Origin of the sequence: Rhodohalobacter halophilus (assembly GCF_001715195.1) — a bacterium.
Lineage (GTDB): Bacteria > Bacteroidota > Rhodothermia > Balneolales > Balneolaceae > Rhodohalobacter > Rhodohalobacter halophilus.
On the sequence record NZ_MDWE01000005.1, the window covers coordinates 1 to 57,671 of the forward strand.

Consider the following 57,671-nt stretch of genomic DNA (forward strand, 5'->3'; position numbering starts at 1 on the left):
ATATCGTATCAAATCCTGGTTCATTCCATCGGGATCGATGGCGTCTACCTTATATTCAAATGGCTCACCAATTGGTATGGAGATCGGCCGTGCTGAAGAGAATCGTGGAGGAGCATTAAAGGGTCGGAGATCAATCATAAACTCCTGGCTGTCGCTCTGTCCTGCCGAATTTGTAGCTGTAATGGTTACCCGGTGTCTGCCGGTTTGTGTGGCTGACGGTTGCCAGTAGAAGGTGTTTCCGCGAATACGAGCATTGTTGAATGATGCCGAATAACTAAACGAAACATCACCGAGTCCATTACCTCCATCAAGCTTGATAGGAAGGATTAACGGTCGCGGAAATGGCAAAATTATATCATCAATAGCCTGAAGAGACAGTCTGCGTGCGGTTGTCCGGGTTTCGGAATCATCGGCAGTTGAGATTACTACCGGAGACAGTTGATTAAATTCAGCTACCCACAATTGATCTTCCGTTACTGTAAAATAGTTCCCCGCACGGCTTTCCGACTTCCATTCTGTTAATTCATCCCCCAACTCTCCAATCCATAGATTTCCTTCCTGAGTTCGCACTACCAGCTGATTGTTCCAGATTCTTAGTTTGTCAATTTCACCATTTACGGTGGCTGTACGTCGGGTTCTTCCATCGGAATTTACCAGATAGATATTACCACCCCGATCTGAACCGATAAGCTCACTGTCAGTCAGGAAGATTTTATCAAACCGCTGATCGGTGTTTACTTGCTCTTCGTGTTGCAGAACAGGTTCGTCTGAATCTTCAGAAGAGAGAGAAAAAATATCAATTCGGTCGTTGTTGCTCAGCACGTAAAGTGTCTGATTTTTATCTGTGGCCAGGCTTTGGACCCGGGTTCCTTCAAAAAGGTGTTCAAAAGGGTAATCTACTTCAGAGTCTACGGATTCCGGAGTATTTAGGCTGAGTCTGCCAAGGCCATCGTTGCCGAGTGCCAGATAGAGATCATTTGCAATTCTTTTAACCGCCAATGGTTGTGCCGGCAGAACGGTAGATGAATAAACTCCCAGAACAGATGTCGGTTCTACAACCGTCAGTCGACGATTATCGCCGAAGATATAGGCAAAGCGGATGTCACTGTCAATTTTGTGTCCGCGCTGCTGCATACCTGTCGAGGAATAGAGCCACTGCAAAGAGTTGTTGTAGGCGCGAAAAACTACCAGTCCCTCACTTTCTGAAAGTACATAGAGATGAGTTTCGGAACTGTTTACATTGATAATTTCCGGAATGTCCAGTCGATGTCTGAAATCGTGGGCATATTGGGCAAGAATTGTGTTTGCCGAATCGGCGATAAAGAGCAGTGAAAACAGTAGCGGTAAAATTTTTGAAGTCATTCTGCTATAGCCATCCATTTTGTTTATACCATCTCAATGTTCTGGAAATCCCTTCTTCGAGAGTGTATTCCGGTTTGTAATGAAGCTCCTTTCTTGCTTTATGGTCAGAGCAAGTCCACTCAAGAATCATTTCCTTCGCTTTTTCCCGGTTTATAACGGGATACAACCCGAAAAATGATGCAGATGTTTCAATAGCACCGGAAATCTTCTTTACCCAATTGGGATTTAATTTAATCGGAATATTTTTCTTTCCAAGAACTGTTGTCACGATATTTCGAATGATGTTCCAGTTTGCTATTCGGTCTCCATCAATAAAGTAGGAGTGAACGCCCGGCTCTTTTTGCTTCGCTGCTTTCAGAATAGCCTGGATCACATCCTTTACATACACGATGGAGAGTTCGGGATGATATCCATCGCCAACGATGGGGGCAACTCCGTATTTCATCATTTTAAAGAGCGTAAAAATTTGATCTTCCCTCGGCCCGTATACGGCAGGAGGCCGCAAAATAGTAATCGACATATCTGCCGGTGCCACTTCGCGAATCATCTCTTCCATTTTCTTTTTGGACTCCCCATACATGCTCACCGGTTCCATCGGGTCATCTTCTGTTTTAGGTGAACCATTACTGGGGCCTGCCGCAGCGAGAGAGGAGAGGATGACCATTTTTTTAATTCCCTTCTTGATGGCAAGGCGAAGCAGATTTTCAGTTGCTTCTACATTCGCATAGTCAAACTCTGCTTGTGTAGGAGCTTTAACAATTGCAGCTATATGAAAAATAACGTCTACATCATCCAGAGCAAGATCAATCTTTTTGATGGAGTGTAAATCGCCTTTTATCTTTTCATAGCTTTTATTTTCGAGCCACTTTTCCCGGCTTCGTACCAGACACTTTACTTTTCGGTAATCGGGATGATCGAGCAGGGAGTCTACAAGATGGCTGCCAATAAAACCGGTTCCTCCGGTAACAAATGCGTTCATATAATTCTTATATTCTGTGCTTTACATGAGATAACTCAAACTGGGCTGAGATGAAGATACAAAGTTGCCCACTGCATTAAAACTTTATGAGCAGGTTCAAGGTCGTTCTATTTACCGGAAATTATAATCATATACGAGATGGTGTATCGCTTACGCTGAACAGACTAGTCCGGTTTTTACTGGATCATGATGTGGATGTAAGGGTTTTTGGACCTACGATTGATGAACCGGCACTGGACCATGAAGGTACGTTTATTGCCGTGCCTTCGCTCAGTCTTCCCGGGCGCCCGGAGTACAGGATGTCAACATCACTCTCGTCAGAAGCAAAACGTCATCTAAGAGATTTTAAACCGGACCTGGTTCACATAGCCACACCCGATGTACTCGGCTATAAAGCATTGCGCTGGGCAATGGATCACAAGATTCCGGTTGTTTCATCTTATCACACACATTTTCCCAGTTATTTGAAGTACTATAAGCTCTCAGTGCTTGAGCCGCTGCTCTGGAAGTATCTGAATTGGTTTTACAGCCATTGTGAGCAGCTCTATGTGCCCACACAATCTATGGCAGAGTGGCTGCAGGAGCAGGGTGTTCAGACAGACTTAAAGATCTGGGCACGTGGAATTGAAACCGATCGTTTTGGCCCCTCCAAAAGAGATGAAGCCTGGAGGGAATCGCACGGCATTAACCCGGGTGAAGTTGTCATTACATTTATTTCGCGGCTCGTTTGGGAGAAAAATCTGGAACTGTATGCGGATGTTGTCAAGATGATTCAACAAAAACATGATCACGTAAAGGCACTGGTTGTGGGCGAGGGGCCGGCCGGTGAGGGACTGAAACAGATGCTGCCCGATGCAGTTTACACAGGATTTTTAACGGGTGAAGATTTGTCGAAGGCGTATGCCAGCAGTGATGTCTTTTTCTTTCCATCAGATACGGAGACGTTTGGAAATGTAACCCTTGAAGCGATGGCCAGCGGCTTGCCTTGTGTGGTAGCTGATGCCGTGGGAAGTAAATCGTTGGTAGATCACGAAGAGAATGGATATCTTGCGCCGGTCGATAAAACTGATCTTTTTTACTCTTATATTGAAAAGTTGGTTCTCAATCCCGATTTGAGAAAAAAGATGGCTGATGCTTCCCTTCAAAAAGCAAAGAAGTACAGTTGGCAAAACATAAATGGAAATCTGCTCAGCTATTATGAGCAAGTGTTAGGATTATAAGCAGTTAGCGTGCGAATACTTTATATATCACATTTACACCCGCCCAAAGATGAGCCGCTGGAGAATGTTGGCGGTATGCAAAATGTCAGTGTTCAGATGGTCCATGCAATGAAGCGGAGGGATGATGTTGAGATGGAGACGATTATTCTGAACACCTCCTGGAAATTGATTGGCATAAAAACATTCTTTTTTTTAGTAAGCTTATTGTGGCGAATTCCCGCCACAGCTAAAAAATTTAACCCGGATGTAATTCTCTTCTCCTCGATGGTTACAGCCGGAGTTCTGCCATTTATGATAAGGCAGCCAAAGGCTCCATGTGTAACCATTAATCACGGGCAGGATGTTACCCTTCCGTTTTTTATTTATCAATGGTACATAAAATATGTATTTCGGAAACTTCAGGGTGTTATTTCAGTATCATCTGCTACCCGTCAGGCTTGCATTGATCGAGGAATGGATCCTGAGATCGGTGTTGCGCTGCCAAATGGTTTTGATATGAGCGTGTTGAAAAAGCTTCCTGAGAAAGAAGAGGCCAGGAAAATTCTTGAGGAAGAATTTAATGTTGACCTCTCTGATAAAAAATTATTGCTCACTGTTGGACGACAGGTGAAACGGAAAGGCCACCAATGGTTTATAGATGAGGTATTCCACAAGATTGATAAGAATACAATCTATTTGATAATTGGTGATGGACCTGAAAATCAAAATATTCAAAAAGCCAGAGAACGATCATCAGAAAAAGAACGAATAATTATTGCGGGGAAACAGCCGGAATCAATTTTGAATGCTGCCTACGCAGGATCGGACTTGTTTATAATGCCCAACATACCTGTTGAAGGAGATATGGAAGGATTTGGGATTGTATTGCTGGAGGCCAATCGAGCAGGTGTTCCGGCCATCACCGCAGATCTCGAGGGCATGAAGGATGTGATAGAACCGGGTGTAAACGGCTACAGAGTTCCTCACAGTGATGCAGAATCTTTTTCAAAAAAAGTGAATGATGTTTTGAAAAATAACCTTCAGGAGTTATCAATTTCTGCAGAGAAATATGTAAGAGAAAATTTTAACTGGGATACCGTTGTAAACAGGTATATCAGCTTCCTTAAGAGTGTACACTAAAAAGGTAACACTCGGGTTACTATAATTTGATAGAAGCGTAATACTCGGTATATTTACCCGATTAATGAAAATGTAATTTGTTAGCATGGCCGATTCGAAAGCCGATTCAGTTCAAAGGAAAATATTTAAGAAAGCATACGACTTTACCAAAGCCGATGAAATCAAGGAGCAGGGGCTCTATCCGTACTTTAAACCCTTGCAGGCAACCGATGGTACAACTGTTCAGATTGAAGGACGCGAAGTAATCATGGCGGGTTCCAACAACTATTTGGGACTGACCAACGATCCGAGAGTAATCAAAGCAGCACAAGATGTAATTGGAACGTACGGTACAGGCTGTACCGGTTCCCGATATTTAAACGGAACGCTCGATCTGCATCTTGAACTTGAAGAGAAGCTCGCAAAGTTTATGAACAAGGAAGCCTGTGTACTTTTTAGTACCGGCTATCAAACCAATGAAGGTTCCATTCAGACCATCGCCGGCCGGAATGATATCATTTTTTCTGACCGCGATAACCACGCATGTATTGTAGTAGGTACACAGGTATCAAACGCTAAGACCGTGCGGTATCGCCACAACGACATGGAGCATTTACGAACCATGCTTGAGAAGGCAGATCCCGATGCGGGTAAAATTATTATCAGTGACGGAGTTTTCTCCATGTCCGGCACACTGGCTAAAGTGCCCGAATTGGTCGCACTGGCCAAAGAGTTTGGTGCTGCACTCTACCTTGATGACGCCCACGCTGTAGGAGTTGTGGGGGATGGGGGACGCGGAACCGCCTCAGTTTTTGGGTTGTCTGATGATGTTGATCTAATTAGCGGAACGTTTTCTAAATCATTTGCATCACTCGGTGGGTTTATCGTTGGAGACCGTGCCGTGATAGAGTTTATACGCCATCAGTCACCCGCGCATATTTTTAGTGCGAGCATGCCGCCGGCCAACGTGGCTACGGTTCTAAAATCGCTCGAAATTTTACAGGAAGAGACGTGGAGACTTGAGCGATTGGAAGAGATTTCAAACTATATGCGAAGAGAGCTTCGTAATCTTGGGTTCAACGTTTGGTCCAGCCAGACGCCCATTATTCCGGTTGTGATCGGGGAGATGTACGACTGTTTCCGTTTCTGGAAAGATCTGTTCGAAGAGGGTGTTTATGTGAATGCTGTGGTGCCGCCGGCTGTTCCGCGCGGTCAGGCCCTTGTTCGTACAAGCTACATGGCAACCCATACGGATGAACATCTCGATAAAATTTTGAGTGCATTCAGAACGGTTGGCATAAAACACGGAATAATTGATAAAAACGGCCGCTCACTTATCGACGCTGACGTAGAATAATTGATCGAATAGTGGAAAGTACTCCTAAGAGCAACACGGTTACCTACATCACTTCCGATTCAGAAAAGAAGGAGTTTATCAACTTTCCCTATTCCCATTACGAGGATGAAAAATATTGGGTGCCGCCACTCTTGATTGAGCAGAAAAAACTGCTTAACACTTCAAAAAACCCGTTCTACAACAATGCTGAAATTGCCCTGTTTAACGCAGAGCACAATGGGAAACCGGCAGGCAGGATTGCTGCCATCATCGATCACCGGTATAACGATTTTCATCAGACAAAAACCGGGTTTTTTGGTTTTTTCGAGTGTATTGATCGCCAATCTACGGCAGACCTTCTTTTTCGTGTAGCTGAAGATTGGTTACGGGAAAAAGGGATGAAAGATGTTCTGGGGCCTTCTAACCCAAGCATGATGGACGAATTGGGAATTTTGGTTGAAGGATTTGATAAATATCCGACCATCCTGATGCCGTATCATAAACCCTACTATGATAAGTTGCTGAGCGGTGCAGGCTATGAAAAAGCGATGGACTTGCTGGCATACCTGGTTACGCAGGACAGTGTTGATCGCGACCGGGCCAACCGAGCCATGGAGATTGTAAAAAAACGTCTGCCGGGAATTTCAATTCGGAAGATCAGGCTGAAAAAAATCAAGGAGGAGGTTAAAATCATCCGGGAAATTTTCAATTCAGCCTGGAAAAATAATTGGGGTTTTATTCCACTTTCTGAAGATGAATTTGATGCACTTGCCAAAGATTTAAAAACCATTGTTGATCCGGATTTTGCTCACATTGCAGAAATTGACGGAAAGCCGGTGGGTTTTTCAGTAGCTCTGCCCAACTACAACCAGATTCTGAAAGATATGAACGGTAAGCTGTTGCCGTTTGGCTGGTTGAAGATTTTATTGAACAAAAAAAAGATCAATAAAATACGTACCGCATTGATGGGAGTGATTCCGGAATATCAAGGGCGTGGAATTGATGTATTACTCCATCGGGAAGCGATTGAAAATGGTCTCGAAAAAGATGTCTACTCTTCTGAAGTGGGATGGATCCTGGAAACTAACGTGCAGATGGTACGCGTAGCCGAAAAAATTGGCGGCACACTCGATAAGCGATATCGAATGTATCGCAAAGATTTATAGTACATCCTCTTCTCCAATATTTAATTGTTGCGGATCGTAATCGCTGCCAAATCACCACTCAAAGTGGAAGCGCTTCCCTTCAAATTTTGAGCAAAATACCCTACCTTAAGAGCAGATTATTCTAACTAATTAAAGATTTAAAATTATGAGTGAATTCCGCATTGAAAGAGACTCTATGGGCGAAGTGAAAGTACCCAAAAACGCATATTATGGAGCACAAACACAGCGTGCTTTTGATAACTTTCCAATCAGTAAAATCCGGTTTAACAGAGATTTTATTTCGGCACTTGGCCGGGTGAAGCATTCTGCCGCAAAGGTGAATGCCGATCTCGGTTTACTGGATGAGAAAGTTGCAACTGCTATTCAGGCTGCAGCACAAGAGGTGATCGAAGGTAAATTTGATTCTGATTTTGTGCTCGATATTTTTCAGACCGGTTCAGGTACCTCCACAAATATGAACTCGAATGAGATCATTTCTAAACGAGCAAATGAACTGAAAGAGGATACGGATGTAACCATCCACCCAAACGACCATGTGAACTACGGACAGAGTTCAAATGATGTGATTCCTACCACCATCCGGATTTCTGCTGTACTTGCCGTTCGTCATAATTTATTGCCTGCGCTAAAGCATCTTCATCAAACCATTCTGGAGAAAGGGGAGGAGCTGAAAGATGTGGTGAAAACCGGAAGAACTCATCTGATGGATGCTATGCCTGTAACCATTCAACAGGAATTTAGTGGTTATGCTCGCCAGATTGAACTTGGAATCAAGCGTGTTGAATCAGCTCTTGAGCGAATGCTTGAGCTTCCGCAGGGTGGAACAGCCGTGGGAACGGGGATCAACACTCATGAAGAGTTTGGTGCTAAGTTTGCCGCTGAGGTCGCGAATGCTACAGGAGAAAAATTTCGGGAAGCAGAGAACCATTTTGAAGCGCAGGCCACTGTGGATGCCCCTGTTGAGCTTAGCGGTCAATTGAAAACAATTGCAGTTGGATTAATGAAAATCGGAAACGATTTCAGGTGGATGAACTCCGGACCTAACGGAGGATTGGGTGAGGTTCAGCTTAAAGCCCTTCAGCCGGGATCGTCCATCATGCCGGGTAAAGTAAATCCGGTGATTGAGGAGTCGCTAACGATGGTTTGCGCCCAGGTAATCGGAAATGATGCAACAATCACAGTGGCGGGGCAATCCGGGAATTTTGAACTGAACGTGATGCTGCCTGTGGTTGCTCATAACTTGCTTCAGTCGATCGAAATTTTGGCAAACGCTGCCCGTAATTTTGCAGACAGATCCGTGAGCGGACTTGAAGCAAGACGAGAAGTAATCAGTCAGATGGTAGGTAAGAATCCAATTCTGGTTACGGCATTAAATCCTCTGATTGGGTACGATAAGGCAGCGAAAATAGCGAAGAAAGCTTTTGCTGAAAACCGATCTGTAATGGATGTTGCTAAAGAGATGACAGACCTTTCGGTTGAAGAGCTTGAAAAAGCACTCGACCCTATTAACATGACTTAAAAAGTGTTAATGATAACTTGATAATTGGCCGGTAAAGTGATTTTGCCGGTCAGTTTTAAGTTAATTTGTAACTCCCTCTCATACGTTTGGAAGGGGAGATAAAGAGCCTGATACAATAAACCATCAAGGAAAGTAAATCGGTCGAATTTTGATCGATCACCGATTCATTTTTGTTCAAAAAGTAGCTGATTCTGATGTAGATAGATTCAGTTTCACTCTTTTTTGAAAATTAAACACAGGGCCGTATTATTCCGCCGCCCGAATTTTGCGCAAGAAACGTTAAGTAAACTTTTGAGACTTATGAGCAAGCAAGCAACGAAAGAAAAGAAGAATAAAAAGACCGATAATATTCTAAATGACTACAAACTTGTTTGCATGAGTCGTGAAATGTCGCTTCTGGGCCGAAAAGAGGTGCTGACGGGCAAAGCAAAATTTGGAATTTTTGGTGACGGAAAAGAGCTTCCGCAGCTTGCACTTTCCAAACATTTTAAAAATGGGGATTTTCGATCGGGATACTATCGCGATCAAACCATTATGATGGCAATTGGTGAACTGACGGTTGAACAGTTTTTTGCACAGCTCTATGCCAATCCGGATACAGAGAAAGATCCGAATTCGGGAGGACGACAGATGAACGCTCACTTTGCCACACGCCTGATAGATGATGAGGGAAACTGGATCGATCAAACTGCCCAAAAAAATACATCTGCAGATATGTCGCCAACCGCGGGACAAATGGCGCGGCTATTGGGATTGGCACAGGCATCCAAAGTGTATCGAGAGAATGATCTACTGAACGACTGGAAGCAGTTTTCAGATAACGGGAATGAGATTGCCTGGGGCACCATCGGGGATGCCAGTACATCGGAGGGAATTTTCTGGGAAACGATCAACGCGGCCGGAGTACTTCAGGTGCCAATGGTCATTTCGGTTTGGGATGATGGCTATGGTATTTCTGTCTCCAAAAAGTATCAGACTACAAAGGAGAGCATCTCTTCAGTTTTACGCGGTTTCAAGCGTACGAAGAAACAGCCGGGCTTTGAAATCATTAACGTGAAGGCGTGGGACTATCAGGCACTTCTTGATGCGTACGCTGAAGCATCAAAAATTGCTCGAGAAGAGCATGTCCCCGTTCTGGTTCATGTAGAGGAGGTGACACAGCCGCAAGGGCACTCAACGTCCGGTTCACACGAGCGTTACAAAGACGAAGACCGGCTGAATTGGGAGGAGGAGTACTGCTGTATCAATCAATTCAGAAAGTGGATTGAGAAGGAGAAACTGGCAAAGTCTGATGAGCTGGATAAAATTGAGGAGGAAGCGAAAAAAGAAGTTCGCGAGGCTCAGAAGAAAGCTTGGAAAGAGTATCAGGATCCGATCAAACAGCAGAGAGATGAAATGTTGGCGCTCATCGACCGTTTGATCTCCAATCACAGTGATGTGACGAAACTGGAGGAGATCAAAAAAGGGTTAAGCAGGAAAAATAATGTGATCCGAAAGGATGTGATTTCAGTCGGGCGACAGGTACTATTTGCTCTTAGAGGCAAAGAGTCCGGAGCAAAAAGCGATCTGATCAAATGGCTCGATCACCAGCAGGAGGAAAATCAGCAACGTTTCAATTCAAATCTGCTAAGCGAAACCCCTAACTCTCCGCTTACTGTTGATGAGGTAGAGCCGTCCTACTCTGATGATGCAAAGAATGTAGACGGCCGTGTTGTTCTGCGCAACAATTTCGACAAGATTTTTGAGAAATATCCGAATGCACTCGTTTTTGGTGAGGATGTTGGTCAGCTCGGGGATGTAAACCTCGGCCTGGAAGGCATGCAGGAGAAGTACGGAGAGTTGCGTGTGAGTGACACCGGTATTCGGGAAGCAACCATTTTGGGGCAAGGAATCGGCATGTCGCTGCGAGGTTTGCGACCGATTGCTGAAATTCAATATCTGGATTACCTGCTCTACTGCTTTCAGGGTTTGAGTGATGATGTTGCCACTGTTCGATACAGAACGAGCGGCGGCCAGGCCTATCCGCTGATTGTGCGTACACGCGGACATCGATTGGAAGGGATCTGGCACTCCGGCTCGCCGATGGGAATGATTATCAACGGAGTGCGCGGGGTTCATGTATGCGTGCCCCGAAATCTGACGCATGCTGCAGGATTTTATAACACGCTTTTCCAGGGTGACGACCCGGCGCTCATTGTAGAGCCGCTCAATGCCTATAGGCTGAAAGAGAAATTGCCTGATAATCTTGGGGAATTTACACTTCCACTTGGAATCCCTGAGGTGGTACAGGAAGGGGAGGATATTACGGTAGTGTCTTACGGATCTACTTTTAACCTCGCAGAGTCGGTGCTTCCGCAGTTTGAGGAAGCCGGTATTTCAGTTGAACTAATTGATGCCAGAACTCTCCTTCCATTCGATCGAAACGGAATGATTTTGGAATCCCTGAAAAAGACCAATCGAATTCTTTTTGTGGATGAGGACGTTCCTGGAGGAGCAACCGGTTATATGATGCAGCAGGTGATAGACGAACAGGGGGGCTATCGCTACCTCGACTCAGAAGTGAAGTGCCTGACTGCACAACCTCACCGTCCGGCCTACGCTACTGATGGGGATTACTTTTCAAAACCGAATGCTGAAGATATCTTTGAGACAGTTTATGAAATCATGCATGAGGCGAATCCGGGAAAATATCCGGCTATTCGGTAAACAAGAACTGCAAAATTTTAAAAGTTCTTAGCTTTAAAATTGACGAAAGGTTCGGCAGAGATGTCGAGCCTTTTTTTGTATGATCAGTGAATTAAACAATCATCCAGTCCAGGAAAACGAAAATCCATACGAGAGGCAGGTAGATGAATGAGGCAAACATCAGTGACTTTGCAGTGGGGATATCCCTTTTAACAGCGAATTTGAGCCCATACCAAAGGAAACCAACTGTAGTGATCATGGCTCCGGTTAAAAATAGCCATCCCATCAACTCCATGACATAAAGTTTAAATACGGTTGGGATCAAAATGATTAACGGAAGCAGTACCCAAAGTACGGCTTTGTATCCTTTGGGGTCATTTTTAGGCAGCATTTTAAATCCGGCGTGATCATAATCTTTTTCACAAACCCATGCAATGGCAATCACGTGAGGTATTTGCCAGCAGTAGATAATTCCGAACAGAATCCACATGCCGTGCTCAAAAATTGTGCCGGTAGATGCAGCCCATCCTCCCACAACCGGCAGGGCACCGGGTACTGCTCCCACAAATACATTGAGGGCAGAAATCCGCTTCAGCGGAGTGTACATGAAAAGGTAAATAACGGCCGTGGCCAAAGATACAGCTCCGGCAACAGGATTGACTACAAAGCTCAGGTAGAGGAGACCGGCAAATATAAGAGACAGGGAGAATATCACACCGTGCTTGGGAGGAATTCGCGAATCGGGCAGCGGTCGTTTGCTGGTTCGCTTCATCAGTCCGTCGTATCGATGTTCAAGGAACATATTATGTGCTGCGGTGCCGGCAGCTACAAAGTAGGTTCCAATCAAAGCGTGAACCATTAGAACATAGTCCATACTTCCGGACGATCCCATCAGAAAACCGATAAGCATACTGGCCAGTACGGTAAAAGTAATTCCCGGCTTGGTCAACTCATAGTAATCGCTGATCGTACCCTGGAGAGACTGCAGTAAACCGGCTTGAACGTTTGTGTTATTCATCACTGTGATTAGAATTATAGCAGGCCAAAATTAACGAATTTGAAGATGATATGTTACCTTAATATCCGCTTCAAATAAAAGGTATACTATAGGAACGTTTGTAGACTATAACTGAATTTATTTGCTATAACACAGGCAACTAACCCATTTTTTGTGAACTGAGAATGAAACTGAATCTTTATCAAAAAACGGCTATTACAACAGTCATTGCTACCATTGTACTCATTTTTGTTGGAGGACTGGTTCGTGCATCCGGTGCCGGCCTCGGTTGTCCCGACTGGCCACAATGTTTCGGTATGTGGATTCCGCCAACGGACGTTGCGGATCTACCGACTCAATATGATGCTTCACAGTTTAACCCGGTTCATACCTGGCTGGAATATATAAATAGATTGGTGGGAGTTCTGATCGGATTTTTAATCACGCTGACATTTTTGATTTCATTTAAGTACCGAAAGAAAGATCCGATTGTGACGATGGCATCAGGTGCGGCGTTTGTTCTGGTTCTGTTTCAAGGCTGGTTAGGGGGGCAGGTTGTACGAAGTGGGCTAAGTGCCGGAATGATAACCCTGCATATGATTTTGGCGATGATTATACTCTCCACTCTTCTATACGCTTCGTTTCGTGCGATGAACTCGCGTATTAAAATTCAACTCTCGGCTAATCAGCGAAAAACACTGTTGTGGGCATCTTTATCAGTTTTAGCACTCACGCTCATCCAGATGGTAATTGGCACACAAGTTCGAGAATCGATTGATGTGGCAAAAAATGTGATGGAGTTGCCGAGAAGTGAATGGATTGAATCTGTCGGTACTCTCTACCCGATTCATAGAAGTTTTTCCTGGTTGGTGGTAGTTCCTGCAGGATTGATTCTGTTTTATAACAAAAAGTTTGAGGCCGGATCACTTTTGAACCGGTTGGGCTGGGCAATTGCCCTGTTGATTTTGCTTCAAGTGGTGGTAGGTGTAACGCTGGAGCGATTTGGAATGCCCGGAACAGCTCAGGTGCTCCATCTTACCGGAGTTGCTGTGCTGATATGTGCGGAGCTATTATATATTCTTGTAGTACGATTTTCCGGAAAGGCAGATGCAGTTTAAAGTTTCTCTTTCAGCTTTTCCAGGAAGAGTTTCACCTCCTTTAAATCTTTCTGTACTTCGGCCGAAAGTGGTTTAGCTTTCTCCTTACCGGGTTCGGGTTCTTCCCCTTCAATAATTTTCTTTGCACCTGCAGTACTATACTTTTTCTCTTGGATGAGCTCCTTCAGCTTAAGAATCAGCGTAATATCATTCTCTTTATACGTTCGATTCCCCGCCTTGTTTTTCCTTGGGGTCAGGTCGGTAAATATTGTTTCCCAATATCGTAGTACATGAGGTTCAATGTCGGTTATTTCACTAACCTCTCCGATGGAGTAATACAATTTCTTCATGGCGTGGAAATATTTTATTTTCAGCGTATCATAAAAAATAGCGGTCATTCAATGACCGTTAAATTAATGAATTTGTAAACCATTGCAGGAAAAAAATATAGATTCGCAAAAAAACAGAAATCTGGCACAACCTGACGTCTCTATTGTCGTCCCGCTGCTGAATGAGGATCAGTCTTTGAAAGAGCTGACCGATCAGATTCAACATGCATTGGCGAATTCAGCCTATAGCTATGAAATCCTGTTTGTGGATGATGGTTCAACAGACGGGTCCTGGGATATAATAAGTAAGCTTGCCACCGAGATAAATGAGGTTAAAGGAGTAAGACTCAGAAGAAACTACGGGAAGAGTGATGCCCTGCAGACAGGTTTTGAGCGATCAACCGGACGATTTGTTGTGACAATGGATGCCGACCTCCAGGACGATCCATTGGAAATTCCTGCAATGATTGAAAAACTTCAGAACGGAGCTGACTTGGTAAGCGGCTGGAAGAAAAAACGTCATGATCCCATTTCTAAAACAATACCATCCCGCTTTTTTAACGCAGTGACTCGGTGGGTTACCGGAATTAAGCTTCATGATTTTAATTGCGGGCTGAAAGCGTATCGAAAGGAAGTGGTGGATAATATTAATCTGTATGGCGAGATGCACCGTTATGTACCGCTTCTTGCAAAATGGGAAGGGTTTGGCAATATAGAAGAGCAGGTAGTTAAACACCATCCGCGCAAGTATGGTAAGACCAAATTTGGGATTTCCCGATTTTTGAATGGTTTTCTGGACCTGGTAACCCTTCTATTTATTAATAGATACATCAACCGTCCGATGCACTTTTTCGGGCTGTTTGGCGTGCTGTTTCTATTTGTAGGTATTGCGATCAATCTTTATCTGGCTTACATCAAAATCTTTTTGGGTGAACCGCTGGCAAATCGTCCATTGCTTTTCCTTGGCCTTTTACTTGTAATGGTTGGTGTTCAATTCTTTTCTATCGGGTTTCTGGGGGAGTTGTTGAATCGAGGCGATGAAAGAAGTCAGAAACCGAATGTAGCTGAAGAGACCAAATCATGAGCAGAATTGCGTACGATCCCGTTAAGGACCGGTTTGCGAGTATTGTTCGAAATTCAAGGCTTTTGAGACGAATTTTTTATTTCTTGCTGGACCTCTTTTTTTTGCGAAGCTGGCATATTCGCAGATTGCTGAAAAAAGCTGGCAGGGAGCTGGATGAGAAAGGGGGTTGGAATTTGTTGGATGCCGGATCAGGATTTGGTCAGTATGATCGGTTTATCCTTTCAACCTTCAAGAATGTGAACATTACCGCTGTGGATGTGAAAGAGGATTATCTTCTAGACTCTGCCCACTATTTTGAAAGCTGGGTAAAGCAGAAGAAAATCCGGTTTGAAAAAGCAGATCTGCTCGATTTGTCGCTCGAAGAGAAATTTCATGTAATTATCTGCATTGATGTACTTGAGCATATTGAACAAGATGTTCAGGTGATGAAAAATCTCTCAAATGTTCTAGTACCCGGCGGATACTTTTTGATGCATTCACCTTCTCATTATTCCGAGGAGGATGCAGGGGACGAAGAGTCTTTCGTTGATGAACACGCCCGGCCGGGATATTCTAAAGAGGATATTAAACACAAACTTCAACTGGCCGGATTTACACCCGAAAAAATTCACTATACTTATGGTTTTTGGGGGCATAAAGCGTGGGTATTATCGGTAAAATGGCCGATGCTGTGGTTCAATAAACTTGGGATGGTTGCAGTGTTGCCGCTTCTGCTTTACTACCCGATTACCTTACCGTTTACTCTATTGATGAACGCAGCAGATTTAGTGACCTCAAACCCGAAAGGAAATGGGATTTACGCGTTAGCGAGAAAATAATTTTCATAGAGATATAGTTTCTATCATGAGTTCAATTGATTCCAAAAAGATCAAAGACGAGATTCATAATCATAAAGAGTGGTTTGTGAACCGTTTAAAAAAATATGTAGAAGTTGAGTCACCAACGGATGATATCATCCAAAACAGAAAATTACTCCATTCAATTGCTGACGACTTCAGGGAGTTGGGGTTTGATGTGGAGTGGAAAGAGTCGGTTCTCAGTGCGGGACAATTAGTTTGCATACTCAACTCGGTGGAATCGGAGCATGATCAGCTCATGATTGGGCATGCTGACACAGTCTGGCCGGTTGGTACGATGGAGCAGATGCCTTGGAGTATGGATGAGAATGTGATTCGCGGGCCCGGAGTCTATGATATGAAGGCCGGAATAGTAATGATGCAGCTCGCCGTCAAAGTTGCTAATGAGCTTGATATAAAACCTTTCCTGAGGCCGGTTGTTATGATTACATCCGATGAAGAAACAGGTAGTAAAGATTCCTGGAATGAAATTGAGGAGATAGCCAAATCTGTGAAACGGGTGTTGGTTCCTGAACCGTCGATGGGTTTAGATGGTAAAATTAAAACGGAGCGAAAGGGTTCCGGGCGCTATCATATAACAGTTAAAGGTAGAGAAGCGCACTCAGGTGTGGAGCCTGAAAAGGGAGTGAGTGCTATTGTGGAAATGGCACATATTATCCGGAAACTTGATGAGCTGAATGATTATAACCAAGGCATTTCTTTAAACGTAGGGTTAATCACAGGTGGAAAAGCGGTGAATATCGTTCCGGGGGAGTGCTCAATAGAGGTCGATCTAAGGTATCTGAATCATTCAGATGGAGAAGAGATAAATAAGTCGATTAAACGTTTAGAAACAGAATTAGCAGGTGCTTCTATTACGGTTGAGGGTGGCCTGCGACGGCCTCCTTTGGTTAAAAACGATAGAAATCAAAATTTATGGGAACTCGCTCAGACTTGTGCAGAGGAGTTAGACCTGAAGATTGAGGAGGGACTTAGTGGAGGAGGATCGGATGGAAGTATCACGAGTCAATTTACGGCAACTCTAGATGGTATGGGTGCAGTAGGAGAGGGGGCTCACAGTCCATCAGAAAAGATACTTTTAAATGAAACGCTGGATCGGGCTGCACTGCTCACAGCTTTACTTTTGGCTGACGATGTTGGTTGAACCGGGTCAGTTCCTTCGATAAACGTTTCTTTTGCACCTTTTGAAGGTAATCGGGCAGACGGGAGCAGCTTTTTTAATTTCGAAGGCTCTATCACCTATAATGTTGCGAATACTATAAAGTTTGCTGTGATGCCATCCCTCATCACGGCATTAAACAGTGACAACAGTACGATAGGTTTTTCATTCGGATTCATACTTTAATAGAACAGATACCAATCAACTGCCTCCGTACCGAATTCAAGCTAAACCAAAGTTACCTTACCAATAAAAACCAAACTCCGATTGGAGTCCGGGTCTAAGAATTGGTACCGCGAAAGCACTGCTTTCGCAACATAGATCAAAGACTTGTTCCAGAAACAGTACTCCAATCTATGAAGTCGAGAATAGATGTTGCCGTATGAAGTCAACTCCGCTTTCGCAATATAGATCAAAAAGTTTTTTCCAGGAACGGTACTCTAATCTGTAAAGCGATTAAAAAATGGTTTATTCTCTACCTACCAACTGAATGTAGAAGTAATAGACCTTTTCAAAACAAAAAAAATCCCAAACTCCGATTGGAGTCCGGGATTAAGATTTGGTACCGCGTACGGGATTCGAACCCGTGTTACCGCCGTGAAAGGGCGGCGTCCTAAACCCCTAGACGAACGCGGCAGGGTAAAATACTTCAATAAAAAGAGGCGACAGGCGGATTCGAACCGCCGTACGAGGTTTTGCAGACCTCTGCCTAACCACTCGGCCATGTCGCCATTAATGTCGCCCAAAAAATTGAACTCAGAATGTCTATATAATACGTCAAAAAAACTGTTGTACGCCCGACAGGAATCGAACCTGTAACCTACTGCTTAGAAGGCAGTTGCTCTATCCAGTTGAGCTACGGGCGCCCGAATACCATTCAATAAAATCAACTGTCGGGTAAAAAATGCTTTAAATAGCATGACCCAAAAGATAAAAGTCGGGGAGACAGGATTTGAACCGTGAAAGCACTGCTTTCGCAACCTGGTGCTGCCTGTCTCGCCAAAATACAGAGCTCTGAATGCTGACTCTGCGATTTCTTACGTCAATCAGTAATATCTGTCGGGGAGACAGGATTTGAACCTGCGACCCTTCGCTCCCAAAGCGAATGCGCTACCGGACTGCGCTACTCCCCGTTATGTAAATCAGTATATCAAAAGTAGTTTTACCGAGAGTTCCCAAAGCGAATGGGCTACTCCCGATGTAATAATCAGTAAATCAAAAGTAGTTTTGAGCATCTATTTCCAACGTATATTGGAAACTACATTTGTGCATCAAAACGGCTGACTTTAAATAGATTCAGTACTTCAAATATGATGAAAAACGAATTGAATTTGCCCTTGTGTTGAATGAGCAGTGATGTGTTTTTCAAAAGAATTCAAAGATAAAAGATTTAGATTCTGAATGCAATTTATATCCGGAGATTTTAGGTACTTTTTTTGATGTCACTCCAAAGTTCAGATAGAAAACCGACTCCGTATGCTGTTAATTGAACAAAACCTGCAATCATACCCAACCCGGCAACATTCAGGTTTTTTTCAGATCTATATGCATTCATAAACAAGATAAGAGCATAAGCAGGGTAAATGAAAATCAAATTTGAAAGATATCCGCTTGTGAATATTGCGAATAGAATGAATAGTGGGAAGCCTATCAAAAAAAATACGGGAAAGAGGTGTACAAGCTTGAGCTCTGTCGGGTAGAACCTGGCAATGTTGATGCGAGCACGCCCGAAAAATTTCAACTGTTTATAAAACTGTTTGAAATCAGTGCGCCGTTTGTGATAAACATATGCATCTTCAATTAAACCGGTTTTAAATCCATTTTGAATAATTCTGATTGAAAACTCGATATCTTCTCCCATTCGGGTAATTTTGTATCCACCGGTTTTCTCGTACACCTCTTTTGAAATTCCCATGTTAAAACTTCGGGGATGAAAAGATCCGACATGGTTCTTCTTCCCTCGAATACCGCCGGTTGTAAAAAAGGAGGTCATGCTATAGCTAATCGCTTTCTGAATCGGTGTAAAGGAGGGATGTGAACGATCAGGCCCTCCCCAGGCATCCAGTCTGTGAAATGTGAGGGCTCGGTTTACAGTTTCAAAATAATGTGGCGGTATTAAGCAGTCGGAATCAAAAACGACCAGAAATTCACCATTGGCTTTTTCAAATCCAAAATTGCGGGAAAATCCCTGCCCACTGTTCTGCTTGTAATAGTATCGGATATTTAGTGTATCGGAGTACTGTTCAACAACATGATCACACCGCATGTCTGAACCATCTTCGATAATAAGGACCTCAAAGTTTTTATAGGTCTGCTTTGTCAGACTGTTTAAAAGCTCATCGATTTCATCAGGTCGATTAAAAACAGGAACAATTACTGAATAATACATGTATGCATTTCATAGAGAAATTATCGTTCTTTAGAGCCAACAATATAACAACATTATTACACGATTTGATGAAGTATCCTCAACTACTACTGATTACACTCCTAACCCTGATTCTCGGCACAACTCTGCAGGCAAGACAATTAACGATACAGGCAGCACCCGATCACTCCGGTTATACAGCACAACAATTCCCTCTGGATGATGGTCTTCTTGAAATTGATCGCGGCTACTACACAGTTGGTGAAACCGAAGTCTTTAACCCCGAAGCGTGGAGTATCTCATTCTCCGGAAACAAAGTGTCTTTTATAGAAAATAGGGACGGTGCTGTTTATCTCTCTAACCTGACACCAACAGGACGGAAATCAGCTGAAGAAAACCTGGAATTTTTTAATGCTCAGGATGAGACGATGAAGGTTTATGCTTTTGATGACGGCCGCACCGTGACAAGAGATAATGTAGCCAATTTCACATTTTTTGACCCCGCCGGTGAAGTTCTTTTTTCTCAATCCAACTCATCGCAAAGCAGTGATGGTGAACGAGAGTCGCAGCTGGCTGCTGATGCCTTCGGACAAACTATCGTACTCTACAATCCGGTTATATCATATGGCAGTACAAGAGGGTCGCAGGCGAGAGTGATTTTTAATGAGGAGGAATCAAATCGATTTTTTAACAGCCAGTCATCGGAGATCAAAAATTTGAGTGTCAGTAAAAACGGATCCTTTATAACAATACTCACTTCAGACAACACCCTGTTTCTTTTTGACCGTTTTGGAAATGAGTTGAATCAAATTAGTTTTGATGACGACCAGATCGGAGTTTCACTTACCGATGACGCAGAATATGTGACTGTTTTTTCAAGCAGCAGGGCCCAGGTGATCGATGCACTTTCCGGTGAACGTCTTGGAAGTACAAGCTCAAGGTCTCCGGTTGTATATGCTTCCTACATCCCCGAAGATGATACGATTCTGATCTTAGGTGGTGCGGTTCAGGGGAATCAAATTAATGACCCAATGATGACCGCTGTCAATATCTCGCAGCGTCAGATCGACCGGGAAGAGATATCCATGCCTTTGGCCGTACATGATATGCAGAAGGTTCGAATCAGTCGCGAGAGGGCCAGTCATTACCGCTTGGACGGATTGAATCGATCGTTGATTATTACAGCCTCCTTCTGATTCAACAGTTATCGCAAACAAAAAAAGCCTTCAACAAAAATTGAAGGCTTTTTTGGGTAAAAAGTAGAGACTACGCTTTTTGTTCAGACTCAGACTTGGTCTCGCTGTTTTCGTCTTTTGAATCGGATTCGCTGTCCGTGCTTTTCTCAGCATCGGTCCAATCAAATTCAAGACCGTCTCTGGACTTATTCATCTTAATCTTAATGACTGAGCCTTCAGGGTGTTCACCCGTGAGGAGCTCTTCAGCCAGAGGATCTTCGACATATTTTTGGATGGCTCGTTTCAAGGGTCTGGCCCCGTATTTTTGATCAAACCCTTTCTCAGAGATGAAATCCTTTGCACCTTTGGTAATCTCAATTTCGTAACCGAGATTGCGTATGCGGCTAAACAGCTCATCACCAATAATATCGATGATCTTGAAGATGTGCTCTTTTTCCAATGGGTGGAATGTCAGTACGTCATCAATACGGTTCAGGAACTCCGGGTTGAACACTTTTTTCAGTGCATCCTGTATTGTGGACTTCATTTGAGCATAGTCAAAATCACCGTCACCGGCAGAAAATCCGATTCCTTTACCCATATTTCGAATATCACGCGCCCCGATGTTCGAGGTCATAATGATGATCGTATTTCTGAAGTCAACCTTTCGGCCGAGGCTATCGGTCAAAATCCCATCATCCAATACCTGGAGAAGTATGTTGAACACATCCGGGTGAGCTTTTTCAATTTCATCCAGAAGTACAACACTGTACGGTTTTCTTCTAACTTTCTCAGTAAGAATTCCACCTTCTTCATATCCTACATATCCCGGAGGCGCACCTACCAGGCGAGACACACTGAATTTCTCCATGTACTCACTCATATCAATACGAATGAGAGCTTCTTCTTTATCGAAGAGATATTTAGCCAATACTTTCGCCATCTCGGTTTTACCAACACCGGTTGGTCCGAGAAAGATAAAAGAACCGATTGGACGTGAAGGATCTTTCAGCCCGGCACGGGTACGCTGAATAGCCTTTGTAAGTTTATTGATCGCTTCATCTTGCCCGATCACTTTCTTGCCAAGCTTCTCCCGCATTTTTAGTAGCTTCTGACCTTCTTTTTGGCTGATTTTGTTAACCGGAACACCACTCATCATGGCTACGACTGAAGCTACGTCCTCTTCATCTACATCGTAAACAATGTGTTCAGACTCTTTTTCCCACTCTTTCTGGGCCTGTTCGAGCTCTTCAATCAGACGTTTTTCTGTGTCTCTCAAACGGGCAGCTTCTTCAAACCGCTGCTTTTTCACCATTGAGTTTTTCTCATTGCTGGTCTTTTCAATCTCCTCTTCCAGTTCAATGATATGATCGGGAACCGTAATGTTTGAGAGATGAACCCGGGCACCGACCTCATCCAGTGCGTCAATTGCCTTGTCAGGCAGGAAGTGATCTGTTACATATCGATCTGTGAGCTTAACACAGGCATCAATTGCTTCCGGAGTATACCGTACGCTGTGATGCTTTTCATATTTACCTTTAATCTGATTGAGTATTTCGAGTGTTTCATCAACAGAAGTCGGTTCCACCATAATCTTCTGGAAACGTCGTTCCAGAGCGCCGTCTTTCTCAATAAACTGTCGATATTCATTGAGTGTGGTAGCTCCGATTGCCTGAACCTCTCCACGAGCAAGGGCCGGTTTCAGCATGTTCGATGCATCCAGCGAACCGCTTGCACCTCCAGCACCAACAATTGTATGGAGCTCGTCAATAAACAAAATAACGTTATCTGTCTTTTCAAGTTCGCTCATCACGGCTTTCATCCGCTCCTCGAACTGTCCTCTATATTTTGTACCTGCTACCAGTGCGGCCAAATCGAGAGCAATAACGCGTTTGTCGTACAATACACGGGATACTTTTTTCTCAACAATCCGCGAGGCGAGTCCTTCGGCAATGGCAGTTTTACCAACACCGGGTTCTCCAATCAGAACCGGATTGTTCTTTTTACGGCGGCTCAATACCTGAGCTACACGCTCAATCTCTTTTTCACGACCAATAATTGGGTCGAGTTTTCCATCTTCGGCCAGCTGTGTTAGGTCACGGCCAAAGTTGTCCAGGACTGGTGTTTTAGATTTTTCCATTTTCTTTTCCCTCGAACTTCCTGATGACTGAGATCCTTTGGGAGATTGCGGAATGTTTGAACTTGTTGTTCGGCTATCTTCCCGGTCGGTATCTCGAGTATTTCCTGATATGATCATATCCAGTTCTTCTCGTACAGCATCATAAGAGACATTGAACTGTTGTAAAATTTGAGCAGCAATATTCTCTTCATCACGTAAAAGAGAGAGTAGAAGATGCTCTGTACCAATGGTATCACTTTTGTAAAGTTTGGCTTCGAGGTAGGTGATGCGAAGAACCTTTTCAGCCTGCTTTGTTAGGGGGATATTCCCAACCGTAACCGTTCCGCCGGTACCTCGAACGGTATCTTCAATCGTTTTTTTGAGTTTAAATAGATCACAATCAAGATTTTTTAAAATCCGGATTGCAACACCGTCACCCAGGCGAACGATGCCTAAAATTAAATGTTCTGTTCCTATGTAATCGTGGCCGAGCCGAAGTGCTTCTTCTCGGCTAAACTGAATTACATCTCTTACTTTACTTGAGAAATTACCCTCCATAACGGGACCTACAAAAAGATTTGGCTTTCAATGATTGCTGAAAAATGTAACGAGTGATGACTGCTTTTAGTTCACACTCAATGCCTGTATTGACGAAAGTAGTGTGGCGTTCTGCGAAATGCAAACACTTTACATCTTTCAATAAAAATAACGAGAAAATTGGACTTTTTAGAACAACGGTTTACCGGTCATCTCTTCCGGTTGATCCAGCCCTATCATTTTAAGCAGGGTTGGAGCTACATCGGCCAGGATTCCGTTTCTCAAGGATCCGTTAAATAAGTCACTGACTAAAATAACAGGTACCGGAGCGGTTGTGTGAGAGGTGTGCGGACTGCCATCGGGCTGAACCATACAGTCGGCATTTCCGTGATCTGCAATAATCAACACTTCGTAGTTGTGCTCCCTGGCAGATTCTACCACTTCTTTCAGTTTACGGTCGATCATCTCAACCGCGTGAATGGTTGCTTCCATATCACCGGTATGGCCAACCATGTCCGGATTGGCAAAATTTAAAATGGCCAGATCAAATTTCTCTTTGCTGAGTTCTTCGCAAAGTTTTTCGGTAACCGCTTGCGCGCTCATTTCGGGTTGAAGGTCATACGTTGCCACCTTTGGGCTTGGAATCATCACACGAATTTCTCCGCTGTTGGATGTCTCTTCACCGCCATTAAAGAAGTATGTTACATGCGGATATTTTTCAGTCTCGGCAATTCTCAGCTGATCGAGTCCATTACGACTAACATATTCACCCAAAGTATTTTTCAGGCGTACCGGTGGAAATGCAACATGTACAAAATTGTCGAATGTTTCGTCGTACGAAGTAAATGTTACGTAGTGCAGGTTCAGCGGTTCAGTTTTGAATGGAATCTCCTTTTTTTGAAAGAACGCTTTTGTTATTTGCCGCGCCCGGTCTCCCCGGATATTGTAGAAAACCACAACATCGCCTTTTTGAATCCGGCTGTTGGTATCAGTTTCAATGATGTGGGGAAGAATAAATTCATCAGTGACATCTGAGGCATAACTTTGTTCAAAAGCACTTGCGGCGGAAGCTACTTTCTCACCTTTATCGTGTACCAGGAGGTCGTACGCTTTTTGAGTACGTTCCCAGCGGTTATCACGATCCATTGCATAATATCTGCCAATGACTGAGGCAATGGACCCGGTGCCAATTTCAGAAGCTTTATCTTCAAACTGCTTCAGATATTCGGCTCCACCATGAGGTGAGGTATCTCGTCCATCGGTAAATGCGTGAACAAAAACATCATTTAAGTTAAACTTCTTGGCCATTTTAAGGAGAGCGTAGAGGTGTTCGTTGTGACTGTGAACACCTCCATCTGAAAAAAGACCCATGAAATGAATTCGCCCAGTCGCTTTCGCTTTATCAAACGCTTCAGTTAAAACAGGATTCTTATAAAAATCCCCCTCTCTGATCGACTTATTAATTCTGGAAAGCTCTTGCCAGACAATCCGTCCTGCGCCGATATTCAAATGGCCCACTTCTGAGTTTCCGAACTGTCCTTCAGGCAGCCCTACATCCTCGCCGCTGGCCGACAAGCGGGCATTTGGATGTTCTTTTATGAGCGAGTCGAAAAATGGAGTGTCGGCCTTGTCGATAGCACTGACTTCAGGATTATCAGCAATCCCAAAGCCGTCCAGTATAACAAGGAGTGCTTTTCGGGTAGATTTGGTCAAACTATCTTATAGATTATTGACGTGGTTCGTCAATTTAGACTTCTTGCGCGCGGCATTATTTTTGTGAATAATTCCTTTTACGGAAAGACGGTCGATAAAGCTTACAGCATCATTCAGGTACTCTTGTGCTTTCTCTTTATCCGATTCATTCAGCACCTTCTTAGTCAGCGTTCTCATTTTAGAACGGCGAGTGTTGTTATGCTTTTTTCTCTTTTCGCTTTGGCGAAGCCTTTTGATTGCAGATTTATGCTGTGGCATAATTATTGGTTATTACGGTTAAATCATCATTATCTTAAACAGTTCCCAAAATTAAGGGTTCTTCATTCAACTTACAAGAATGGATTGATAGTTAGACTTAAAAAATTTATTTTAACCAGTCTCTGAAATGATCATAGTCATAGATGGGCCGGCAGGGTCCGGAAAAAGCTCAACAGCCAAAACCATTGCCAATCGCCTTGGAATTCAATTTCTGGATTCCGGAGCACTTTACAGGGCAATTACATATTTATGGTTGAAGGGGGGTAAACCGGACAAAGCTGAATTCTTTGAAAATTTGCCAAAAGTTCAATTACAAACTGAGTATAGAGATCAGACGTTTTTTGTGCAAGCTGACGGAGAAGATCTTACAGATCAAATTCGTACACAACATGTAGCTGATCACGTAAGTGAGATTGCATCTTATAAAGAGGCACGATCATTTGTGAACCGTTATATGCGAAATCTTGTTACGGAAGGTGCATATATAGCGGATGGCCGAGATTTGGGAACGGCTGTTTTTCCGGATGCAGACCTTAAGTTTTACATGGATGCATCACTGGAAGAGCGCGCGAACCGCCGATTTCTTGAAATGAGAGAAACGGATCAGTCGGTTTCGCTCGAAGATGTAATGAAAAATTTGCGATCCAGAGATCAAAAAGATCAAAGCCGCGAAAATGATCCGCTTAAAAAGGCAAACGATGCAGTGGTAATTGACACAACAGGTAAATCATTCGATGAACAGGTTTCAGAAATGATTCAGGTCATCAAAGGGAAAACAACATTAAACTAAAATTTAAACTCTAATCCCGCTTCGAAAGTCGAAGTGAGGCTTTACTTTTAACAGGTATATAATGACAGAAGAAACAAAAAACGAAAACGTAAACGAAGAAATCGAAACTGCTTCTGAAGAAGTAGAACAGGTGGAAACTGCCGAAGAAACAAAAGCAGAAGAGAGCAACGGCAAGGCAGAAGAACTGCCGACCTTTACCGGTGAAGTAGACGGTAAAACGTACACACTGGAAGAGTTGCAGGCCGCATCTGAAGATTATACGGATGAAGAGTTTCACGAGCTTGCAGGAATGTACGAGAATACGCTCAGTGAAATTGAAGAGAAAGAGATTGTTACCGGTATTGTCGTTTCAGTTGATGAGAAATATGTAATTGTAGATATCGGATTTAAGTCTGAAGGTATTGTACCTGCTAACGAATTTTCTGATAAAGTACTTGATAACCTTCAGCCGGGCGATGAAGTAGAAGTATTCCTGGACAGAGTTGAAGATCGTGAGGGTCAATTAATTCTATCCAGAAAGAAAGCAGACATTCTGCAAGCCTGGGAGAATATTGAAAAAGCACACGAAACCGGAGAAGTTATTGAAGGTTTCATTCAACGCAGAATTAAAGGCGGTATGGTTGTCGATATTTTTGGAATCGACGCATTCCTGCCCGGATCGCAAATTGATGTAAGACCTGTTCGTGATTTCGACGCCTATGTTGGTAAGACCATGGAGTTCCAGGTTGTGAAGCTCAACATGCAGGCAGAAAATGTTGTTGTATCTCACAGAGCACTTATTGAGAGCGATCTTGAAGATCAGCGTCAGGAAATTCTCGAAACGATCGAAGCCGGTCAGGTTCTTGAGGGAATCGTTAAAAACATTACAGATTTCGGTGTGTTTATCGATCTGGGTGGTGTTGACGGTCTGTTGCACATTACCGACCTATCATGGGGACGTGTGGAGCATCCGGAAGAGATTGTGAAACTCGATCAGCGTATGAACGTTGCTGTTATCGACTTTGACGAAGACTCCAAGCGAGTTTCTCTCGGTCTGAAGCAGTTGCAGCCGCATCCTTGGGAAGATATTGACATCAAATATCCTGAGGGAATGAGAGTTCAGGGTCGTGTGGTATCCATTGCTGATTACGGTGCATTTATTGAGCTGGAGAAAGGCGTTGAAGGTCTGATCCACATTAGCGAAATGAGCTGGACACAGCACATCAAGCATCCGTCTCAGCTGGTTCAGAAAGATGACATTATTGAATGTGTTGTTCTGAACATTAACGAAGATGAGAAGAAAATTTCTCTCGGAGTGAAGCAGCTTGAGAAAGATCCTTGGGAAGATCTTGGTGAAAGATACCCAATCGGTTCAACCCACAAGGGAATTGTTCGAAATCTCACCAACTTTGGTGTGTTTATCGAGCTTGAGCCGGGAATCGACGGATTGGTTCACGTTTCTGATCTGAGTTGGACAGAGAATGTTGAGCATCCAAATGAGATTGTTGACAAGGGCGAAGAGCTGGAAGTTGTAATTCTGGCCATCGACTACGACAACAGACGAATTACACTGGGCCACAAGCAAGTAGAAGACAACCCTTGGGAGAAATATGCTGAGGAGTACGGACTTGGCGCCAAAGTAGAAGGCGAAGTATCCAAGATTACCGATAAGGGCATGTTCATCAAACTTCCACTGGGAGTAGATGCATTTCTGCCGGGCGATAAGCTTGCTGAGCCTGTTGAAGACCTGAAAGAAGCATTCAGCGATGGTGACAAAGTTGAAGGTTTTGTAATTGAGTTCGATGAGCCAAGCAAAACCATTGAAATCTCACAGGTTGAAGACGAAGTGAAAAAGTCTAAATCTAAAGCGAAAAAGCAGCCTAAGAAGAGTCAAAATGTTGAAACCGGCACACCTACACTGGGTGAGGTTTCCGGGCTGGCTGAAAAGCTGAAAGAGAAAGAGGAGAACGACAAAGAGAACTAAACTCTTCGTTACGTTTAACCCTGAAAATTAAAAAAGCTTCTGGATGGAAACATTCAGAAGCTTTTTTTATGTCTGTAATTTCTATGATTATTCGGTAAAGTTGCCGAATTACTTCTCCATGTAGAAGAAAATGACATTATTGGAAGGGTTGGAACTGCTTCTGATCCGAGTATCATGCTCTTTGTTGTAAGCATAGGCAATGTTACGGATAGAGTTCAGCTCTTTCTTATCAGAAAACTTAACCCGTAAAGCTTCACCGCCTGGCTTGAGCTCACTCATAGACTCTTTAACCTTATCATATTTGGATTTACTTTTTCTGGATACACGAATTTTGGAACGCGGAACTATTCGAACTTTCATATTCTTGATTATGAATTAAGAGACTTTAAAAATGTAATTAAATGCATGATGAGTATTAGAAACTTTAGTGTTTTCTAACACTCAATCATTCAATGAGCTAAAGATTGTCAGTTCTCTTAATCTGCAGATTAGATTGGAGCTTAAAATTGCCTATCAAGATGCTAACAACTTATACGAACACAAATAATGAACTGCAACAATATATAAAAATCAGACAAATAAAATATTATTATGGTTGATTGGAGAGAAGCGAGCTTTTCTGAGATAAATTATACGCACACAGTAAGCTATTCTGTTAACGTCCGGAATTAAAAAGAGCCCACGATTTATGAGCTCTTAAACATGAAATGGATTTTTTTTAAAACAGATTTTATGGGACCTGAACGGTCATAAGTATCTTCTCGATGATATTTTCCGGCGTGATATCTTCAGCTTCGGCTTCAAATGTTGGTATGATCCTGTGGCGAAGTACATCCATTGCAATAGTTCGTACGTCATCCGGTGTAACATAGGCTCTGTGTTCCATAAAGGCGTGCGCTCTGGCAGCGAGGTTCAGATTGATGGATGCCCGTGGAGATGCCCCAAAACTGATGAGATCTTTCAGCTCGGAGAGTTCATAATTTTCGGGATAGCGTGTCGCAAAAATTAAATCTACAATATATTTTTCTACTTTTTCATCAACATAGATTTCATTGATAACTTTACGGGCATCTAGAATATTTTCCGAATTTGTAACAGGTTTAAGTTCTGCTTTATCTCCCGTTTTTGCCATTCGCCTCATGATTTCAAGCTCTTCGGACTCAGACGGGTAGCCAATTTTTAATTTTAACATAAATCGATCAACCTGTGCTTCCGGAAGTGTATAGGTTCCTTCCTGTTCAACCGGGTTTTGGGTTGCCAGAACGAGAAACGGTTTGTCTAAAGGAAAGGTAGTTTCGCTGATCGTAACCTGTTTCTCTTGCATTGCCTCAAGCAGCGCACTTTGAACTTTAGCCGGTGAACGGTTGATCTCATCAGCAAGCACAATGTTTGAAAAAATAGGTCCTTTTTTAACCTTAAACTCAGCTTCTTTCTGGTTATAGATCAGTGTACCGATCAAATCGGCCGGGAGTAAATCGGGAGTAAACTGTATGCGCTGGAATTTGGTGTCGATAACTTTGGCAAGAGAAGACACTGTCAATGTTTTCGCAAGTCCGGGCACCCCTTCAAGCAGAACATGGCCATCAGCAAGTAATCCGATCAGCAACCGGTCGATCATATACTTTTGCCCAACAATTACTTTTTCGAGTTCCTGATGAATGTCATCAATAAATGCACTGTGGAATTCAATTTTTTCGCCCAGTGCTTGCATATCAACTTCCATATTCATTTTGCAATCCGATTAAAATATTGATGTTCAATTTGGTATCTTTGGTTCCTCGAGACGGCCTGTAAAGAACGAATAAATACAATTAGCTGCAAAATCATTCATTCCGCACTGCTCAGGCTGATTCAAAAATATCATTTTATATAAAAAGTAAGAACTGATAACAGATGGATTTATTACAGGCTATTCTTTTAGGTCTGCTACAGGGGATTACGGAATTTTTACCGGTAAGCAGTTCCGGTCATCTGGCACTTGCAAGAGCATTTTTTGGCAATGATATCATGCCGGGAATCACCTTTGAAATTGTGGTGCATTTTGGGTCATTCTGCAGTATTGCCGTTTACTACAGAAAAAAATTGATCGCTATTATCTCCGATATTTTTAAAAGTTTTTCCCCACAGGGAATTCGCGAGAAAAGATTTGTAACCGATTCAAACACGAAACTTTCCTATATCATCTTATTGAGTATGATTCCGGTCATGGTTGTAGGGTTTACATTGAAGGATCCGGTTGAGAAACTTTTTTTAAACCCATTTTTTGTATCAACAATGCTGTTAGTTACCGGTACTCTGCTCTTTTCCACAAGATTTGTTGGCAGACCTGAAAAAGAAGTAACTGCAGTTAAAGGATTTATTATGGGAATTGCTCAGTCTTTGGCGATTTTACCGGGAATTAGCCGGTCGGGATCTACAATTTCTGTCGGACTTTTCTCAGGCATTAACCGGGAGAGTGTAGCCAACTTCTCTTTTTTGATGGTGCTGCCGGTGCTTGCGGGAGCTATGCTCCTGGAATTGCTGGAAATTATGGAAAACGGAATTGAAGCTGCAGCAGCCATTTCATTAATTGCCGGTTTTCTGACTTCATTTCTTTCGGGTTATTTTGCCCTGAAATATTTAATTATTTTACTGAAAAAGGAAAAATTCCACTATTTTGCATACTACTGCTGGGGACTTGGAATCTTCGGAATTTTCTACTTTATCTAAATGATAAAAGTGATGCAATACGGTTGAAGCCATTTTTAAATTTGGCTACCTTTAAAGCCGTAAAAATAAAAGCACAGAATGGAAACATATTTATTCGTACTACTCGCTGTAATTGCTATTGCCTCTGCTCTGGGGATGATTTTAAATAAGAGTACTGTAAACAGTGCTCTGATGCTTGTCATTAACCTGGTTACACTATCCGGAATTTACCTTCTTCTTAATGCTCAGTTTTTAGCATTGATTCAGATTTTGGTGTACGCCGGAGCCATTATGGTACTCTTTCTCTTTGTTATTATGTTACTGAACGTAGATGATGAAGAGAGTCTGTTCGCCAAGTTCAGGCTAAAATACTTTTTAGCTTTTCTACTTGGCAGTGTAATATTTGCTCAGATTTTATACAGTCTTGGAGGAGTAACTGATATACTTCCGGAAATTTCATCTGATATGGTTGAGGCGGGGACAGTTGAAGCCCTGGGGGATGTTCTCTATACAGATTATCTATTCACATTTGAAATGACTGCCGTTCTGCTTACAGCTGCAGTGGTCGGTGCTCTGATGATTGCACAATACAAAGCTAAAAAAGAAGGAGATTCTGAATAATGATAGGAATTGATTGGTATCTGGCCTTAAGCGCTGTACTTTTCACAATTGGTGCGATCGGTGTTTTAATACGAAGAAATGCGATTGTTGTTTTTATGTGCATCGAGATGATGCTCAATGCTGTAAATTTATCACTGATTTCATTCAGTGCATTTCACGGTGATGTAACCGGACAAATTCTGGTTTTCTTCTCTCTGTCTGTTGCAGCAGCTGAAGCCGTAGTTGGATTGGCAATCATCATTGCAATATTCAGAAATAACCTCTCTGTTGATATTACCAAAGTTAATCTGTTGCGTTGGTAAGTTCAACGGAATGAAACCAAATGTTTTTATAAAGCCTTCCTCAAGTCGGGGAAGGCTTTTTTTCTATTGGTAACTAAATGACGATTATCTTTAAAAATAGTATCTGTTTTAGCTTGGTGCTGCTGCTTCAAGTAATATCGGCAGATCTTTTTGCACAGAGTGAAAGAGATCAGAAGCTGATTTTAATTCATGTGGATGGGCTCTCCCTGCCACATTTTCTGGATGAGAAAGAGAGAGGTAATCTTCCAAATCTGACCGCCTACTTTGGTGTTGAGGGGATTATCAAAAACACGGTTACCTACTTTCCCAGTAAAACACCCACGGTTATTTCTTCAGTAAAAGATGGCGTTACTCCGGATAATGCCGCACTTGCCGGCTGGATTCAAACAGACGAAAATGGGAACAACGTCAGGGGAATGGTTAGTACTTTCCTGCAAATGGCATTTTCCAAGCCGAGAATGGCTACAACGAACCTGATTTACGGAATCCCGATTCTGGATAACCTCGCGGGACCAGCCATGCAAAACATACCAACATATCTGCGTGATTACGATGTCATTCAGTTTTTTTGGTATAAAACAGATACTCATGCCCATTTTTATGGTGAAGAACGCTACTTAAAGCAACTGCAAGTATTTGACCGCGAGTTTGGCAAGTTAATTCGAAGATTACCTGATGACGTAAATGTAGTTATCTATTCAGATCATGGACTTACATTTGGTGAGGGGATTGACCTTGGCAATGAAGTGGAGGCAATTGTTGGAGACGATCTACTGGCATACTCTTTTCCAACACTATATCTGAATGACCCTGACAGAGCTGCTACCCATGCTAAGAACCTGGTTGATCACACTGCGATTGCCGTTACTTTTTACAGGGGGGGATGATGTGACAGTGAAGGGGATACACAAAGACGGGGAGATTCTATTTACAGAACATGAAAATAAGATCCGGTACTCTTACAGTGGGGCGGAGCTGCTAGGTTATGACGACTTGGGATACGATGGCTCATTCCTGGATGTTGAAAGCTGGCTGGATCTTACTCACAGTTCAGAATACCCAATGGCCCCGGTTAACATCTTTTACTTTATGCAAAACCGATCCGCCGGCCATATTATCACACTGTTAGAGCCGGGTCAGTACAACCAAACAGGGTACAGCAGCAAGGCAAATCACGGTGGGTTTCATAGTAGTGACATGCTTTCCCCCATGTTTGTGAAAGGAGAAGCGGTAGAGTCGCTCAGGGGCCGAGATTCATTTTGGCTGCCAAATCTTTTTAACGAATTCCAGGGCTTTGTGGTGGATGCAGAACCACAACGTGATCGCCACTATATTACAGCTCATTATAATGTTCAATCCGGTGTTAAAGTAACTGAATTTGCGCTTTCTCCCACGTACCGGGTTTATTATGGCGCGACCCTTTATTGGGATCAGGACCTCCGCAGAGATGAACTGGACATTTGGGGACAAGTCGATCTATTCAGGTCGTTTATTTCAAGACTATGGATGGGTGGGGGTGTTGAAGCTGAGCGTGAGGGAGAGATTAACCCATTTTTTAAACTCCGGTACGACATCCATTTAAGAAAACTGGTTTTGCAAAACTACTACATTTCTAACCGAAGTTTCCGATTTAAAATTTCATACGAAGTAACACCCGCCGTGGCATTTGAGCTCGAAAATTTCCGCTCTCTCGGTCTTCGTATCGATTTTTAAAAAAATCTGACTTTTGATTAGGGGAACACCCCGCCTTCATCTGTACTATCAACAGAACAACCCATAACCAAATAATAGAAGTCATGAAGAATTCAATTTTTAAACTATTTAATGTAATTCTGGTCATCGGTGTGATAGCTGTTGGCTGTGATTTAACCGAATCATCAACTGACGGACCATCCGACGTTCAGGTTCAAATGAAGGTGAACACCGGAGCTGCTGCTAAAGCAATGCTTTCTGGTAGTAATGAACATTCAAATACTTTGGAGATCTCAGAAGTGAAAATGTTCATAGAAGAGATGGAACTTGGGAGCGTTATGGATGATTCCCTCGATTTTGAAATCGAGTATTTCATCGCAAATCTTCCTTTAGACGGTTCGCCGTTGGTAATTACGGAAAAACAGATTCCGGCTGGTCTTTACGATGAATTTGAACTTGAAATTGAAAAACCTGACGATGACGATGTAGAGGTCAATGATCCTGACTTTAGAGACGAAACAGGAAGCTACTCTCTGGTAGTGAAAGGCTTATTCAATGGTGAAGAATTTACGTTTAGAAGCAGAGAAGATTTTGAGATCGATATCGATCTGAATCCACCCCTTGAGGTGACAGAAAACGAGAGTTCAACATTGGTAATCTCAATAGATGTCAACTCTTGGTTCAAAGACCGAAATGGAGAGTACCTTGATCCAAAAGACTACTCAAATACAGAACGCATCAACGAAACCATTGAGAACTCTTTCGAAGGGTTTGAAGATGAGTTCGATGACGACGATGACGATGATGACGATGATGATTAATCAATTGTAAGGATTCCCTATACCCCACAAGCCCTGTTGCAGATAGCGCAGGGCTTTTCTTTTATCAGCATCTTTATAGTTACATTTATCTATGAAGAACAAACTATTCAAACCGGTTCGGGCTGAAAGTCTGGCAGCATTCAGAATCCTATTCGGGATCATTATGCTTTGGGAAGTTTACAGATACTTCGACTATGGCTGGATAGAGCGTTATTGGGTCAGACCCGCATTGAATTTTACGTATGAGGGCTTTTCTTGGGTGAGTCCACTCTCTGCAGACGGTATGGTTCTGGTATTTATCATCATGGGGGTGCTCGCTCTCTTTATTACGATTGGGTTTTTATACAGAATCAGTATTACGATATTTTTTTTGCTCTTTACGTACACGTTTCTGCTTGAGCAAGCCCGCTACCTGAACCACTTCTATCTTGTTGTTTTGATCAGCTTTCTGCTGATATTTCTGCCGGCTCATCAATCATATTCAATCGACTCAAAACTATTTTCAAATTTAAAGAGCAGCTGGATTCCTAAATGGTCCGTATGGATCCTTCAGTTTCAGATTGGAATTGTTTACCTGTTTGGAGGAGTTGCAAAACTGAATCAGGACTGGCTATCCGGTTCACCGATGGATATGTGGCTGCCAAGGAGGTCCGACTTTCCAGTTATTGGCTCACTTTTTGAGCACTATGAGACTGCGGTTGCGATGAGCTACTCCGGTTTGATCCTCGATTTAGCAGCCTTTCCGCTGTTGATGATCCGCAAAACTCGTCCGTGGATCTTTCTTGCACTGATCTTTTTCCATCTGATGAACGACCGAATTTTTACAATCGGGATATTTCCGTGGTTTATGATCGGTGCCCTTACGATTTACTTACCCACATCCTGGCCAAAAGATCTCTACAGCTATTTTTCAAAATTTACTCCTACTCAGAAACAGATGTGGATTACAGCCTCTATTTTTGCCGGACTTGCCGGAAGCTGGTTTCATGAGTAGATCAGTATCGTACCGTTTATGATTTCAGCTTTCATATTTGTTGTTCTTATTTGGGATTTTCACATCAATCCGGATGAGGAGACTTACCTTAAGCTCGATAATCCAAAAATCAGTAAATCAAACTGGATTGTTGCAGGTGTTGCTGTGTGGATAATCATTCAAGTGGCGGTGCCGTTGCGTCATTATACAATACCCGGTGATCCAAGCTGGACTGAGGAGGGACACAGATTTGCATGGCACATGAAGCTGAGATCAAAAAGTTGCATTGAGCAGTTATACGTGGAGAACCGGGAAAGCGGAGAACTGCAAGAAGTGAACGGCATGCCGTTTCTTGAAAGCTGGCAGCGCGATAAAGTATCGGCAAGGCCTCAAATGGTTATTCAGTATGCATCTTATTTAAGCAGATTATTTGACGATCAGCCTGTTTACGCAGATATTCAGTGCTCACTGAATGGAGGAGAAGAGAGGACTTTACTGGATCCCGGTGTTGATTTGACTCAAGTTACGTTTAAGGATTGGAAACAGAATGATTGGATAAAAAGATAGAAACACCTGAAGAGTATCTATCATCCATTCAAAAGGTTGGTTTTAAAACTTTAAAAAGTGTATTTAACCGAAAACGACGGCTGAAAACCGAGATCCAAAACGTCGACCGGTACCGGCGTCAGTCTTGGCACAGACCGAGTTTCATCAAAAGAGAAGGCGTAGTTTCTGTACCAGACATTCTCCCGATCGAGCAGGTTGAAAACTGAAAGGGTGGCTTCAAACTTGTTTTGGTTTTGGAACTGATGAGAATAGCTCAACGTCGCATCCAGTCGCTGATAAGAATCCAGGCGCTCTACTGTATCATCCTGAAAAATATTCAATTTATTCGGAGCACCGCTCATCATCAGCCATGAGAGGTATAGGTTCAACCCGTGCCACAGGTTTGTTTCCAAAATGGCATTATAGCTGTGTCGACGATCCCAATCCGCGTAAAAGTCCTCTCCGTCCAACAAAAATGGATTGCTGAAGGTCATCTCAGAAAGTGTATAGGTTTGTGAAATAACTAAGCGCCCAAAGTAGTTTCGAAGCAGAAATTCAATCCCCGATGCTTTTCCACTGTTTTGATAAAACCAGGGAGTTTGAGAAAATGTGTTGGCCAGCGACTGTGTGTTCAATTCGTGGCTTCTCAGATTTTTATACTCTTTTTGATAAGCTTCCACCTGCAGAAGTACTCGGTTTGAAGGGGTGAACTGAATTCCGGCGGTAATCTGCTTAGCCTCAGCCGGCTGTTGATTTTCCGGCGTCAGAATCCAAACATCTGAAGTGGCACTGTTTTCGATCGTTATTCGATGCAGAAACTGTTGATTAATCGAGTACCCCCCGGTGAACCGAAAGCTCTCGATCGGTTTTATGACAACCTTGCCACGAGGGGAAAAGTAGAATTCGTTGTTCAGTGTGTAGTAAGTTGAGCGAAGCCCGGCATGTAGCTCTATGAAATCAAAAGGTTCATATCGGTTTTGCAGGTAGGCCTGAACCATGTGAGAGCCAACATTCTGAAAGTAGGAGGGGCGGTCGAAAGAGAATTCGCTATACTCGCCCAGGTAATATTTCCAACCGGCTCCGCCAATCGTCTTTAAATTCGAGAAGCTATACTCGAACTCCTGGTTTACCTTAAACTCGTTCATTGTACTTCTGTTTTGGAACGGATAGGTGAAAACCGAAATGTTATCTGTTTCATCTGAAGTGTTCAGGCGGGTATAGACATAATCCTCTTTGTTAAAATCTGTTCTATAGGAGCTAAAACCGGCCTGAGATGTGCTGAATATACGATTAGAGAACTCTTTATCATGCTGAATACTGAACGAAACATTTCCCCACTCGTTGGTTGTTTGAACGGGCTGAAAAGTGAAGCTGCTTCCAGACTCCGGAGTTCGGGCTCGTCGTTCTGCTTCTTGCCGGGTATAGTCACCGCCAAAGTAGCCGCTGAATATCCACCTCGTGGCATCACGATTTTCAAGATAAATTTTGGTATGAATATCACCGAAGAAAGCGCTCGACTCACCGGGATTTAGTACCAGATCTGTAAAATCTTGAAAGTCTCCTGCAATCTTTTTGGGTCGATCAATATCGAGTCCCCAACGGATCATTCTGGAATTGTTAAACCAGGGTAGCTGATCCATCAAAGAAGCGCGTCCGGAAATCAGCCAGCTACCTCTTGTGCCGAGAGGCCCCTCAAATGTACTGTTTATAGCCGTATTGCTTAAGCCTGCACTGCCCCGTATTTCGTTTAAAGATCCTGTTCTCGTAATCAGATGAAGAGAGCCGCCGGTTGGAGTATCGATTTGAGCAGGTGAAATTCCATAGTAATAACCGGCATTCTGAATGGCATCAGGATTAAAACTATCAAGCAGACCAAAAAGGTGGCTTTGGTTAAATACACTCAGGCCGTCGAGCTGTACCATGAATCCGTCCGGTGTACTGCCCCTGACATTAATTCCATTGTTGATGGCAGTGCCGGACGTGACGGAAGGGTGAGACTGAAGAGCCCGAATTGAATTGGACTCACCCAGCGGACTGAAACGGGCGGCATCCATAAGCCGGTTTGAAAGGGTATCGGCAGGATTGTAACCTATATTTCCTGAAATTACAATTTCGTTGCTTTGTACAGGTTCAGGTTCAAGGCGTATAGTTATGCCGGCAGACTGCTTTAAATCAGTGGTTTGAAGCCGGACCCATTTCGATTCAAACCCAAGGTATGATACGTTCAATTCTATCGAATCACCGGATGATTTTGTAACTATAGAAAATTGGCCGGAGTGATTCGATGCAACTCCTTTTCGCTTTCCGGATTCAATCCAGGTAATGGTTGCAAATGGAAGGCGCTCTCCCGATTGGTTATCCACTACTTGGCCACTAATCACATAATTTTGAACCTCTCTACGATCTGTATCGGTGAGATGAGTGATCAAAACCTGCTTTCTGTTGTGATCCGTTGTAAGTGATATCCCAAATTCAGCCAGGTAGATATTTAAATCATCAAAAATGGCTGTTTCATCCGAATTCAGCGTAACATCGATATCCCGAATTAAAGACTCCCGATAGAGAAAGAAATAGCCGGTCTCTTCACGGACTTCAGAAATGACTTTTTTCAGAGGGGTGTTAGAAAAAGAGAAATCGGCAGCCCGAAGAGACTCCGATAAGAGTGTGAGGGATAAACCCACTAACAAAAATAAAAAACGCCTCCCCGGTGCCTTCATGCCCTGTTTTTTAAGTTAATTACCGTTTTCTGAATCGGTATCTGTTTTCATCAATTTGTATAAATTCTCCGTCAAGCACTACTTGCAGATCACGTAAACTTTGGGTTACATTTTCGAGTGTAATAGATCCACCTAAAATCTCAGATCTTGCCGATTCGTTCATTTCGATTTCGATACCATAGTGAAATTCGAGCTCATTAACGATAGACCCGGCAGACCGATCACTGAATGTCAATCTGTTTTGAGTCCATGATGTAACCAGCATCTCTTCAAAGTTGAACGGTTCGGATAGCTGAAGATCGCGAATGGTTGCTGCTTCTCCTGCCAAAAGTGTGACGGATTGATTGAGATCCGCAGTTTCAAATGCAATACGTCCTTCAATCAGGTAAACACTCGTTTCATTGTTTCTTTCGCTCAAGTTGAATGTGGTGCCTAATACACGCACCCGGCCTTCTGTAGTCTTAACCACGAATTTGCGATCCGGATTATGGGTCACTTCGAATAGTGCTTCTCCGGAAAGTGAATAGCTCAACTGTTCCTCTGCAGTTTCATTTTGATATAGCCGAGAGTTTGGGCGCAGCGTAACCGTTGATCCATCCTGCAATTCAATAGAGGTGATGCTTTCAGTAGCTTCTGCCAAAAGCGATGGTTCATTCTGTAAAGTTTGACGGAGTAAAAAGATGGATGTAAACAAAATCAAAGATACTGCAGCGGCTGCCCATACCCATTTTTTTCGTGTTAGTGTATAAATATTGGCTCTTTCCGAGTTAACCTGGTTTTGTTCTGCCTGATTGATTTGTTCAAAAATGGACTGTCTTGCCTCATCCTTGTCTCTAACGGAAATATTCCGGGCACTTTCTTGCTGATACACTTTAGCTTCCTGAAGCAGTTTAAAAAGCGGGTCGTCAATCTGAGATAGTTCAAGTTGACCATTCACAACCATTTCATAAGCCCGGCTCAGCTGAAGGTCTTGGTCATTTTCCGGTATGTTGTTCGTTTTTGCCATGGTTTACTATCAGTCAACTTCAAACTTAACGCTGTAGACAATCCAGATTGCATCGGTAGAGCTGTAGTAATATTCACCGTCTGCTTCAATTTCTTCACCATCTTCTAAAGCTTGAACAACTTCCTCGAGCGATATTAAATCACCTTCAGCATCAATAATGGTCTCATCTGTTATTAGAATTTGTCGCCCATTGATCAGTGTGATGATCTGATTCTCAAGATCAACGGATTGAATGAGCTCTTCAAATTCGCTCAGCTCAAGCTCAAAGTCCACGTCTGTCAAAATATAGCGGTCTGTCTCCGGATCTATATAGAAATCGCCTTCTGCGAATACGGGTAAGTTTAGGTTGAGCGCATCCGCCACGTCTTGAAGGGATTCGAATCCGTCATCAAACTCAATATCCGTTTTAGCTGTAAAATAGAAGGTTTCATTGGTGGCAAGAGTTAATGTACTGTCATTCGGATTCAAACTAAGTACAAAATCTTCAAATTCATTCTCTTCTATTTCAAACTCCATCTCTGTGGCAATCCAAAGGTTCACACCGTCTTCTGGACGATAGTAGTCGCCTTCAGCTACAATTCGCTGACCATTTGAAATGGCGGAGGCCACATCCTCAAGTGAAAAATAGTCAGAATCATCATCGATCTCGGTTTCATCAGTGAGATGTATGATCTGTCCGTTGGAGATTCTAAACGTCTGATCCTCTGTGTTGACCTCCATCACCAAACCTTCAAATTCGTCATCATCAAATACATCACCGTTTTCCAGGCGGATGCGAAAAGTGTTAAACGTCTGTTGAAATTTTAATAACGCGGTTCCATCTCCGTTAAAATCGAGGGTGCCGTTAACAATCTTGGATTCCGGGTTGCTTCCATTCTGATTGGATTGAATGGTTGATTCGTAACTAACGGCTCCATTCACTCCTTTTCGAAAGCTTCGGTTTTGTTCAACAATTCCCTTTTCAATTCGCACGTCCAGAAAATTGATCTCAAGAAGATAATCCCGTTCAACCCGATTATTGAGCTCATTTCTGACAAACCGACCTTCACCGGTGTGTGAACCGTCCAGTTTGAGTGTAGCAGATTGATCTGAAATTCCATCCAGTATAAAACGGTCTTTTCGATTATATACGGAGGATTTAGCGGCAGTTTCTATTTGTCCGGTTCGATGCCCCGTGAATTCCAGAGATTCAATCTGTTGGCTGTTTTGGTTTGGAAACTCAATAAACTCTCCGTTGCTGTTTCGAAAGATATATTCCAGGTTAAAATCGGTGGCTGCTCCGGTAATGGCGTCTATCCGGCTGAACTGTACAAGATGTTTCCCCTCAGCAGGGTTGTATTCGTAGCTGTAATTTTGAAGATTTCTAAAACTTCCGGTAGAGAGAACGGAATTGCCGGAAGCAAGACCGTTGTTGGTTGGAATTGCAAACGCTTCTGAAAAACTGGAAAGAAGGCCGGCTTCATTTTCTGAGACCGACTCTCCAATAATTTGGCCGGTTATTCGAAGTTCATCCTCATTAAGTACAGATCTGTTTTCATCAAAGCTGTCAATGGTACATCCATGCAGCAGAAATCCAGCACATATTAATATTCCCAGAAGGATCTTACTTTTCATATCAATGCATCAATTACTTTCATTGTTCACTCTTACTACAGATCAAGAGGGGGTAAACCCCTAATCATTTATTTGATTTTTGAAAATCGGTCAATAAACTCTCACCGTACATTTGAGTTAATTTTTTTCGAAGATCTTTAAATGCGAGAGCCATGTGATTTTCTATCGTTTTCGGACTCACATCCATTGCATCCGCTGCTTCCTTATAGGAAAACTCCTGCATAAAACAGAGATCAAACACCATTCCGCGTTTCTCAGGCATTTGAGATATAATTTGCCTGATAACATTCACTAACTCTTTAAAATCAATAGAATGATCTGTATTGAGTGCCGGAGAGTGGTTATCTGCAGGATCTTCATCACTGAATTTTGATCTGTACTCCACATGATTGAGCATCCGGGAGTATGCGATGGTAAAGAGGTAGGAGCGAAGAGATTTGGTTTCGTCTATGCCTTGGCGCTTTTCCCATATCATCACAAATGCTTTCTGGGCTAGATCTCGCGCTTCTTCATGCTCCATTCTCCGACTGATTAAAAATCTGTAAAGAGGATCGTAATGACGATTGAAGAACTCCTCAAATGCTTTTTGATCTCCGTTTTTAATAGCCAGGGAGAGGGCTGTGTCATCCATATCACCCTCTTTAGAGAGGGCAAGAACCAGTAAGACGATTTCCGGAGTTAATAGAAGTATCATTCAGAATTCAGCTTTTTTGTTTGAACACGATCAGTAGGGTAATCATTGCTCTTGTGAAAGTGCGAAAAGTTTAATTTATCAGGATCAATTTAATCTAAATTTTTCGTTTTTGATGCATTAGAACTGTATTTTCATCATCCAAAATAACATTTGAATTTAACGGTTAGTGCATTGAGCGATCAGAAGATTATATTTTCGATGGTTGGGGTCAGTAAAGTTTATAAGCCCAACAAAACTGTTTTGAAGGACATCTACCTCTCTTTCTTTTATGGTGCCAAAATTGGGGTGCTGGGATTAAACGGTGCCGGTAAGAGTACACTGTTGAGAATCATTGCCGGAGAGGATGATAATTACATAGGTGATATTTCCCGCCAGAAGGGTATAACATTCGGTTACCTTCCTCAGGAGCCTGAGCTAGATCCGGAAAAGACCGTGAAGGAGATTGTTCAGGAAGGTGTTCAGGAGACGATGGATCTGATCAAAGAGTACGAAGCGGTCAATGAAGGGTTCAGTGACCCGGATGCAGATTTTGAGGCTCTGATTGAGAAGCAGACCAAACTTCAGGAAAAGATTGATCGAATTGGTGCCTGGGATATTGATTCCAAACTGGAGCAGGCAATGGATGCACTGCGAACACCTCCGGGAAATGCCAAAATTGAAGTGCTGTCAGGTGGTGAAAAACGTCGTGTAGCACTATGCCGGCTGCTGCTTCAAAAACCGGATGTGTTGCTGCTGGATGAGCCGACCAACCACCTGGATGCAGAGTCAGTTGGCTGGCTGGAACAGCACCTTGCCCGATATGAGGGGACTGTCATCGCCGTTACTCACGATCGTTACTTCCTCGACAATGTTGCCGGATGGATCCTTGAGCTGGATCGCGGTGAGGGTATTCCATTTGAAGGGAATTATTCATCCTGGCTGGAACAGAAGAAGAAGAGACTCGAACAAGAGGAGAAGGAAGAGTCCAAGAGGCAAAAAACGTTGCAGCAGGAGCTGGAGTGGATTCGTCAGAATCCAAAAGGCCGCCGTAAGAAGAGTAAGGCACGGATTAACTCATATGAAAAACTGCTTTCTGAAGAGAATCAGAAACGACGGGAAGAGATGGAGATTTACATTCCGGCCGGACCTCGTTTGGGTGATAAGGTAATTGTAGCCGAGCATGTGTCGAAAGGATTTGGTGACAAATTGCTGATGGAAGACATGAGTTTTGATTTGCCGCCTGGTGGAATTGTGGGTGTGATTGGCCCGAACGGTGCCGGTAAAACTACACTTTTTAAAATGATAACCGGAGAAGAAGAACCGGACAACGGTAATTTTGAAACAGGTGATACAGTGAAATTGGGTTATGTGGATCAGAAGCGTCCGCTTGATCCGCAAAAGAGTATTTGGGAAGAGATTTCCGGCGGACAGGATATTGTGAAGCTGGGCAACCGGGAGATGAATTCCCGTGCATATGTAGCTCGATTTAATTTCAGCGGAAGTGATCAGCAGAAGAAAGTGAGTGAAATTTCGGGGGGTGAGCGAAACAGAGTTCACCTTGCCAAAATACTGAAAGAGGGAGCGAATGTACTGCTGCTGGATGAGCCGACCAACGATTTGGATGTAAATACATTACGAGCTCTTGAAGAAGCGCTGCTGGAGTTTGCAGGGTGCGCCGTAGTAATTTCGCACGACCGTTGGTTCCTGGATCGTGTGGCTACGCACATACTTGCTTTTGAAGGCAACAGTCAGGTTTACTGGTTTGAAGGAAACTATGAGGAGTACGAGGCCAATCGGCGAGAGCGTTTGGGAATATCAGAAGATCAGCCCACACGTATTCAGTATAAAAAGTTGATGCGGGATTAAGCTATCCATGTCATCAAAACAGACCATTCAGATTTGGGATATTGAGGTTGAAGTGACGCGTAAACGAGTCAAAAATCTCAATATCCGAATCTATCCATCTGCCGGCAGGGTGGCGATGTCAATTCCGAGACGGTGCAGCCTGAGAACCGCAGAGTTATTTGCCAAAAAAAAGTACAAATGGATCAAAAAGCATCTGAATAAGAGAGATTCAACTGACAGGCAGAAAGTTCATAAGAGTAGATTTATAAGTGGTGAAACTCACAACATTTGGGGAACCCAGATGCCAATGAGAGTTGAACTGATTGAGGAGAAGCCGGGAGTGATTCTATCTGAAGAGGAGATATTGCTACACACAAGGCCGGGTAGCTCCAGAGAAAAACGTGAATCGGTACTGAATGAGTGGTATCGCTCCGAGTTGAAAAAGCGTATTCCCGTTCTGATAAAGAAATGGGAGAAACCAATGGGTGTTAACGTAAATGAGTTTGGCGTAAAGCGAATGAAAACCCGATGGGGAACCTGCAACATCCGGGCAAAACGAATTTGGTTAAACCTGGAACTTGCAAAACGAGATCCTGCTTGTTTGGAATATGTTGTTGTACATGAGATGGTTCATCTGCTTGAGCGTCTGCATAGTAAACGATTCTATCGGTTGATGGATCACTTTCTACCTGACTGGAGAGAACGTGATCTTTTATTAAAAGGGAAGAGGCTTACATGCTGAACTTTCATTCTAGATCGGCAATGGAATGATATGATCACAAAAAGTATAGATAAAAAAATAGAGGATTTTGGGTGTCCGCCAAAATCCTCTGTTGGTGTGTTGAGAAACGCTGCTCACACGCTTCTCAGATGTTCTCCAATCTTATCTCTGATTTATCAACTCTCTTAATATCGGATTAAAGATTGCTCTCTATTGTATAAGGAACAGATTTCATCAATTCCTTACAGCTTTTCTCAAATTTAAAAGTAGCGGGTCAAAATAAATAATAGAGTTATCTAACTTCATTTGAATTAGTTGGATACGTAGATATACTTAGAGCCTGATTATTTCAAATAATTAAAGAAATTTATACCGGAAGGGTAGAAAAATCAGCCCGGCTGTTCGTGAACTGAGAACCGGGCATTGAGTGAGTCTGGGAAAGTTTGAAACGGAGTGCAAATCAGACGATGATTAACGGTCAGAGAAATTCACAAGCGACTTCATTAGATCAAATCTGAGAAGCAAACCTCGAAAAAAGCGTTCAATTTATATTGAATGAAGTAAAATCTCCTTTTTTATTTTTTATCTCGTTTTGGGTTGATGCTCAGTACAGCAGTTTTGACATGTCGAACAAGATTTGCCGTAGTACTTCCCATCATCAAATAGTTAATACCGGTACGCCCAACGGTGGCCATTACAATTAAATTATATTCGTTATCATTCACGTGATTGAAAATGGCTTCGTGAGGGGAGTCTTGCGAAATAATCACCATTGAGTTAACCTCTCCTTTCAACGAATGGAAATACTCTTTTTCCACTAATTTGATCCGTTTTTCCCGAATATCTGAAATTGAGATGCTCTCCTCATCCTCTTCTTCAAACTGATCAAAACTTACCACATGTACGAGATCTAAATCAGCACCGGATTTCTCTGCAATTTGTCGGGCATAAGGATAGGCACTGGCTGCATTGTCCGAAAAGTCGGTTGTTACCAGAATTTTCTTGAAATCATCAACCTCTGACTCATTCTCAACTATAAGAACCGGTGTGTGGGCTAATCGAAGAACTTTTTCAGCAACAGATCCTAATAAAAATCTGCTGAATCCGGTACGACCGTGTGTACTCATTACAATGTAATCGAACTCTTCAGATGTATCGACAATACTTTGAGCCGGGTTTCCCATCATAACGATCGGTTTTTTAAGTATTCCTTTATCCACGTGCTCCTCAGCCAACTGCTTTAGCCGATCGGTAAGCGAATTTTCAATTTCTTCGAAGTCTTGATACATCTGCGAACTCATACCGAGAGCATAAGGCTCGTCAAGTTCAGAAATTGGGATGTGTGAGTGGAATGGAGTAACAGTTCCACCCATCAGTTTTGCAAATTTGTTAGCAACGGCAAGTGCTTTCTCACTCAGTTCAGAAAAATCGGTAGGAACAAGTATTTTCATGACTCTAATGGTTAAATGGATTTGAATGTAAGTTCATCAAAAATGCGGAAAGCACAAAGAGATAGGGGGTCGGGCTTACTCTGATTTACCCCTGCTCCAAATCCCTATGATTTAAAAATATCAGTTATTGATTTCGATTCAAAACTCTTCGTAAAAGAATAAAGAATAGAATTCCTGATGAATACCAGATAAAAAACGGCAAAATCCATTCAATGAGTCCAATGGACAAAAAGAGGGCGATTAGTAATAACTGAAACCCAAGACCGTACACAGAGAGGAGCGTCATAAACCATTTTGGAAGTGTGTTACTGGTTGATGCACTTTTGTCTATTATATAGATCACTTGATCAAAAATTGAATAGAAAAATTTATATGCAATATATAGTGCGGTAACCGATTTCTGACTTTCTCCGGGCAGAGCTTGCGGAACCTCTTTCTCAAAAACACGACTCGTTCTATCCCCACCGGCAGCTTTATGACGTAATATTACATAGTAATAGTTGTAGAGGGTTCCCTGTAGCTGAACACCCGCGAATGCAGTAACAAACATCCAGGCCGGTTGACCGGTAACGTTGAAAATAGTTCCGAGTATGATGAAGTTAAGTATGATGTCAAAAACCGAATCCAGATAACGACCGGTATAAGAAGGAGTTTTTTTGAGGCGGGCAAGTTCACCGTCTGCAGCATCAAGGATCGATTTCAGAATCAAAAATAGTCCTGCCGTAACGTAGTACTCCCGAATGATCAGTAGGGAGGCTATAAGTCCGGATATTCCGAAAAGGAGTGTGACATGTACCGGTGTAACGGCTGTTTTTGAAAAAGCACAAGCGATGCGCAGAGCCAGCGGACGACCATAGTCGGAGAGATCAATAAATTTCTCCTCAGCAGAGAGTTTCGACATAACGGCTTTTGATGAACAGTACTAAAAAAATCTGAAAATTCAATCAGAATCAGTTGATAATTGGTTTATCCAACGAAAACCGGGTATCGAAACGTTCAGATTATTTTAATCAGAAAAATGATTGTTCAAGAATTTGAATAGGGAGTCATCGTAGGGGGTTACTTCCAGCGATCGTTGCACCTGAGTGCCATCCTCATTACTGTTGTTGATAACCTTTCCAATCAAAATAACTGTAGAGTCTTTTGGTTCGCCCTCGATTGTTATATCAAAATCTGAATAGTTCGCATCATAAGATGAGAGTTTATTTAATGCAAATGATTCACCTCTTTCCGGCGCAAACGTTCCCCCACCGCCGCCGGCTTCCTGAGGAAGTATCCACCATTCAGCGGCATCAAAAGCTACGGATACCATATAAGAACGAAGCTGGTCTAATGTACGGCTTGCTTCCAAACTTTGTTTGTTATTGGCCGAAACGTTTGTTTGTTGAAACAGTGAAAAAGAGGAGAGTAGAATTGCCAGACACAAAAAAGCTGCGGTAAAGTACCAATAGATTGGATATTCCTTTTCCTCTGATAGTGAGGTTAGCCTGCCTTTCAGAAAAAGCCATGGAAGAAACACGAACAGTACAAGCATCCCTGCGACAATGATGAATGCCATCCGGTAAAAGGATGCCAAGGCTACGTCATTTCCGCCAAACCAATTGATTGCTTCGATAGTAATGTGCTGCCGAATAAGGGAACCGGGTATCACAACTGAGTTGATAAAATAGTAGATCCACGAATTGTGAGGAAAAACACTGTAAACAGAAGTCAACAGATATTCTGCAAAAATCAAAACCACAATGATGAGTCCTACAATAATCCAGGGGGTGTAGGATTTAGTTCTGCCGTTCATATACCACTCCTTCTTTTGTTAATGTTGCTTTAGCTTCATACATACCTCGGTTGCCATTGCTGTTTTCAAAATTTGAATCATACCCAGGGGTGAAAACGGCCGAGACAGAAAGAACAATAGAATCGGGGTCTGCTACTTCATAAAGAAGAGGCATTTCTCTTTCCTCATCAGGATCTTCCGGTGATATTGTTCCATCTTCATTTAATCGTTCTGTAAAAAGAGTTCTGAAAGATTCCTCAAGAGTGGCATTTGATGGCTCAGACTCCTGATAGTAGTGCCTCAGAGTATATAAAAGTGTTTTTTCCATCTCTGTTTGTGAAATACCATGAATTATGGTTGTGCGAATGGTTCTCAAGGTTTCTTTTTGGCGGTCAGAATTTATGTAGAACTGAATGGAAGCAAGTGCCTGAGTAACGATTAGCAGTAGAATAATGACCCGAAAACTGAATAGGGCAGCGCGACTTTCATTTTTAGAAGCTACTCTTTGATCCACAATTATCAACCAGATAACTGCAGTCATGAATGCTGCCGTGTAGCCGATCCACAAATTTTGAAATAGAAATGCCGGGGAAAATGCAATCAGAACTGAAACGACTCCACCAATCAGCAGTTTACCTTGATTTTTCATGAAACCCGAATTCGTTAATTTTAAAGTATTTAACAAAGTCAGGTAGAAAAAACAAAAATTTATCAGTTCAGGGTTTGATCATATTTAATGAAGGTTTGCAAGGAATTATTTAATGCTTCTCATCATCGTCATCATTGACAATTCCAAGTCCTCTGCCTATCCGCTTAAAGATATTGCCCCTATTTTTTTTCTCGTCCTCATGATCAACCACACGAGGTTCATCACTGCTTTTACCGGTGAAAAAATCCCGGATTCTGTCGGTGATTCGGTCATTCCGAGTATCCCGGCACTCCATGGAGAACGGAGAATCGATCTGGTGGGAATAGAACTTTTCAGGAGGTGAACTCAAGGCGTTATCTTGACTCAATTTTTGTAGAAACAGACCGGCTATTGGCAGGGCGGTCTGTGAGGCATAAGCCGGATACTCACGAAATCGTACCCTGTGGTTCCATCCGCCTACCCGGGTTCCAAAAACCAGGTCCGGTGTAAAACCGATAAACCAGCCGTCGGTAAAATTTTGGGTAGTTCCTGTTTTCCCACCTAATGCATGATTGATTTGAAAACGTGTACGCAACGGGTTGCCGGTTCCTTCATTCACCGTTTTTTCGAGCATTGCAACCATTGTTGCCGCAGTCGCGTCTGAGATTCCATCCGGAGGTTGTGAAGAGAACGGGGTTTCAATTTTTAGACTACCGGAGACCGGGAGATGAATCTGATTGGATTCATTCTCTTTTTCTCCGCCTTCGTAGATGAGTTCTCCCTCATCGGTGTAGATTTTGGTGATGAAAATCGGTTCAACCGGTTTGCCCTCATTCAAAAAAGAGGTGTATGCCGTTGTTAACTCCATAAGTGACATTTGAGCCGTTCCAAGCGCAACGGATAAACCATCCGGCAGGGAGGTACGAATACCCATCTGTCTTGCTGTTTCACCGATTTGCTCCATTCCGGTTTCCGCCGCAAGCTGAACAGCTACGGTATTGACTGATTGTGCCAGTGCCGCCTGCAGGGAGTAGCGGCCGCCATACTCTTCATTGTTATTACGGGGTGTCCAGTCATCGTATGAGGCATATTGAGCCAAAATATTTCGCTGGTAGTCGCATGGTGTTCTGCCCGATTCGATTGCGGAGGCATAAAGAATCGGTTTAAACGCTGAACCCGGCTGACGAGAAGCAAGCACCTGGTCGTATGGGAAGTGACGATAATCGATGCCGCCAACCCACGATTTCACATGTCCGGTTACAGGGTCTATGGCAAAGAACCCTGCGTTCAGAAAGGAGAGGTAGTAACGAATTTCATTGTAGGGAGAAAGTTCAACCTGTCTGTATCCTTCCCATGAAAATAATAGGGATGGAGCAGGTTCATGCAGGATTACCTGAATCTCCTGTTCGCTTAATCCCTCAGCTTTTAGTTCTCTGAACTGCGCACTCTGTTCCCAAACTCTAATAATTTCCGGATCATCCTCACCAAATATGGGGTTGCGATCTACTTCACGATCAAAAATTTGCTGGAGCTCTTTCATTTGAGCTTTAACCGCTTCTTCTGCGGCATTCTGTATACGGGAATTGAGCGTAGTGTGTACGATAAGTCCCTGATCCGGTGATTCAACATTCAGATCACCTTTAATGTTGAGTGTGTCAAGAATGGTGCTCAGTTCTTTTCGGACCTGAACTTTAAAATATGGGGCGAGGTTTTGCAGACCTGCAGATCGGTTGTACCTTGTAGCAAGAGGCTCTGTGATGGTCTCACTGGCAGTTTCTTCATCAATCAGGCTATATTTTTCCATCTGACGAATAACCAGATCTCTTCTTGCTTTTGCACGTTCCGGATTGCGATGCGGGTTGTAATAGGTGGTCGCTTTCAGTACTCCGGCCAGGGTTGCAGCTTCATTCAGTGAGAGGTCGGAAGACGACTTGCTAAAAAAACGGTAGGAAGCCATCTCAATTCCAAATGTGTCTTCACCGAATGAGACGTGATTCAGATAGAGTTCCAGTATTTCGTCTTTTGAGTAGACCGATTCAATCCTGCGCGCGATGATCATTTCGCGAAGCTTATCGGTAAATAGTGAAAAGCGTCCGTACTCCTCCCTCGGATAGAGGTTTTTGGCAAGCTGTTGTGTAATTGTACTTCCCCCGCCTGCGTTTTCACCAAGCAGGATGGTTTTAATGAAGACCCTGCCAAGCGCTTTATAATCAATACCATTGTGTGATCTGAATCGAATGTCTTCAATAGCAAGAAGCGCGTTTAGAAATTTTGTGTCAACTTCATTCAGGGATATGTTCGAGACATTCTGATTCTGAAAACTTCCGATCTCTACTCCATCCGAGGAGATCAGTACGGTCGCATTGGCTTGATGAATATTACTGATCTCTTTTGTGCCGGGAACGTGACCGAATAGCCCCAAAAGTGTCAGTAGAAAAATGAACATAAATAGCAGGATCGGGGTGAGAACAGCTACCGATAGAACTTTTTTCCAATGCGGAAAAGGTGAAAGATGTTTTGATTTCAAAATGGTGAATGTTGCTAAGCGGTTGTGAGATTATGTTCAATTTATCATAAACTATATGCCGGGTGAAATGTTTCGTGAGGATTAAACAGCCTGGCAGCGTCCGGGAAATAGTTCAAAAGCTTTTTAGCATGCTCATTCACATAACGTTCCAAGAAATCAGACCTGCCAAGTTCTTTGAACGTTGACAGGTGTATCCATTACAACTGTTTGGTTAAACGCTTGAGCTCGAAATGCTAAACAAGGTATTCCTATGTAGCAGGAATTTCGGTAATCAGGTTTGAATGAGTTGGGGGAACGTCTAAGGCATGAAAGGGATAGAAATATCATGTTATTAGATAGGCAAATTTTAACCCTTTAAAATCGACTCATCGAGCATGTCATTCTCAAAGAAAACGGTTCGGTTGCATAGCTTGATGGCGAGATAAACGGAGAGAATCGTCCCGGAGAAGATGGCCAGCATAATCATTATCTGGTACTGGATGGCAGTCATCGGGGAGCTTCCGCTCAGAATTTGACCGGTCATCATTCCCGGCAATGAAACCAGCCCGATCGTTGCCATAGAGGCCAGGGTAGGGTTTGCCGACTTTTTGAGTGCTGTCTGAAAAAACGGATAGAGCGCTTCACTTCTGCTGGCACCGCATGATAAGAAGAACTGAAACCGCTCCCGGTTCTCCTTCAGGCTGTAGTAAAAATCATTGATGCCAATCACGTTGCTGCGGAGGCAGTTGCCGAGTACCATCCCGGTTATGGGAATGGCGTACTGGGCTTCCAGCAGTTCGGGTAGCTGAATTACCAGTTCAAGGAAAAAGAAATTGATGAGTACAATACCGAAAAAGGTGGCCGCGAAAACCGGAATTAACAATTCTTTCTTCCGGCTGAGCTCACTGCGGTCAATGGTGGCAAAATCGGCTACAATCACCATCACCATAATCCAAGCGAGGTTTACCCAGGCGTTGTCCAGCTCAAACAGGTATTCCAGATAGTATCCGACAAAAATGAGCTGGAGCGTCATGCGTACAGTGGCGATTAGCATTTTGCTGTTCAGCCCGGTTTTGTAGTAACCCAGAATGGCAGCCGGGATCAACAGACTGATAAATGCGATTGATAACTGAAACCAACTGAGTTGAATAATATCCACTGTATTTCGTCTACGGATTTAAGTCTATAACTTTTTCACAACGTTCAACCCAAAACGGGTCGTGAGAGGTTGAGAGGAGTGTTCTTTTATTTTGGTTGAGCAGCAAATCGGCTGCTTTCGACTTGGAATCGTGATCCAGCGCTGAAGTGGGTTCATCTAAAAGAATAAAGGGCTGATTAAGTAAGACACAGATTGCCAGTCCGATTCGTTGTCGTTGACCGGTTGATAAATCTGAGTATGACTTTTGTAGAATTTCATCCGGGGTTAAGCCAAAATTCTGTAGTGTAGCTTCGATTGCAGACTGATTGGGTTTAATCTTTTTGTGGGCTTGAAATGTGAACGGAAAGAGAATAACATCTTCAACCAAACCCGTACCGATATTCAGATCTTGTGGAAGCCATGAGGAATTTTTCCTCAGATTTCGGATGGTTTCCGGATTCTTTAAAGATTCACCCTGATATAAAATATCACCCTGCTGAAGAGACTCAAATCCAAGAATTAATCGAAAAAGAGTGGTTTTTCCGCTTCCCGATTCACCCTTCAGAACAACCTTGTCACCTTTATGGATGACGAAGTTGAAGTTTTCAAAAATTACTTCATCACCATAGCGAAAGTGGATGTTCCTGCCTTCAAGAAGCGGGGTTGAACTCATCTGTTGTTTTGTGCCGATTGTTCTGTCTTAATTTCTGAATTCGGGAATGATACGATGTAATGTTGCCTGCTCATAGGCATAAGCGATTTCGAGCAGAATAGGTTCACTCCAAGGCCTGCCAAAAAACGAAACACCAACAGGTAATCCATCGAGTTCACCCATCGGAACCGTGATGATTGGGTAACCAGCGCGGGCTGAAGGTGAACTGGAGGAGAGGGCAAAGTTATCGCCCAATGTGAGGTCTGTTTTCCATGCAGGTGAACCGGTTGGGGAGACAAATGCGTCCAGATTTTGTTCATCCATCACCTTGTCAATTCCTTCATTACGGCTATGGCGCAGCATATTTTCGAGAGCTGCCTGATACTCTTCATTTTGCAGGTCTCCTTTTTCAGCAGCCATAAAGATCAGATTTCTGTCAAATCGCTCGGTCTCTTCGGGATTATTTCGGGTCATTTCAGCGAGCTCCTCAATACTGGAAACGGGAGCATCTTCACCCAGTGATTCAAAATATTTATTTAGGCCGTCTTTAAATTCGTAAAGCAATACCTGAAATGCGTCGCCCCCTATGTTGGTCTCGGAGATTTGATCAATTTCAACGACCTCTGCTCCAAGCTCCTCAAGTTTTTGAATGGTCTGATTCATCAAAGTATCAACCCGAAAATGATTTCCCATTGGCTGAGTGAAAAGTCCGATACGCTTACCTTCCAGACCACCTTCATTCAAAAACTGTGTATAATCTTCGTGAATGTGTTCTTGGCTGTCTGATGTTTTAGCATCATCAGGGTCTACACCGGTGGCCGCACCCAGCAGAATGGCGGCATCGCGAACAGTACGCACCATAGGACCGGCACTGTCTGTGGTGTAGGAGATCGGGATAATTCCGCTTCGGCTCCAAAGCCCGACTGTTGGTTTAAACCCAACAATTCCGTTGGCGTTGGACGGACAGACGATTGACCCGTTGGTTTCGGTGCCAATTGTTAACGTTGCCAGATTTGCCGATGCAGCCACACCGGACCCTGAACTTGAACCGCACGGATTTCGGGTGATATCGTAAGGATTGTTCACCTGTCCGCCCAAACCGCTCCATCCGCTGGAGGAGAGGTTACTGTGGAAGTTTGCCCATTCACTCAGGTTTGCTTTGGCCAGGATAATAGCCCCTTCTTCGCGTAATCGTTTGACGATATAAGCGTCTTCGGATGGAACCGATCCTTCCATAAAACGGGATCCTGCTGTTGTCTGCATATCCGTGGTATTGATATTGTCCTTCAGAATGATGGGAACTCCGTGCAGCGGTCCACGTACGTTTCCATCACGCCGTTCACGGTCAAGTTCATCGGCAATTTCCAGAGCGTTGGGGTTTACGGTCAGGATGGAGTTTAAACCCGGTCCGTTACGATCAATTGCTTCAATTCTATCCAGATAAGCTCGTGTTACCTGAGAAGCGGTTAAGTTTCCATTACTGTATCGTTCCTGCAGTTGATCTACCGTAATTTCTTCCAGGTCAAGCAGGTCGTAAAGAGATTCATTACCGGACTGTGAGCATGCAGAGATAAATAGAAAAACAAGTACCGAATAGATAAGCAGTCGAATATTCATACAATTTTGATCAGTTAAAGTATGGATGGAATAAAGCGATAATCGTTGATTGTAGCAACAATTCAACAAAATTGAAGTGGATGGGAATCAACTTTTACTTCTTTCCTGAAAGTTTTGCATTATAAAAACAGGTACGTTTAATAATATCAGACTCAAAAAAACAGATCGGTGGGCAAAAAAGTTACCCTCAAACACATCGCTGAAGCTTTAGGTGTTTCAACCATGACAGTTTCGCGTGCTCTGAACAATCGCTCAAACGTGGATGGTAAAACACGCGAACGCATTTTGCGGAAAGCGGAGAACATGGGATACACACCGAACCGGGTGGCCAAAAGTTTGGTGTCGAGCAAGACGCAAACCATTGGAGTGGTTATTCCCGAAATTACACACGCTTTCTTTCCGGAAGTCGTTCGTGGAATTGAAGAGATTACCTATCAAACCGATTACCAGCTGATTTTGACGAACGCAAATGAGCAGTTTGATCGTGAGAAACACGCTATTCAGACACTCAGATCTCAACAGGTGGATGGGATTTTAATCTCTTCATCACTTACCGAGAAAGATTACTCTTTTTATGAATCGATACTGGAAACGGGAACCAGGCTGGTTTTTTTTGATCGCTGTATCCATGGATTGGGTGCAAGCTGTGTGCATGTGAATGACAGGGAAAGCTCGGAAGCGATTACCAACCACTTGATTGAAGAGCACGGATATCAAAAAATTGCGCATTTTTGTGGCCCTCGGCATGTGACCATCGGAAAAGAGCGATACCTTGGATATAAGAGAGCATTAGAAAATCACGGTATTGTAATCAATGAAGATTGGATTATCGAGTCAGGATTTAAAGAAGAGGGTGGGTATAATGCCATGCAAAAACTTCTCGACTTACCGGTGTCAGCTCGACCCGAAGCGGTTGTCTGTGTGAATGACCCGGCTGCATTTGGGGCGATGGAGGCAGCTACCGAATTGGGATTGAAAATTCCTGAGGACCTTGCCATTACCGGTTTTTCAGATGAGATCCGCGCTCCGCTTGTATCCGCTCCGCTTACAACGGTTCATCAGCCGGCATACGAAGTAGGTAAGCGGGCAGCCGAAAAACTATTAAAAATTATCGAGAACGAGGGTGAGCCTGCTGAAGATATAGAAATTGAAGCCACGTTGAAAATTCGTCGATCCTGTGGGTGTTAATTCAGTAATCACTCACCGATAAATTCTTGAAAGATTCACTATTTGTAGTATATTGATAGTAAATGTTAACGATAACATTTTAGCGAAACAAAGTTCTTCAATTGCACTAACCGGTTGATTTATGAGTCACTTACTATCGATAATCCTGCTATTGTTATCATTCAATGCATGTTCGTCTGATTCTTCCATTGGACCCCGGGTGAATGATGAAGGTCAGCCCGATGATTCAGATCCTGTTTTTTATTCTGCCGATGAATTTGTAATGGGGGCCGATCTCTCGTATGTGAATCAGGTATTGGATCACGGCGGAACTTATTTTGTGGATGGTGAAGAGCAAAATCCATATCAGATTTTTGCCGACCACGGAACCAATACAGTTCGTCTGCGTCTGTGGCACAATCCCGAGTGGGTTCAAACCGAAGTGTACAACGATGACGATAAACCTCTTTACAGCGGATTTGATGATGTGAAACGAAGTATGAAGGAGGCGAAAGCGCAGGGGATGGCAGTCAATCTCGATTTTCACTACTCCGATATCTGGGCCGATCCGTCGCACCAGGATATTCCTCAAGCCTGGATGGAGATAACGGATTTAGAGGTGTTGAGAGATTCAGTTTATAACTACACGTATGAAACTCTTTCAAAATTGAATGCTGAAGGGTTAATGCCGGAATTTGTTCAGGTTGGCAATGAGACCAATTGCGGGATGATGTACACCAATTCTCCGGAAAATTTTCCACCGCTGAACGGATGTGATGGGCATTGGGAAAATCTCGGGGCCGTAATCAATAGCGGGATTGAGGCGGTTCGGGATGCAGGCGCAGAATCTGAAATCAATCCAAAGATTATTCTCCACATAGCTCAGCCCGAAAATACAGAGTGGTGGTTTGAAAACATTACCTCATCCGGGGGTGTTTCAGACTTTGATATAATCGGTCTATCATATTACAGTCAATTCTCTGATACTCCGCTAAATGAACTGAGCGGCTACATTCAATCTTTTCGAACCACGTTTGAAAAAGATGTCATGATTGTAGAGACGGCTTATCCGTGGACGCTTGAGAATGCCGACAACTACACCAATATTTTTGGGGAGGATTCGGTTGAGTCCGGCTATCCCGCTACAAAAGAGGGTCAGCTTCAATACTTGGTTGATTTGACAAAAGCTGTAATTGAGGGAGGCGGAAGCGGCGTGATGGTTTGGGAGCCGGCCTGGATCACATCCGACATGAAAGACCTCTGGGGAACGGGATCTTCTTGGGAAAACAACGCTTTCTTTGACTACGATGGAGATCTCCATCAGGGCATCAATTTTATGACAAACGACTACGAACTGTAATCATACACGCTATGCGAAACATCACCCTACTTTTTTCTCTCCTGTTACTAATTGCGGGATGCAGCGCCGAATCGGATACAACAGAATATTACGACCCGACAACCATCAATTTTAACAAAGACTGGGAGTTTGTAAAGGATATCGATCCGGAGGTTACTGAAGATTATTTCAATCGAAATTCGCAGATTGCTTGGGAAGCGGTTTCTTTGCCACATACTGCCAACATCGAACCGCTGGTCATATCGGATCAACAGTGGCAGGGCGATGCGTTCTACCGAAAGTTTTTTGAGATCAATCAGGATCAGGCCGAAAAGCATATCGCACTTCGATTTCATGGCGCGATGCACGAGGCGGATGTGTGGCTGAACGGGGAGATGATCCAAACTCACAAAGGCGGGTATCTTCCATTTGTGGTGGATATTACCGACAGAGTGGATGTGGACAGTGAAAATGTTCTTCTGGTCAAACTGAATAATGAAAACAATCCCACCATACCGCCCGGTAAACCGATAGAAACGCTCGATTTTAACTGGTTCAGCGGACTTTATCGGAATGTGGATTTGCTGGTGGATGAGAAATTGCAAATTACCGATCCGATTGCAGCCGATCGGGTTTCAGCGGGCGGCGTCCGGGTAAACTACACGGATGTATCGGATGAATCTGCAGTAACGAATATTCAGGTTGATGTTGAGAATTTTGACCAGGCGGCCAGAAATGGAGTTATCAAAATTGTTCTAAAAGACAAAGAGGGAGAGATTGTAACGGAACGGGTCTCGGATGAAGTGGAGATCGGGGCCGGAGATTATCATCTGTTTCAACAATCGATTACAATAGAGAATCCGGACTTATGGTCACCCGGCTCGCCCTCTCTTTACACGCTTTCCATCGAGTTGTTTGAAGGTGGGGAAGCAATCGATTTCTGGCAGAAGCGGATCGGTATTCGTACGATCGAATTTACGGACGATCATCAGTTTGTGCTAAACGGGGAACCCCTTCAGCTGCGCGGCACCAACCGGCATCAATCGTATCCGTACATCGGATACGCGCTTTCAGAAAATGCTCAATTCCGGGATGCGTATAAAATCAAAGAGGCCGGGTTCAACTTTATCAGGATTGCACACTATCCGCCGGATCCTGCATTTTTGGAAGCCGCCGATGAACTCGGGCTACTGTTTATGAACGCCATCCCCGGCTGGCAGTTTTTCGGTGATGCGGAATTCCAGGAACTGGCTCTCCGTGATGTACGTGAGATGATTCGTCGCGACCGCAATCATCCAAGTATTATAATCTGGGAAGCCTCGCTGAATGAGTCGGATATGCCTGAATCGTTCATGGAAAAGGCGCACGA

48 protein-coding genes and 4 tRNA genes (1 of these 52 running past the window's edge) are annotated in these 57,671 nt (G+C 43.3%); 26 read left to right on the plus strand and 26 right to left on the minus strand.

What is annotated here, in order from left to right; all coding sequences use genetic code 11:
• Nucleotides 1-1,362: Ig domain-containing protein (locus tag BG260_RS01805; RefSeq protein WP_141691496.1), on the minus strand; the 1,362-nt coding region annotated here is incomplete at its 3' end.
• Between the two features lie 4 nt (nucleotides 1,363-1,366).
• Complete coding sequence (locus tag BG260_RS01810; RefSeq protein ID WP_069130242.1) at nucleotides 1,367-2,341, minus strand: NAD-dependent epimerase/dehydratase family protein; 975 nt, start codon at nucleotides 2,339-2,341, stop codon at nucleotides 1,367-1,369.
• 86 nt (nucleotides 2,342-2,427) lie between these two features.
• Here BG260_RS01810 and BG260_RS01815 point away from each other — a divergent pair, with 86 nt between their 5' ends.
• The 6 genes from BG260_RS01815 (at nucleotide 2,428) to BG260_RS01840 (ending at nucleotide 11,386) form a co-directional block, all read left to right on the plus strand.
• Nucleotides 2,428-3,561, plus strand: a complete 1,134-nt coding sequence (locus tag BG260_RS01815; RefSeq protein ID WP_069130243.1) for a glycosyltransferase family 4 protein — start codon at nucleotides 2,428-2,430, stop codon at nucleotides 3,559-3,561.
• Between the two features lie 9 nt (nucleotides 3,562-3,570).
• On the plus strand, nucleotides 3,571-4,680 hold the full coding sequence (locus tag BG260_RS01820) for a glycosyltransferase family 4 protein (RefSeq protein ID WP_245683874.1): 1,110 nt from the start codon (nucleotides 3,571-3,573) through the stop codon (nucleotides 4,678-4,680).
• Nucleotides 4,681-4,765: 85 nt separating this feature from the next.
• Nucleotides 4,766-6,016 carry an aminotransferase class I/II-fold pyridoxal phosphate-dependent enzyme gene (locus BG260_RS01825; protein ID WP_083750036.1) on the plus strand — a complete coding sequence of 417 codons (1,251 nt, stop codon included), beginning with the start codon at nucleotides 4,766-4,768 and terminating at the stop codon, nucleotides 6,014-6,016.
• Nucleotides 6,017-6,027: 11 nt separating this feature from the next.
• Entirely contained in the window at nucleotides 6,028-7,161 is a 1,134-nt protein-coding gene (locus tag BG260_RS01830; protein WP_083750037.1) for a GNAT family N-acetyltransferase, read from the plus strand.
• Between the two features lie 145 nt (nucleotides 7,162-7,306).
• On the plus strand, nucleotides 7,307-8,680 hold the full coding sequence (locus BG260_RS01835; RefSeq protein ID WP_069130244.1) for a class II fumarate hydratase: 1,374 nt from the start codon (nucleotides 7,307-7,309) through the stop codon (nucleotides 8,678-8,680).
• Between the two features lie 300 nt (nucleotides 8,681-8,980).
• A complete protein-coding gene (locus BG260_RS01840; RefSeq protein WP_069130245.1) occupies nucleotides 8,981-11,386 on the plus strand; it encodes an alpha-ketoacid dehydrogenase subunit alpha/beta in 2,406 nt (801 codons plus the stop codon).
• 91 nt (nucleotides 11,387-11,477) lie between these two features.
• On the opposite strand, the gene cyoE is transcribed toward BG260_RS01840, so the two are convergent.
• Nucleotides 11,478-12,383 carry a heme o synthase gene (gene cyoE / locus BG260_RS01845; protein WP_069130246.1) on the minus strand — a complete coding sequence of 302 codons (906 nt, stop codon included), beginning with the start codon at nucleotides 12,381-12,383 and terminating at the stop codon, nucleotides 11,478-11,480.
• A gap of 164 nt (nucleotides 12,384-12,547) precedes the next feature.
• Between cyoE and BG260_RS01850 the strand changes: the two genes are divergently transcribed.
• Nucleotides 12,548-13,480 (plus strand): COX15/CtaA family protein, encoded by a 933-nt coding sequence (locus BG260_RS01850; protein ID WP_069130247.1) that lies wholly within the window; start codon nucleotides 12,548-12,550, stop codon nucleotides 13,478-13,480.
• Here BG260_RS01850 and BG260_RS01855 read toward each other — a convergent pair.
• Nucleotides 13,477-13,857: a MerR family transcriptional regulator gene (locus BG260_RS01855; protein WP_245683875.1), complete on the minus strand. Its 381-nt coding sequence runs from the start codon at nucleotides 13,855-13,857 to the stop codon at nucleotides 13,477-13,479. The two genes, BG260_RS01850 and BG260_RS01855, sit on opposite strands and share 4 nt — an antisense overlap.
• Nucleotides 13,858-13,891: 34 nt before the next feature.
• Between BG260_RS01855 and BG260_RS01860 the strand changes: the two genes are divergently transcribed.
• Genes BG260_RS01860 through BG260_RS01870 form a run of 3 tightly spaced genes read left to right on the plus strand, consistent with a single transcriptional unit; the run spans nucleotide 13,892 to nucleotide 16,873 of the window.
• Nucleotides 13,892-14,872 carry a glycosyltransferase family 2 protein gene (locus tag BG260_RS01860; RefSeq protein WP_245683876.1) on the plus strand — a complete coding sequence of 327 codons (981 nt, stop codon included), beginning with the start codon at nucleotides 13,892-13,894 and terminating at the stop codon, nucleotides 14,870-14,872.
• Complete coding sequence (locus BG260_RS01865; RefSeq protein WP_083750038.1) at nucleotides 14,869-15,690, plus strand: class I SAM-dependent methyltransferase; 822 nt, start codon at nucleotides 14,869-14,871, stop codon at nucleotides 15,688-15,690. Before BG260_RS01860 ends, BG260_RS01865 begins: the two co-directional genes overlap by 4 nt.
• A 25-nt stretch (nucleotides 15,691-15,715) precedes the next feature.
• Nucleotides 15,716-16,873, plus strand: coding sequence for a M20/M25/M40 family metallo-hydrolase (locus tag BG260_RS01870; RefSeq protein WP_069130248.1), 1,158 nt, complete (start codon nucleotides 15,716-15,718; stop codon nucleotides 16,871-16,873).
• A gap of 575 nt (nucleotides 16,874-17,448) precedes the next feature.
• On the opposite strand, the gene BG260_RS01875 is transcribed toward BG260_RS01870, so the two are convergent.
• The 5 genes from BG260_RS01875 to BG260_RS01895 all read right to left on the minus strand — a co-directional run bounded on the left by BG260_RS01875 (nucleotide 17,449) and on the right by BG260_RS01895 (nucleotide 19,277).
• Nucleotides 17,449-17,524: transfer RNA gene (locus tag BG260_RS01875), tRNA-Glu, on the minus strand.
• Nucleotides 17,525-17,548: 24 nt separating this feature from the next.
• Nucleotides 17,549-17,619: transfer RNA gene (locus BG260_RS01880), tRNA-Cys, on the minus strand.
• Between the two features lie 61 nt (nucleotides 17,620-17,680).
• Nucleotides 17,681-17,754, minus strand: a tRNA-Arg gene (locus BG260_RS01885).
• Between the two features lie 193 nt (nucleotides 17,755-17,947).
• Nucleotides 17,948-18,021, minus strand: a tRNA-Pro gene (locus BG260_RS01890).
• A gap of 290 nt (nucleotides 18,022-18,311) precedes the next feature.
• A complete protein-coding gene (locus BG260_RS01895) occupies nucleotides 18,312-19,277 on the minus strand; it encodes a glycosyltransferase (RefSeq protein ID WP_069130249.1) in 966 nt (321 codons plus the stop codon).
• A 68-nt stretch (nucleotides 19,278-19,345) separates the two neighbouring features.
• Between BG260_RS01895 and BG260_RS01900 the strand changes: the two genes are divergently transcribed.
• Nucleotides 19,346-20,452: a hypothetical protein gene (locus tag BG260_RS01900; RefSeq protein WP_141691497.1), complete on the plus strand. Its 1,107-nt coding sequence runs from the start codon at nucleotides 19,346-19,348 to the stop codon at nucleotides 20,450-20,452.
• A gap of 70 nt (nucleotides 20,453-20,522) precedes the next feature.
• Here the strand turns inward: BG260_RS01900 and BG260_RS01905 are convergent, their stop codons facing one another.
• The 3 genes from BG260_RS01905 to rpsT all read right to left on the minus strand — a co-directional run bounded on the left by BG260_RS01905 (nucleotide 20,523) and on the right by rpsT (nucleotide 25,058).
• Entirely contained in the window at nucleotides 20,523-23,108 is a 2,586-nt protein-coding gene (locus tag BG260_RS01905) for an ATP-dependent Clp protease ATP-binding subunit (RefSeq protein WP_069130251.1), read from the minus strand.
• Nucleotides 23,109-23,276: 168 nt separating this feature from the next.
• Complete coding sequence (gene gpmI, locus BG260_RS01910; protein ID WP_069130252.1) at nucleotides 23,277-24,800, minus strand: 2,3-bisphosphoglycerate-independent phosphoglycerate mutase; 1,524 nt, start codon at nucleotides 24,798-24,800, stop codon at nucleotides 23,277-23,279.
• 6 nt (nucleotides 24,801-24,806) lie between these two features.
• Entirely contained in the window at nucleotides 24,807-25,058 is a 252-nt protein-coding gene (gene rpsT, locus BG260_RS01915; protein WP_069130253.1) for a 30S ribosomal protein S20, read from the minus strand.
• A gap of 127 nt (nucleotides 25,059-25,185) precedes the next feature.
• Between rpsT and cmk the strand changes: the two genes are divergently transcribed.
• Together cmk and rpsA are read left to right on the plus strand one after the other, a co-directional pair.
• Nucleotides 25,186-25,848 carry a (d)CMP kinase gene (gene cmk, locus BG260_RS01920; protein WP_069130254.1) on the plus strand — a complete coding sequence of 221 codons (663 nt, stop codon included), beginning with the start codon at nucleotides 25,186-25,188 and terminating at the stop codon, nucleotides 25,846-25,848.
• Nucleotides 25,849-25,909: 61 nt separating this feature from the next.
• Nucleotides 25,910-27,811, plus strand: a complete 1,902-nt coding sequence (gene rpsA, locus BG260_RS01925; protein WP_069130255.1) for a 30S ribosomal protein S1 — start codon at nucleotides 25,910-25,912, stop codon at nucleotides 27,809-27,811.
• Nucleotides 27,812-27,919: 108 nt separating this feature from the next.
• Here rpsA and BG260_RS01930 read toward each other — a convergent pair whose 3' ends face one another.
• Both BG260_RS01930 and BG260_RS01935 read right to left on the minus strand, forming a co-directional pair.
• Nucleotides 27,920-28,171 (minus strand): hypothetical protein, encoded by a 252-nt coding sequence (locus BG260_RS01930; protein ID WP_069130256.1) that lies wholly within the window; start codon nucleotides 28,169-28,171, stop codon nucleotides 27,920-27,922.
• A 370-nt stretch (nucleotides 28,172-28,541) separates the two neighbouring features.
• Nucleotides 28,542-29,534, minus strand: coding sequence for an AAA family ATPase (locus BG260_RS01935; RefSeq protein WP_069130361.1), 993 nt, complete (start codon nucleotides 29,532-29,534; stop codon nucleotides 28,542-28,544).
• Nucleotides 29,535-29,704: 170 nt separating this feature from the next.
• Between BG260_RS01935 and BG260_RS01940 the strand changes: the two genes are divergently transcribed.
• The 8 genes from BG260_RS01940 (at nucleotide 29,705) to BG260_RS01975 (ending at nucleotide 35,475) form a co-directional block, all read left to right on the plus strand.
• Complete coding sequence (locus tag BG260_RS01940) at nucleotides 29,705-30,520, plus strand: undecaprenyl-diphosphate phosphatase (protein WP_069130257.1); 816 nt, start codon at nucleotides 29,705-29,707, stop codon at nucleotides 30,518-30,520.
• A gap of 78 nt (nucleotides 30,521-30,598) precedes the next feature.
• The gene (locus BG260_RS01945; protein WP_069130258.1) at nucleotides 30,599-31,120 is read left to right on the plus strand and encodes an NADH-quinone oxidoreductase subunit J family protein; all 522 of its coding nucleotides are present in this window, start codon (nucleotides 30,599-30,601) and stop codon (nucleotides 31,118-31,120) included.
• Complete coding sequence (nuoK, locus tag BG260_RS01950; protein ID WP_069130259.1) at nucleotides 31,120-31,422, plus strand: NADH-quinone oxidoreductase subunit NuoK; 303 nt, start codon at nucleotides 31,120-31,122, stop codon at nucleotides 31,420-31,422. The genes BG260_RS01945 and nuoK overlap by 1 nt, the downstream gene beginning before the upstream one ends.
• Nucleotides 31,423-31,499: 77 nt before the next feature.
• Complete coding sequence (locus BG260_RS01955) at nucleotides 31,500-32,309, plus strand: alkaline phosphatase family protein (protein WP_083750041.1); 810 nt, start codon at nucleotides 31,500-31,502, stop codon at nucleotides 32,307-32,309.
• A complete protein-coding gene (locus tag BG260_RS01960) occupies nucleotides 32,227-33,135 on the plus strand; it encodes a hypothetical protein (RefSeq protein ID WP_141691498.1) in 909 nt (302 codons plus the stop codon). Before BG260_RS01955 ends, BG260_RS01960 begins: the two co-directional genes overlap by 83 nt.
• A gap of 83 nt (nucleotides 33,136-33,218) precedes the next feature.
• Nucleotides 33,219-33,935, plus strand: coding sequence for a hypothetical protein (locus tag BG260_RS01965; RefSeq protein WP_069130262.1), 717 nt, complete (start codon nucleotides 33,219-33,221; stop codon nucleotides 33,933-33,935).
• Nucleotides 33,936-34,026: 91 nt separating this feature from the next.
• Entirely contained in the window at nucleotides 34,027-34,929 is a 903-nt protein-coding gene (locus BG260_RS01970; protein ID WP_083750042.1) for an HTTM domain-containing protein, read from the plus strand.
• 18 nt (nucleotides 34,930-34,947) lie between these two features.
• Nucleotides 34,948-35,475 (plus strand): HTTM domain-containing protein, encoded by a 528-nt coding sequence (locus BG260_RS01975; protein WP_069130264.1) that lies wholly within the window; start codon nucleotides 34,948-34,950, stop codon nucleotides 35,473-35,475.
• Between the two features lie 50 nt (nucleotides 35,476-35,525).
• Here BG260_RS01975 and BG260_RS01980 read toward each other — a convergent pair whose 3' ends face one another.
• From BG260_RS01980 to BG260_RS01995, 4 genes are all read right to left on the minus strand, one after another.
• On the minus strand, nucleotides 35,526-38,171 hold the full coding sequence (locus BG260_RS01980) for a TonB-dependent receptor (protein ID WP_069130265.1): 2,646 nt from the start codon (nucleotides 38,169-38,171) through the stop codon (nucleotides 35,526-35,528).
• A gap of 19 nt (nucleotides 38,172-38,190) precedes the next feature.
• Nucleotides 38,191-39,177: a FecR family protein gene (locus tag BG260_RS01985; protein ID WP_069130266.1), complete on the minus strand. Its 987-nt coding sequence runs from the start codon at nucleotides 39,175-39,177 to the stop codon at nucleotides 38,191-38,193.
• A gap of 9 nt (nucleotides 39,178-39,186) precedes the next feature.
• Nucleotides 39,187-40,791 (minus strand): DUF5666 domain-containing protein, encoded by a 1,605-nt coding sequence (locus BG260_RS01990; RefSeq protein ID WP_069130267.1) that lies wholly within the window; start codon nucleotides 40,789-40,791, stop codon nucleotides 39,187-39,189.
• Nucleotides 40,792-40,855: 64 nt separating this feature from the next.
• A complete protein-coding gene (locus BG260_RS01995; protein ID WP_069130268.1) occupies nucleotides 40,856-41,485 on the minus strand; it encodes an RNA polymerase sigma factor in 630 nt (209 codons plus the stop codon).
• 171 nt (nucleotides 41,486-41,656) lie between these two features.
• On the opposite strand from BG260_RS01995, the gene ettA reads away from it, so the two are divergent.
• Entirely contained in the window at nucleotides 41,657-43,330 is a 1,674-nt protein-coding gene (ettA, locus tag BG260_RS02000) for an energy-dependent translational throttle protein EttA (protein ID WP_083750043.1), read from the plus strand.
• A 7-nt stretch (nucleotides 43,331-43,337) separates the two neighbouring features.
• Complete coding sequence (locus BG260_RS02005; RefSeq protein ID WP_069130269.1) at nucleotides 43,338-44,051, plus strand: M48 family metallopeptidase; 714 nt, start codon at nucleotides 43,338-43,340, stop codon at nucleotides 44,049-44,051.
• 554 nt (nucleotides 44,052-44,605) lie between these two features.
• Here BG260_RS02005 and BG260_RS02010 read toward each other — a convergent pair.
• From BG260_RS02010 to BG260_RS02045, 8 genes are all read right to left on the minus strand, one after another.
• The gene (locus BG260_RS02010) at nucleotides 44,606-45,481 is read right to left on the minus strand and encodes a universal stress protein (protein WP_069130270.1); all 876 of its coding nucleotides are present in this window, start codon (nucleotides 45,479-45,481) and stop codon (nucleotides 44,606-44,608) included.
• A gap of 124 nt (nucleotides 45,482-45,605) precedes the next feature.
• Nucleotides 45,606-46,382 (minus strand): CDP-alcohol phosphatidyltransferase family protein, encoded by a 777-nt coding sequence (locus BG260_RS02015; RefSeq protein ID WP_069130271.1) that lies wholly within the window; start codon nucleotides 46,380-46,382, stop codon nucleotides 45,606-45,608.
• Between the two features lie 105 nt (nucleotides 46,383-46,487).
• Complete coding sequence (locus tag BG260_RS02020; protein WP_069130272.1) at nucleotides 46,488-47,276, minus strand: hypothetical protein; 789 nt, start codon at nucleotides 47,274-47,276, stop codon at nucleotides 46,488-46,490.
• Nucleotides 47,260-47,904, minus strand: coding sequence for a hypothetical protein (locus BG260_RS02025; protein WP_069130273.1), 645 nt, complete (start codon nucleotides 47,902-47,904; stop codon nucleotides 47,260-47,262). The genes BG260_RS02020 and BG260_RS02025 overlap by 17 nt, the downstream gene beginning before the upstream one ends.
• Nucleotides 47,905-48,013: 109 nt before the next feature.
• The gene (locus tag BG260_RS02030; RefSeq protein WP_083750044.1) at nucleotides 48,014-50,410 is read right to left on the minus strand and encodes a transglycosylase domain-containing protein; all 2,397 of its coding nucleotides are present in this window, start codon (nucleotides 50,408-50,410) and stop codon (nucleotides 48,014-48,016) included.
• 346 nt (nucleotides 50,411-50,756) lie between these two features.
• Nucleotides 50,757-51,548, minus strand: coding sequence for an ABC transporter permease (locus BG260_RS02035; protein WP_069130275.1), 792 nt, complete (start codon nucleotides 51,546-51,548; stop codon nucleotides 50,757-50,759).
• Nucleotides 51,549-51,558: 10 nt separating this feature from the next.
• Complete coding sequence (locus tag BG260_RS02040) at nucleotides 51,559-52,200, minus strand: ABC transporter ATP-binding protein (protein ID WP_069130276.1); 642 nt, start codon at nucleotides 52,198-52,200, stop codon at nucleotides 51,559-51,561.
• Nucleotides 52,201-52,227: 27 nt separating this feature from the next.
• Nucleotides 52,228-53,796, minus strand: coding sequence for an amidase (locus BG260_RS02045; RefSeq protein ID WP_069130277.1), 1,569 nt, complete (start codon nucleotides 53,794-53,796; stop codon nucleotides 52,228-52,230).
• 168 nt (nucleotides 53,797-53,964) lie between these two features.
• On the opposite strand from BG260_RS02045, the gene BG260_RS02050 reads away from it, so the two are divergent.
• From BG260_RS02050 to BG260_RS02060, 3 genes are all read left to right on the plus strand, one after another.
• Nucleotides 53,965-54,984: a LacI family DNA-binding transcriptional regulator gene (locus BG260_RS02050; RefSeq protein ID WP_083750045.1), complete on the plus strand. Its 1,020-nt coding sequence runs from the start codon at nucleotides 53,965-53,967 to the stop codon at nucleotides 54,982-54,984.
• Between the two features lie 121 nt (nucleotides 54,985-55,105).
• The gene (locus tag BG260_RS02055) at nucleotides 55,106-56,323 is read left to right on the plus strand and encodes a glycoside hydrolase family 53 protein (RefSeq protein WP_083750046.1); all 1,218 of its coding nucleotides are present in this window, start codon (nucleotides 55,106-55,108) and stop codon (nucleotides 56,321-56,323) included.
• 11 nt (nucleotides 56,324-56,334) lie between these two features.
• A protein-coding gene (locus BG260_RS02060) for a glycoside hydrolase family 2 protein (protein WP_069130279.1) crosses the window boundary here: on the plus strand, nucleotides 56,335-57,671 show its 5' portion. It continues 1,051 nt past the right edge of the window; the window shows 1,337 of its 2,388 coding nt (coding positions 1-1,337); it begins with the start codon at nucleotides 56,335-56,337; its stop codon lies off the right edge, out of view.

Bases quoted from the DNA above. Each gene is read 5' to 3' on its own strand.
- BG260_RS01870 (WP_069130248.1), top strand. From the start codon at position 15,716: ATGAGTTCAATTGATTCCAAAAAGATCAAAGACGAGATTCATAATCAT.
- BG260_RS01815 (WP_069130243.1), top strand. From the start codon at position 2,428: ATGAGCAGGTTCAAGGTCGTTCTATTTACCGGAAATTATAATCATATA.
- BG260_RS02020 (WP_069130272.1), bottom strand. From the start codon at position 47,276: ATGAACGGCAGAACTAAATCCTACACCCCCTGGATTATTGTAGGACTC.
- BG260_RS01865 (WP_083750038.1), top strand. From the start codon at position 14,869: ATGAGCAGAATTGCGTACGATCCCGTTAAGGACCGGTTTGCGAGTATT.
- BG260_RS01955 (WP_083750041.1), top strand. From the start codon at position 31,500: ATGACGATTATCTTTAAAAATAGTATCTGTTTTAGCTTGGTGCTGCTG.
- BG260_RS02040 (WP_069130276.1), bottom strand. From the start codon at position 52,200: ATGAGTTCAACCCCGCTTCTTGAAGGCAGGAACATCCACTTTCGCTAT.
- BG260_RS01985 (WP_069130266.1), bottom strand. From the start codon at position 39,177: ATGGCAAAAACGAACAACATACCGGAAAATGACCAAGACCTTCAGCTG.
- BG260_RS01995 (WP_069130268.1), bottom strand. From the start codon at position 41,485: ATGATACTTCTATTAACTCCGGAAATCGTCTTACTGGTTCTTGCCCTC.
- BG260_RS01835 (WP_069130244.1), top strand. From the start codon at position 7,307: ATGAGTGAATTCCGCATTGAAAGAGACTCTATGGGCGAAGTGAAAGTA.
- BG260_RS02015 (WP_069130271.1), bottom strand. From the start codon at position 46,382: ATGTCGAAACTCTCTGCTGAGGAGAAATTTATTGATCTCTCCGACTAT.
- cyoE (WP_069130246.1), bottom strand. From the start codon at position 12,383: ATGAATAACACAAACGTTCAAGCCGGTTTACTGCAGTCTCTCCAGGGT.
- nuoK (WP_069130259.1), top strand. From the start codon at position 31,120: ATGATAGGAATTGATTGGTATCTGGCCTTAAGCGCTGTACTTTTCACA.
- BG260_RS01900 (WP_141691497.1), top strand. From the start codon at position 19,346: ATGAAGTATCCTCAACTACTACTGATTACACTCCTAACCCTGATTCTC.
- BG260_RS02055 (WP_083750046.1), top strand. From the start codon at position 55,106: ATGAGTCACTTACTATCGATAATCCTGCTATTGTTATCATTCAATGCA.
- BG260_RS01940 (WP_069130257.1), top strand. From the start codon at position 29,705: ATGGATTTATTACAGGCTATTCTTTTAGGTCTGCTACAGGGGATTACG.
- BG260_RS01840 (WP_069130245.1), top strand. From the start codon at position 8,981: ATGAGCAAGCAAGCAACGAAAGAAAAGAAGAATAAAAAGACCGATAAT.
- BG260_RS01930 (WP_069130256.1), bottom strand. From the start codon at position 28,171: ATGAAAGTTCGAATAGTTCCGCGTTCCAAAATTCGTGTATCCAGAAAA.
- BG260_RS01970 (WP_083750042.1), top strand. From the start codon at position 34,027: ATGAAGAACAAACTATTCAAACCGGTTCGGGCTGAAAGTCTGGCAGCA.
- BG260_RS01980 (WP_069130265.1), bottom strand. From the start codon at position 38,171: ATGAAGGCACCGGGGAGGCGTTTTTTATTTTTGTTAGTGGGTTTATCC.
- BG260_RS02005 (WP_069130269.1), top strand. From the start codon at position 43,338: ATGTCATCAAAACAGACCATTCAGATTTGGGATATTGAGGTTGAAGTG.
- BG260_RS01945 (WP_069130258.1), top strand. From the start codon at position 30,599: ATGGAAACATATTTATTCGTACTACTCGCTGTAATTGCTATTGCCTCT.
- BG260_RS01965 (WP_069130262.1), top strand. From the start codon at position 33,219: ATGAAGAATTCAATTTTTAAACTATTTAATGTAATTCTGGTCATCGGT.
- rpsA (WP_069130255.1), top strand. From the start codon at position 25,910: ATGACAGAAGAAACAAAAAACGAAAACGTAAACGAAGAAATCGAAACT.
- BG260_RS01810 (WP_069130242.1), bottom strand. From the start codon at position 2,341: ATGAACGCATTTGTTACCGGAGGAACCGGTTTTATTGGCAGCCATCTT.
- BG260_RS01825 (WP_083750036.1), top strand. From the start codon at position 4,766: ATGGCCGATTCGAAAGCCGATTCAGTTCAAAGGAAAATATTTAAGAAA.
- BG260_RS01895 (WP_069130249.1), bottom strand. From the start codon at position 19,277: ATGTATTATTCAGTAATTGTTCCTGTTTTTAATCGACCTGATGAAATC.
- BG260_RS02010 (WP_069130270.1), bottom strand. From the start codon at position 45,481: ATGAAAATACTTGTTCCTACCGATTTTTCTGAACTGAGTGAGAAAGCA.
- BG260_RS02045 (WP_069130277.1), bottom strand. From the start codon at position 53,796: ATGAATATTCGACTGCTTATCTATTCGGTACTTGTTTTTCTATTTATC.
- BG260_RS01905 (WP_069130251.1), bottom strand. From the start codon at position 23,108: ATGGAGGGTAATTTCTCAAGTAAAGTAAGAGATGTAATTCAGTTTAGC.
- BG260_RS01990 (WP_069130267.1), bottom strand. From the start codon at position 40,791: ATGAAAAGTAAGATCCTTCTGGGAATATTAATATGTGCTGGATTTCTG.
- cmk (WP_069130254.1), top strand. From the start codon at position 25,186: ATGATCATAGTCATAGATGGGCCGGCAGGGTCCGGAAAAAGCTCAACA.
- rpsT (WP_069130253.1), bottom strand. From the start codon at position 25,058: ATGCCACAGCATAAATCTGCAATCAAAAGGCTTCGCCAAAGCGAAAAG.
- BG260_RS02025 (WP_069130273.1), bottom strand. From the start codon at position 47,904: ATGAAAAATCAAGGTAAACTGCTGATTGGTGGAGTCGTTTCAGTTCTG.
- BG260_RS01935 (WP_069130361.1), bottom strand. From the start codon at position 29,534: ATGGAAGTTGATATGCAAGCACTGGGCGAAAAAATTGAATTCCACAGT.
- BG260_RS01960 (WP_141691498.1), top strand. From the start codon at position 32,227: ATGACCCTGACAGAGCTGCTACCCATGCTAAGAACCTGGTTGATCACA.
- BG260_RS01975 (WP_069130264.1), top strand. From the start codon at position 34,948: ATGATTTCAGCTTTCATATTTGTTGTTCTTATTTGGGATTTTCACATC.
- BG260_RS01855 (WP_245683875.1), bottom strand. From the start codon at position 13,857: ATGACCGCTATTTTTTATGATACGCTGAAAATAAAATATTTCCACGCC.
- BG260_RS01850 (WP_069130247.1), top strand. From the start codon at position 12,548: ATGAAACTGAATCTTTATCAAAAAACGGCTATTACAACAGTCATTGCT.